Source organism: Ruegeria sp. PrR005 (assembly GCF_010500245.1).
GTDB classification, from domain to species: Bacteria; Pseudomonadota; Alphaproteobacteria; order Rhodobacterales; family Rhodobacteraceae; genus Ruegeria_B; species Ruegeria_B marisflavi.
In genome coordinates this window covers 1-43090 of the sequence record NZ_JAAGOX010000018.1, presented here as the reverse complement: position 1 = coordinate 43090, position 43090 = coordinate 1, and the positions used below count along the sequence as shown (strand labels likewise).

Annotated in this window: 34 protein-coding genes; 21 read left to right on the top strand and 13 right to left on the bottom strand. The window is 62.1% G+C overall.

The genetic code is table 11. The annotated features are described in order from the left end of the window. From G0P99_RS12020 to G0P99_RS12005, 4 genes are all read left to right on the top strand, one after another. Positions 1 to 942, top strand: a 942-nt coding sequence (locus G0P99_RS12020) for an MBG domain-containing protein (RefSeq protein WP_304621499.1), incomplete at its 5' end; no start/stop codon positions are given. 10 nt (positions 943 to 952) lie between these two features. After that, a complete protein-coding gene (locus tag G0P99_RS12015) occupies positions 953 to 2878 on the top strand; it encodes a caspase family protein (protein WP_164130080.1) in 1926 nt (641 codons plus the stop codon). A gap of 357 nt (positions 2879 to 3235) precedes the next feature. Then, the gene (locus G0P99_RS12010) at positions 3236 to 4165 is read left to right on the top strand and encodes a hypothetical protein (protein WP_164130078.1); all 930 of its coding nucleotides are present in this window, start codon (positions 3236 to 3238) and stop codon (positions 4163 to 4165) included. A gap of 443 nt (positions 4166 to 4608) precedes the next feature. Next, positions 4609 to 8166 carry a tetratricopeptide repeat protein gene (locus G0P99_RS12005; protein WP_164130076.1) on the top strand — a complete coding sequence of 1186 codons (3558 nt, stop codon included), beginning with the start codon at positions 4609 to 4611 and terminating at the stop codon, positions 8164 to 8166. A 10-nt stretch (positions 8167 to 8176) separates the two neighbouring features. Here the strand turns inward: G0P99_RS12005 and G0P99_RS12000 are convergent, their stop codons facing one another. From G0P99_RS12000 to G0P99_RS11990, 3 genes are read right to left on the bottom strand one after another with little or no spacing between them, the layout of a single operon-like run. Beyond that, entirely contained in the window at positions 8177 to 9064 is an 888-nt protein-coding gene (locus G0P99_RS12000; protein WP_164130074.1) for a class I SAM-dependent methyltransferase, read from the bottom strand. A 5-nt stretch (positions 9065 to 9069) separates the two neighbouring features. Then, on the bottom strand, positions 9070 to 10158 hold the full coding sequence (locus G0P99_RS11995) for a TfuA-like protein (RefSeq protein ID WP_164130072.1): 1089 nt from the start codon (positions 10156 to 10158) through the stop codon (positions 9070 to 9072). Next, a complete protein-coding gene (locus G0P99_RS11990) occupies positions 10155 to 11450 on the bottom strand; it encodes a YcaO-like family protein (RefSeq protein WP_239059795.1) in 1296 nt (431 codons plus the stop codon). Before G0P99_RS11990 ends, G0P99_RS11995 begins: the two co-directional genes overlap by 4 nt. Positions 11451 to 11669: 219 nt before the next feature. Between G0P99_RS11990 and G0P99_RS11985 the strand changes: the two genes are divergently transcribed. Next, positions 11670 to 13100 (top strand): FAD-dependent oxidoreductase, encoded by a 1431-nt coding sequence (locus G0P99_RS11985; protein WP_164130068.1) that lies wholly within the window; start codon positions 11670 to 11672, stop codon positions 13098 to 13100. A gap of 142 nt (positions 13101 to 13242) precedes the next feature. After that, positions 13243 to 13587, top strand: a complete 345-nt coding sequence (locus G0P99_RS11980) for a RidA family protein (protein ID WP_164130066.1) — start codon at positions 13243 to 13245, stop codon at positions 13585 to 13587. A gap of 17 nt (positions 13588 to 13604) precedes the next feature. Here the strand turns inward: G0P99_RS11980 and G0P99_RS11975 are convergent, their stop codons facing one another. Next, on the bottom strand, positions 13605 to 14603 hold the full coding sequence (locus G0P99_RS11975; protein WP_164130064.1) for a helix-turn-helix domain-containing protein: 999 nt from the start codon (positions 14601 to 14603) through the stop codon (positions 13605 to 13607). Between the two features lie 151 nt (positions 14604 to 14754). Here G0P99_RS11975 and G0P99_RS11970 point away from each other — a divergent pair, with 151 nt between their 5' ends. The 4 genes from G0P99_RS11970 to G0P99_RS11955 all read left to right on the top strand — a co-directional run bounded on the left by G0P99_RS11970 (position 14755) and on the right by G0P99_RS11955 (position 17469). Then, positions 14755 to 15216, top strand: coding sequence for a cupin domain-containing protein (locus G0P99_RS11970; RefSeq protein ID WP_164130062.1), 462 nt, complete (start codon positions 14755 to 14757; stop codon positions 15214 to 15216). A gap of 15 nt (positions 15217 to 15231) precedes the next feature. Then, a complete protein-coding gene (locus G0P99_RS11965; protein WP_164130061.1) occupies positions 15232 to 16719 on the top strand; it encodes an NAD(P)/FAD-dependent oxidoreductase in 1488 nt (495 codons plus the stop codon). A gap of 103 nt (positions 16720 to 16822) precedes the next feature. After that, positions 16823 to 17206, top strand: a complete 384-nt coding sequence (locus G0P99_RS11960; RefSeq protein WP_164130059.1) for a rhodanese-like domain-containing protein — start codon at positions 16823 to 16825, stop codon at positions 17204 to 17206. A 74-nt stretch (positions 17207 to 17280) separates the two neighbouring features. Continuing rightward, a complete protein-coding gene (locus G0P99_RS11955; protein ID WP_164130057.1) occupies positions 17281 to 17469 on the top strand; it encodes a hypothetical protein in 189 nt (62 codons plus the stop codon). Positions 17470 to 17558: 89 nt separating this feature from the next. On the opposite strand, the gene G0P99_RS11950 is transcribed toward G0P99_RS11955, so the two are convergent. After that, positions 17559 to 18317: an alpha/beta fold hydrolase gene (locus tag G0P99_RS11950; protein WP_164130055.1), complete on the bottom strand. Its 759-nt coding sequence runs from the start codon at positions 18315 to 18317 to the stop codon at positions 17559 to 17561. A gap of 91 nt (positions 18318 to 18408) precedes the next feature. On the opposite strand from G0P99_RS11950, the gene G0P99_RS11945 reads away from it, so the two are divergent. Beyond that, the gene (locus tag G0P99_RS11945; RefSeq protein WP_164130053.1) at positions 18409 to 18783 is read left to right on the top strand and encodes a hypothetical protein; all 375 of its coding nucleotides are present in this window, start codon (positions 18409 to 18411) and stop codon (positions 18781 to 18783) included. On the opposite strand, the gene G0P99_RS11940 is transcribed toward G0P99_RS11945, so the two are convergent. Beyond that, the gene (locus G0P99_RS11940) at positions 18776 to 19702 is read right to left on the bottom strand and encodes a DUF817 domain-containing protein (protein ID WP_239059794.1); all 927 of its coding nucleotides are present in this window, start codon (positions 19700 to 19702) and stop codon (positions 18776 to 18778) included. The two genes, G0P99_RS11945 and G0P99_RS11940, sit on opposite strands and share 8 nt — an antisense overlap. An 82-nt stretch (positions 19703 to 19784) precedes the next feature. After that, positions 19785 to 21080, bottom strand: a complete 1296-nt coding sequence (gene glyA / locus G0P99_RS11935) for a serine hydroxymethyltransferase (RefSeq protein WP_164130051.1) — start codon at positions 21078 to 21080, stop codon at positions 19785 to 19787. Between the two features lie 169 nt (positions 21081 to 21249). Between glyA and G0P99_RS11930 the strand changes: the two genes are divergently transcribed. Beyond that, positions 21250 to 22011 (top strand): NAD kinase, encoded by a 762-nt coding sequence (locus G0P99_RS11930; RefSeq protein WP_164130049.1) that lies wholly within the window; start codon positions 21250 to 21252, stop codon positions 22009 to 22011. A 343-nt stretch (positions 22012 to 22354) separates the two neighbouring features. Here G0P99_RS11930 and G0P99_RS11925 read toward each other — a convergent pair whose 3' ends face one another. Further along, the gene (locus G0P99_RS11925; protein ID WP_164130047.1) at positions 22355 to 23404 is read right to left on the bottom strand and encodes a diaminopropionate ammonia-lyase; all 1050 of its coding nucleotides are present in this window, start codon (positions 23402 to 23404) and stop codon (positions 22355 to 22357) included. Between the two features lie 101 nt (positions 23405 to 23505). Here G0P99_RS11925 and G0P99_RS11920 point away from each other — a divergent pair, with 101 nt between their 5' ends. The 4 genes from G0P99_RS11920 to G0P99_RS11905 all read left to right on the top strand — a co-directional run bounded on the left by G0P99_RS11920 (position 23506) and on the right by G0P99_RS11905 (position 27175). Beyond that, positions 23506 to 23970, top strand: coding sequence for an Lrp/AsnC family transcriptional regulator (locus G0P99_RS11920; RefSeq protein ID WP_164130044.1), 465 nt, complete (start codon positions 23506 to 23508; stop codon positions 23968 to 23970). A 140-nt stretch (positions 23971 to 24110) separates the two neighbouring features. Continuing rightward, the gene (locus tag G0P99_RS11915) at positions 24111 to 25268 is read left to right on the top strand and encodes an amidohydrolase (protein WP_164130041.1); all 1158 of its coding nucleotides are present in this window, start codon (positions 24111 to 24113) and stop codon (positions 25266 to 25268) included. Further along, on the top strand, positions 25259 to 26425 hold the full coding sequence (locus G0P99_RS11910; protein ID WP_164130040.1) for a Xaa-Pro peptidase family protein: 1167 nt from the start codon (positions 25259 to 25261) through the stop codon (positions 26423 to 26425). The genes G0P99_RS11915 and G0P99_RS11910 overlap by 10 nt, the downstream gene beginning before the upstream one ends. 9 nt (positions 26426 to 26434) lie before the next feature. Continuing rightward, positions 26435 to 27175 (top strand): aspartate/glutamate racemase family protein, encoded by a 741-nt coding sequence (locus tag G0P99_RS11905; protein WP_164130038.1) that lies wholly within the window; start codon positions 26435 to 26437, stop codon positions 27173 to 27175. Positions 27176 to 27433: 258 nt separating this feature from the next. On the opposite strand, the gene G0P99_RS24950 is transcribed toward G0P99_RS11905, so the two are convergent. The 5 genes from G0P99_RS24950 to G0P99_RS11885 form a co-directional block, all read right to left on the bottom strand. Further along, a complete protein-coding gene (locus G0P99_RS24950; RefSeq protein ID WP_255455783.1) occupies positions 27434 to 27556 on the bottom strand; it encodes a hypothetical protein in 123 nt (40 codons plus the stop codon). 329 nt (positions 27557 to 27885) lie between these two features. Then, a complete protein-coding gene (locus G0P99_RS11900; RefSeq protein ID WP_164130037.1) occupies positions 27886 to 32052 on the bottom strand; it encodes a hypothetical protein in 4167 nt (1388 codons plus the stop codon). Positions 32053 to 32178: 126 nt separating this feature from the next. Further along, a complete protein-coding gene (locus G0P99_RS11895) occupies positions 32179 to 35268 on the bottom strand; it encodes an efflux RND transporter permease subunit (protein WP_164130035.1) in 3090 nt (1029 codons plus the stop codon). Next, the gene (locus tag G0P99_RS11890) at positions 35265 to 36368 is read right to left on the bottom strand and encodes an efflux RND transporter periplasmic adaptor subunit (protein ID WP_164130033.1); all 1104 of its coding nucleotides are present in this window, start codon (positions 36366 to 36368) and stop codon (positions 35265 to 35267) included. Before G0P99_RS11890 ends, G0P99_RS11895 begins: the two co-directional genes overlap by 4 nt. Before the next feature lie 116 nt (positions 36369 to 36484). Then, positions 36485 to 37402: a LysR family transcriptional regulator gene (locus tag G0P99_RS11885; RefSeq protein ID WP_164130031.1), complete on the bottom strand. Its 918-nt coding sequence runs from the start codon at positions 37400 to 37402 to the stop codon at positions 36485 to 36487. 109 nt (positions 37403 to 37511) lie between these two features. Between G0P99_RS11885 and G0P99_RS11880 the strand changes: the two genes are divergently transcribed. The 5 genes from G0P99_RS11880 to G0P99_RS11860 all read left to right on the top strand — a co-directional run bounded on the left by G0P99_RS11880 (position 37512) and on the right by G0P99_RS11860 (position 42944). After that, positions 37512 to 38555: a D-cysteine desulfhydrase gene (locus G0P99_RS11880; protein ID WP_203583082.1), complete on the top strand. Its 1044-nt coding sequence runs from the start codon at positions 37512 to 37514 to the stop codon at positions 38553 to 38555. A gap of 42 nt (positions 38556 to 38597) precedes the next feature. Beyond that, positions 38598 to 39560, top strand: coding sequence for a glycine betaine ABC transporter substrate-binding protein (locus G0P99_RS11875; RefSeq protein WP_164130029.1), 963 nt, complete (start codon positions 38598 to 38600; stop codon positions 39558 to 39560). A gap of 71 nt (positions 39561 to 39631) precedes the next feature. Beyond that, positions 39632 to 40687: a glycine betaine/L-proline ABC transporter ATP-binding protein gene (locus tag G0P99_RS11870; RefSeq protein WP_164130027.1), complete on the top strand. Its 1056-nt coding sequence runs from the start codon at positions 39632 to 39634 to the stop codon at positions 40685 to 40687. Then, positions 40684 to 42225, top strand: coding sequence for a proline/glycine betaine ABC transporter permease (locus G0P99_RS11865; protein ID WP_164130025.1), 1542 nt, complete (start codon positions 40684 to 40686; stop codon positions 42223 to 42225). The genes G0P99_RS11870 and G0P99_RS11865 overlap by 4 nt, the downstream gene beginning before the upstream one ends. Next, the gene (locus tag G0P99_RS11860; RefSeq protein WP_164130023.1) at positions 42222 to 42944 is read left to right on the top strand and encodes an alpha/beta fold hydrolase; all 723 of its coding nucleotides are present in this window, start codon (positions 42222 to 42224) and stop codon (positions 42942 to 42944) included. Before G0P99_RS11865 ends, G0P99_RS11860 begins: the two co-directional genes overlap by 4 nt. The last annotated feature ends 146 nt before the right edge of the window (positions 42945 to 43090 follow it).

Sequence of the window (43090 nt, the reverse complement as noted above, 5' to 3'; positions counted from 1 at the left end):
GCCTCGGACGCGCTGGGCACGGGGCTGGAGAACTACGCGATCTCCTATGTCGACGGGGCGCTGACGGTGACGCCCGCGCCGCTGGTGGTGACGGCGCTGAACCAGACCAAGATCCAGGGTGAAGAGTTCGTGTTCCAAGGAACCGAGTTCTCGGTGTCCGGTCTGATCGTCGAAGGCGACAGAGTGAACACAGCTCAGTTGACCAGTCCGGGCAGTGCAACCGGCGCTCTGGCTGTGGATAGTCCATTTGCGATTGCTGTAACCTCGGCCGCAGGCACCGGGCTGGAGAACTACGATATCACCTATGTTGACGGTTCGATGACCGTGGACGCGCCAGCCGATACCGTGCCGCGGCCGCCCTCAGTGGGTGGCTTTGGCCTGCCGAACCCGACAGATGACATTCGTGTCCTGTTCACCGAAGGGACGACAATTGGTGGTGGTACGAGTCCGACCGGGCTGACCAAGCAGGCAGCGTTGAAGACATTGGGAGATGTCCGGGTCCTCTCGGACCGGTTGGTGGTTGCCGCCGAAAGCTGCCAGCAGGGCAGCAACGATGTCAGCCGTTACCTCGCCTGTTTGTCGGATGCATTGAACAGTTTTGCCGGTGAGCTTGACGAGATCACGGCGGATCTGCCACCGGGTATGGAGAACGTGGCAACCATCATCCGCAATGCGCGGTCCGACATCGATCGGAGCCGCGAACGGGCGGAACGGCGCCTTGCCACGGCAACGACTGATGCCGAACGTGAGGCGATCCGCCGTGATGCGCTGGCCGAGGCCAGAACGGCACTGGACAATGCGGCAGGTGAGATCCGCAAGGCGATCGCTCTGGTCCGGGTCGATGACCCCGAACTGGCGGGGATTCAGCGTGCGACAATCACAACTGTGGCCGACTCCCTCGAAACGGTCGGTATCCAGCTTTCGCGGGTTTCGGATCTGTGATGGGGAAGTGATGCGAACCCTGATTGCGGCATTCGCCGGTCTGCTGTTCTTGATGACGTCCGGTTCTTGGGCCGAGACGAGGGTTGCCTTTGTTCTGGGCAATTCGTCGTACCGCCATATCGAACCGCTGAAGAACCCCAGGAACGACGCGCTTGATTTGACCGTGGCGCTTGAGGGGCTGGGTTTTGACGTCCTCATGGGCAGCGACTACAGCCAGGCGGATACACGAGAAGCGATAGAAGAATTCAGCGAGGCGGCGGAAACGGCCGATGTCGCCTTGTTTTTCTACGCCGGGCATGGGTTTCAGATAAACGGGCAGAATTACCTGGTGCCGACCGATGCGCGGATCTCTTCACCCGAGGATCTGCAAAACCAGACCGTGCCACTGGCGCGTGTCGTCGAAGCGCTCGAACGGTCAAAAGGTCTCAAACTCGTTTTTCTGGACGCCTGCCGGGACAATCCGTTCGGTATGGCCGGGGCCAAGCTACCCGAAGTAGGCAGCGGTCTTGCCAGGGTGGGAACTTCTGCCAATTTCATGTTCGCCTATGCGACCCAACCCGACAACGTGGCTTATGACGGCACGGGGCGGAACAGCTTTTTCACAGAAGCGCTGCTCAACCATATCTACACACCAGGACAGGATGTGTCCGAGTTGATGATCGCTGTCCGGCGCGATGTTCTGGCCGCGACCGGAGGCCGCCAGATCCCCTGGGACAATTCCTCGCTTACGCGCGCGTTCCAGTTCGACCGCAACCCGGTGACTGTGTCCGAGGAAACCATGCTGTGGCAGGTCGCCATCGAGGCGAAGAACGATGAGTTGATGCAGCTCTACATAGATCGCTACCCCCAGGGCCCGCATGCCGAGGACGTGTTGGCCTTTTTGCAAACCGGCACGCGGACCCGTGCTCTGGATTTTCGCGATGAAAAGGCAGAGGCCGAGCGTCTCTGGACCTTGGCCAGACGAAGCAGAATGCGGCCGTTGCTGGAGTTTTATCTGGAACGCTTTCCCCAAGGCGAACGGGCACCCGAAGCCCGGCGGCTGCTCGAGTTGCTGCCAAATGCCGAAGACAGCACGCCCGAGGCGATATGCGAGAGATTGGCGACACATCCCCGTGATGCGACCGCATCGGTTCCCGGTGTTCCGTTCGACCGTCTGGCCCAGAACACCCTGGCCGCGATACAAGCCTGCTCTGCCGCATCCGTTCAGTCGCCAGATCTGCCTCATTACACCGCGCTGCTGGCGCGGGCGACCGCCGCATCCGGGGATTTGCGGCGAGCGGTTCAGCTGTATCGCAGTGCTGCCGAACGCGGGGACTTGCGTGCGATGGTAAGCCTCGCGCAACTGACTGAAAGCGGGAATGGCATCCCGCAGGACACGGAGGCCGCTTTTGCCTTGTACGAGCGTGCGGCCGAGGCTGGCAGTTCGGATGCGATGATCAATCTGGCGGTATCCCTGTTCCAGGGCGACCGAGGCGAGAAAGACATTGAACGGGCCATTTCCCTTTTGCGCAGGGCCGCCGAGGTTGGATCGGCGAAGGCCGTCTTCAACCTCGGGGTTCTGGCCCAGGACGGCATGATCGACACGCCGGAACTGGCGTTGGACTATTTCCTGCGGGCGGCGCGTGATGGCGAGCATGAGGGCTATCGTGCGGCGGCGATCTTGCTGGATGAGGGACGTGGAGTTTCCCGGGATTTTGACCAAGCCGCCAATATGCTATTGCGGGGCGTCGCCGAGGATCGCGGAACGCTTTTGCAGCAATTGACGACTGCTACGAATGAATGGTCGCCGGAAACCGTTAAGGCCATTCAGGAAAGGTTGCAGGCCGCCGGATATTATGCGGGTGCCCTGGACGGATTGCCGGGGCCCAGTTTCGCGACCGCCCTGTCACGCTGGCGCAACGGCGGGTTCAAGGCCGAAGTGCTGGTGGCCAACTAGCTGCACAGGGAAACAACCACCGGGCGTATTTCGAGGCGGATGTCCTGTCGACTGCCACGTGTGCACCCGTGTTGCGTTCCACAGGTCGTGAAACCAGTGGCAACAGGCGTGCCGATCAAACAGATCGCCGCGTGGTTCGATCCCGGCAACCGAGCGTCCACTGGTTTCTTCCAAGTCTGGGGCAACCGCTGGGCCCGGGCTTCGCGAAAAATTGTCCGAGAAACAGACTGCAAAATAGTTTGGGATTTGTTAACGTTACCCTCATCACGAGTTGCCGTATTGAGCCGATTTTCAGTTTGCTGATCGATGTGGCGCGATCCGGCTGGGTTTCACGATTTACCAAGGGAGTTAACTTCGATGACACAAGGCGATTTTGATCATGACATTCTACACCCTTTGGATTGTGCAGAATGGCACCTGTGGTCCCTGCGCATCTCCAAGATCATAGCGCGAGCCTGGACGGACAAGGCGTTCAAGGCGCAACTGATTGCTGATCCTGCAAGCGCGCTGAAAGACGCGGGGCTGGCGGTACCGGCAGGTACCGAAGTCGTCGTGGAGGATGGCGCGACCCAATGGTCGATGAGCGGTTCGGCGTTCAATCGTTTAGACCGGCTGGTGTTGCCACTGCCCCCAAAGCCAAAGATCGACTCTGTCCTGAAGGCATGGGCAGACGGTGAAACCGGTCATCCTCCAATTGTTGGAGGCGATGGAGAAGTGGCCTTCTCCGGGGTCCCCGCCATCGAGGACAGCGCAGCGCGCCGGGTCGCCGAGGCGCGCCGCGTCGGTGATGCACGACGTGTGGGCGAAGCACGGCGTGTGGGCGAGGCACGGCGTGTCGCCGAGGGCCGGCGCGTCGCCGAAGACGAAGACGCAATGATCGCGGGTTCTGCGGCGCGCCGGGTCGGCGCAGCCAGACGTATCGTTGATGAGGCCGATTTCGAAGCCTCGGACGCCGTTGCGCGCCGGGTGGCCGAGGGACGGCGCGTAGTTGATGACTGGGACGAAGGGACCGCAGATGCTGAGGCCCGCCGTGTCGCGGAAGGGCGGCGGGTTGTCGAACCCGGGGGGGCGGACAGTGACAGCGCGGCGCGGCGCGTGTCCGAGGACCTCAGCTCGTCCGAGGGCCGTCGTGTGGCCGAGGAACCCCCGGCCGGGGAACAGCCTGCCACCCCCTCGACTTCCGAAGGGCGCCGCACAGCAGAAGGGCGCCGCGTCGCCGAGGATGAGCCTGCGTCCAAACCCGCAGCGAAAAAAGGTCAAAGGAAGCCCGGCAAAACCAAGTCTTGAAGGTTGCCTTAGTGGAACTGGGACATTGAACGTGGGGCTTGATGTTCACGTCATCGGATGTGATCGGAGGATGAAATACCGTCAAACAGGATCAAGAAGCGTTGAAATCAAGCCCAATTTCGGTCCCGATCCGGCCGCTCTGTCCCACTTTCATTCTCGACCAACACAAAGCCGGGCGATCGGCTGGGTATTTTCAGGCGCTTGTCATCGACGTAGACACGTCGGGCTTTACCCAGGTCACCGACGCGCTGAGCATTCATGGCCCTCAGGGTGCGGAAATCCTGGCCAGTATCATCCGCGCCATATTCGAACCGATGACCTCCTGCGTATACGAACATGGCGGATTTGTTGCCCATTACACTGGTGACGGCTTTCTTGCGGCCTTTCCGGAAACGGCGGGACTGGGATCTGCCATCAACCGCGGCCTCGCCGCCGGGTGGGAGATGCGCCAGACCATCCGGTCCCGACACATTTACAAAACGCGCTTCGGCACATTCACCATCAACGCCCGAATTGGGATCGCCGACGGTCGAATGAACTGGCGCATTCTGCGGGACGGCTCTTGCCGGCGACATATCTATTACTTCGATGGAGCCCCGATCGTCGATGCCGCCAAGGTTCGGCAACTGGCCGGGCCGGGCGAGTTGATTGCGGCCTCGGCCACCGCGGAAAGGTTCTCAGCGGCGACAAAAACCAAAAGCGTTCACGGCGGGGCAGCCCGAATTGTGGACGATGCCGAAAACCTTCTGGCACCGCTTCCTTTGTCACCGGTACCGGAAACCAGCGATCCACTTGTCACCGATTTCTACCCCGATACGGTGGCAATCGCCGAAGGATACGGGCAGTTTCGCTGGACAGCGACACTGTTTGTGCATCTGGACCGACCGAAGGAAGAGCTGGAGGAGTTCGTTACCACCCTCTTCGAGGCTCATGATCTGTATGGCGGTTTCATCAATGGCATCACGGATGGTGATAAAGGGTGCACCGCGCTGATATTTTGGGGGGCGCCGATTGCGACAGAGGATGATGTCGGGCGCGCCATAGAGTTCGCCGTTCATGTTTTGGGGCATCTGGGAACATCCGCCAGCGCCGGATTGACCTATGGCCTGTCGCATGCGGGATTTTCCGGGTCGCGGCGTCACGAAGTCTATACTTGTGCCAGCCGATACGTGAATCTTGCGGCCCGGCTGGCCTCTACGGCAGAACCCGGGCAGCTTCTGCTGGACAACTCCACCCGGGATCATGCGCTAGGGCGTTTTCACTTTGATTTCGTCGGCAATCTGGAGTTGAAGGGGTTCTCGGACCCACAGCCAGTCTATGTGCTGGGGGAAAGACGCGACATCCATGCCCAGGTGACCACCTCTGGCGATATCGTCGAACGCGACGAGCAGATCAGTGAACTTCTTGGGGCTGTTCAGGCGATCCTCGACTCCGGCGGGGGCGGAGCGGCGGTTGTGACCGGGGGGGCAGGATCTGGGAAAAGCACCCTGCTTTCGGTCGTCCACCAACGGTTGAAGGAGTCGTATGCGAGCCAGGGCACATCAGCGGTCGTCATCAACCTGATTCCGGAAACTGTTCTGGAGAGGCCGCTTGGCCCTTTCCTCAGAACTCTGGAAGAGGGTTTCAGATTGAGCGCATTGAAGGACGAGGCGGAAAGGCGATCTGCTTTTCTCTCCGAGTTTGACAATCTCTGTGATCAAACCCCGGACACCGAGCTGCGCGAAGAACTGGAGTTTACCAGATCCTTTATCGCGGCACTCCTGAATGTACATTGGTCGGACTCAACATATGCGCAGGTCGGGCCCGAGCTTCGGAGTCGAAACACTTTCCGTGGGATAATTGCGTTATTGCGGGCCTTGGCCGGGCGCAATCCGTTGATGCTGATTGCGGAAAACGTGGGCACGTTCGACACGGCGTCCAAACAAATGCTCAATTTGATTTCAAGCCAGTCGGCCTTTCCGGTCGCCTTGCTTGCCAGTTGCCGCCTTGACGACAACGGCAATGTTCCCGACATGCCGTTCGGGCGTGAAAACCTTCAAGCGATGATCCGACTGGACAGCTTGAGCCCGAGTGGCGTGCGTCAGATCGCCGAGCGGGCCTTGGGTGCCCCTGTGTCTCAGCGCCTGGTCGAGTATCTCCGGGACAAGAGCGCCGGGAATCCACTCTACCTCGAACAACTGATTTTGACGTTGAGTTCCTCGGGCGGGTTCTTGCATCGGGGCACGGGGGTGAACGCGCGTGTGGAGTTGGCGCCGGACGCTGTGGCGCACCTGCCTCAGGGGTTGAGCGGTATTCTCATGGCGCGCATAGACCGTTTGCCAGGGCGGCTGAAATCCGTGATCCAGGTCGCCGCCGTTCTGGGCGATGAATTCGGAGCTCGGCTTTTGCGGAAGATGCTCAATGATGACCGGATGATCGCCGACGCGTTGGAAGAGGGGCAGGCGCAACAGATCTGGGTGGAACACGCGCCCGGTCACTATCGGTTTCGGCATGCCATGCTGCGGAATGCGATCTATGACATGCAACTGGTTGTGGTGCGCAGAAACCTGCATCGCCAAGCCGCGCAAACGTTGGAGGGTTTGTCCGCAGAGGATGACCTCGACCGGATGGAGGCTCTGGCCTATCACTTTGAACAGGGTGAAATGCCGGAAGAGGCGCAGCACTATCTGCGGGCGGCCGGCGATATGGCACACCAAAAGCTGGATGCACCCAGGGCGATCTATCTTTATCGGCGGCTTTTGAAATACAGTATCGAGCTTGATCTGCAAGTTTCGATCAGTGCGCGCCTGGGGGCCTTGCTGGCGCTGACAGGAGATTGGGAAGAGGCTGTTCAGGTACTGGAACACGGCCTTTCCGGCATTCTCGCGGCCGAAGATCCCAGACAAGAAATCGACATGCTGATCGTTTTGGGTGACGTTCTGCGCCAATCGGGGGATGTCGCCAGGGCGCGAGAGCGGCTGGAACTGGCCTGGGCCATCGCGCGCCGCGCAAATGACCAGGAGATGGTCGGCAAGTCGCTCAGCATGCTTGCTGGAACGTACAAGTATTCTGGAAATTACTACCGCGCGCAGGAATTCTATCGGCAATCCCTGGCGGTTGGCGAGCGCCTTGGAGACCAGAACCTGATTGCGATTTCCTTGGCTGGCATTGCTTCGGCGCATGGGCTTCTGGGCACTTACAGGCAAGCCATCGAAAACAACCGGCGCGCGATTCCTATCCTTGAACAACTCGGTAACAAACAGGAACTGGCCTATCCGATTGGAAACCTCGGGATTGATCTGTTTACCGTTGGCGAGTTCGACGAGGCACTGGGGGTCCTGGAACGTGCGCTCAAGGTTTCCAGTTCCATTGGGGATCGGCCGGGGGTCTGGTTTGCAAACCATTTCATCGGCCGTGTCCATCATGAGTGCGGGAAGCTGGATCTTGCCATCGAAGCCTATGAACGTGCCATGCGAGAGCGGCGCACCCTGGGTGGAGATGCCATTCCCTATGAGACCTTGCCGCATCTCGCTGCCGCCAAGGCATCCCTGGGCGATGACGTCGCCGCCATTGCCACCCTTTCCGAACATTTGGACATGTTGCAAGGCGGCGAAACGGACCACGAACATGGGCTGACGTATCTGTGTGTCGCGAGGTTCTTGAGACACAGGTTGACCTTGTCGTCCGAAGCGCGTTCCAAACTGGATCAACTGGCCGATCGTGGTTTTGGCCCCGATCCGTTGGCATGGCTTAGGGAAGCGGACCAAAGCGCGCGGGCCGGGCTGTCCATGGGGCTTGGTGCCAGAATTCGGACCTTGGTCGAATGCGCCAGACATTGGTTGGAACGGGATCAAGATACAGACGCCGCCACCGGTTGCCTTGCCGCAGCGTACAAGCTCGCGTCCGACTTCTCTCTTGCCGGAGAACGTCGTTTCATCGTTTCCTCGGCGCGAACCATGGGGCTGGATGTCGAAACACTGCCGTGGGCGTCGCCGCTGCTGTCACCATTCGGCGAGGATTGAGGGCCGGCGTCTACTCTGCCGCAGGCGGGTTTGCACGCTTTTCAAACACCATCAACTGCATCGCCAGCGGGATCGTCGCCGGTTCGTTCTTGTGCGCCTCGAACAGCTTCAGGACCGCAGTTCGGACACGGTCTCGCCCAGAGTTGCTCAAGAGTTCCCAAAGATATTCGCCTTCGAGAAAGCTCAGATACTCCCAACACGCCATTCTCAGCAAAAGCTCAAAAGGTTTGACCTCACCTTCCAAGACCAGATCGGTATGCCGGTCGGCCAGGTCACACAAAGCCACGGGATCGCAGGCTCTCTTGTCGCCGGTGGCATGTAAAATCAGGTCTGGTTGCTCTTCAGAGACGGCTTGATAGATGATCTTTGCATACATCTGGTCGATCGTGTCCGGTCGCGCCTGGCCATCAACGATGACGGCAAGTTTTCCGCCAGGGGTCAGGACGCGGTTGATTTCGGACAGTGTACGCTCTAGCGGCAGCATGGTTGCCAAGCCCATATGGATGACAATGCGGTCGATCGACCCGGACCCGAACGGCAGATCCTGAGATTGCGCGCAGGCAAGTTTGATAGCGGCAGAACCCAGACGTTGTCTTGCACGGGCGATCTGCTCAGGCACGAAATCGACCCCGTGCAGGTTTTCCTGTGGCAATCCCAGTTCCACAAGCATCTGCAACAGCCGTCCGGAACCGCAGCCAAGATCCAGGATGACCGGCGGCTGTCCCGCGTTGGTCGGCTGCCGCGCGATCGAGCATAAAAGGATGTAACTGTTCGGCCCCAGAGTCGAGGGCGCCTCGGGAAAGGATCCATCCAACGTCTGGTGAAATCGATAGACAAGCTCCCGGGTGGTGGCAGCACTGTTGGTGTCGGGACCGGCGGTGTCGGCTCGGGCAGTCATGCGTATTACGGGCTCCTCAAAGTGAAACGATGCAACCGTTCAAAAAATCTTTCGCTGTCATTCAGTCCAACAGCCTGTCCAAGTTCACCGATCGTATGATCCGGTCTCAAACCTGCCTGACGGCAATACTGCTCCAGCACGACCCTGTCGTCTCCCTCACAGGGGCGCAGGCCGTCGCTCTGATCACAGGCCACAGCAGTGTTGAGGACGACGTCCAGACGTCCCTCTGCTCGCAAGGCGTCAACAACGTCGTTTGCCCTGCCACCAGCCTGGGCCAGCGCCAATGAACCCGCGCCAGGAAACAGCCTGTTGCCGTGCAGCCGGTAAAAGTCCGCCAATACGCTGATGGTTATGCGGGCATCCCCATTGCGCGCTAGACAGGTATCCTGATCCATGAGCCGGTCGAACTTGCTGGTCCGGTTGAACCGGAAATCCGGCGCGGCTGCTCCAGCGGCCGGGCTCTGGGCCATCCGTTCCAGCATTTCCAGAGCATCGCTCCGTTTCTGATCCACCCGTTCGCAGCGTTCCAGCGCTGTCAACTCGCTGTCGGATAGTCCCAGCCTTTTTGCATCGGCCAAAAGCCTGTCAAAGCTTCTTTCCCAATAGGGTGTCGCCGCGCAGGCCTCCAACAGGGCTATGGCGCTCTGCTTCGACAGGGTATTGTTGCGAACCGCAAGATCAAGGGTGGCACGGATATTGACCATTGCTTCGCTCAGGGGGCGGTGGCCGATCTCGAAAGGCGAATGGATGACCGCGACTTCGTCATCGGCCTCCAGGAATCCGCTGCGGTACCATTGATAGATGCGCCCGACACCCACCATGCCGAACGCATCCAGTTCGGCGGCCCGCAGCGCGCCCATGCTGGCCGCGCCGATGACCGGAATGCCTTTGTCCAGCGCGTACAGGATCTCCTTGTGCCAGACGGCGGGCACCAGTTGAAAATATCCGTCAATGATCCCGATAGCCTTGGGATTGTCATTCGCAACCGAGATTATGTCGCCCTGCGAAACCGGCGGCAGGAAATGCGCGTCCAGCACACGCCCGGCTTCCTGACGGGACAGCGTCGGCCCCAAGAAGACGACAATGTCGCTCATGCCGGGTACCCCATGCGATGATCGCCGTTCATCCCCGCCATGATCAGGTTCAACCGTTCAAGAAAGCCGTCGACCCTTTCGCCTCTTGGCGCCTGGTTTCCAATCGTCGGTTCGACCAGTCCCGGAATGATGACTTTGACAACCGGAATGCCGATCCTGCTCAAAGTGAGGTCAACCGATATGACCTGGTCAAAGCCCTGACGTGCGAGCATTTCAAGCATTGTCTCCAGGTCGAAAGACACGGCGTCGCTTGCCCAGCTTGGCGAGTGGCGAAAATCCATCATCGGCCCTTTGCCGTCCAGCCAGGAAAGCCAGCCACGGCGATTGCGCGCTGTCTGGATGCTGGCGTAATCGTCGCGAAACAGATCGTCGCGCGCCCCGGCGATATAGGTCAGCCGGGATTGGACGGCTTCGGTGATCGCGCGTGAGAGGGCGATACCCCGGTCGGGATGGCATCCATATCCCTGGAATGTGCCAATCGGCGCCCCGGGAAACTTGCCGCCGTGACGGTCCGAAATCGCACATCCGAAAGAGGGTATCGGCAAGTCGCCAAGCTGAACCCACACATGCAGGTCAATTTCGGCGCTTGTGATCCGCTCCATCAACCACAGGCACAGGGGGTCGTCTATCGTATCTGGATCGACCAGGGCCGGTTCGCCGCCGAACCTGGCGCTCGCGGCCTGATGCAGGCATGTCGCGTCGCGTTCGACGACTTCGCAGACCGCGTGAAGAATGGCCTCTTCTTTTGTGTTTCCTGCGCCAAGCCCGTTGGAACTGGTCAGAAAGATTCCATCCGTCGGAGCATTGCGGCGCAGATCACAGCTGACAAGATCGCGGGGCACGCGAACCGGGCGACCATTGATCAAGTCATGGCCCTGCACCCAATGAATGGGAATGTCCGGCAATTCCTGGGTATCGTCCCGAAGCAAAGACAGGTCGCGCGGATCGACCGCGTTGCCACGTCCCAATCGTGTGAAACTGGCCTGTTCAACGTCATTCAGTTTTCTCTCGGCGTGAAAGAGTTCTATCGCCTCCATCGCCGCCGAAACCCGCGCCTGTGGTAATCCGACCCCTTTCCCCTGGGAGACAGACAAAGATCGGGCATTCGGGCGAATTGCATTGCACACAGGAATTCCGATGCAATCCAGGCCGGTGACATCCGCGACCCGAGTAATTCCGATGTCCGGGAAAAGCGGCTTGATTCGCGCCCACGTATCCGTGGGATCGGCCGTTCGATGTGTGCCGGACAAAAAGCACTTTTTAACAAAAGAAACGTTACACGCGGTTGGCATAAACAAACTATACGCTCATTATTCGGGGAGAGGGAAGGGATTAGGTTTCTGTTTGCAATCCTGATTTGAGTTTTCATTTCCCTCACTAGTGGAGAGGTCGCAGTTATGAAAAGACGTAGTTCCGCCAAGCACGCAAAGGAAGTACGCATTCGTGCCCGTAGCGCGGCCGCCTCCGAACAAGTGAAATGGCGCGCGCCTTTCACACATGATCAGCTAGGAATGTTCGAAAGGCAGGTTCGCGGGCAGGTGGTCGTTCCCGGTGACCCCGACTATGACGCGGCGCGACAGGTGTTCTACCGACAGTTTCAATTCTTCCCCGAGATCATTGTCTATTGCGAGTGTTACAGCGACGTTCGGAACTGCCTTGCCTTTGCGTCTGCGCACGATCTGAAGCCCGTTTGCCGGTCGGGTGGTCACAGTTCGGCAGGATTCTCGATCAACAACAGCATGGTCATTGATCTGAGCCGGATCAATTCCGTGTGGGTCGACCGGGTGACGCGGCGCGCGATTGTCGGCGCTGGTACGTCCTTTCACCGTCTCAACGCAGTGCTGTCCGATTTCGGCCTGCACGTGCCCGGTGGCGGCTGTGACGATGTCTGCGTCGGCGGGTATATGCAGGGCGGCGGATACGGGTTCACCTCGCACGAGTTCGGGATGAATTGCGACAATGTCGTTCAGTTTGAAATGATGTTGTGGAACGGCGGAATCGTCATCGCCGATGAAACGACCAATTCCGATCTCTATTGGTGCGTGCGCGGCGGGATGGGGAGCAACTTTGGCGTCCTGCTCAGCATCACGTACCAGCTTCACGAAGTGGGGGACATGTACGGTTTCGGGCTGAGCTGGGACGCCGCCGATGCCCCGGCGGCACTGGTCATGTTACAGCAAGACTACATAGTCGGCCCGGCGCTTGAAAAGCTGGGTTACCAGTGTGCGGTGATGATGGCCGATAACCAGCCGCGTTTCTACATGCGCGGCCTATACAATGGAGATGCGCAAAGCTGTGCTGCGGTGATCAAGCCTTTGCGTGACCTTCCCGGCACACATTTCGATATCCAGATGACCGGACGCTATGTCGAGTTGAACCACAGACTGCTGGACGAGCCGGTGCCGATCCCGTCCGCTCCCGACTATGTGTTCGAGGAGAAACAGTCAGGCTACATCGACAAGATGCTCGACGCGACGGACTGGAAGGTAATGTTCGACTTCATGGCGACATGTCCGAACCCGTGGAATGACATCGGTATGGAGCCGTATGGCGGGGCAATCGCACGAGGCGATGATCCGAATTCCTTCATCCACCGCAAGGTCTATATGAACCTGTTCCTCGAGGTTTTCTGGTTCCGGCAGGAGGACTATCAAAAGAACATTGACTGGCTGGATGATTTCATGGCGCTGATGTCGCCGTTCATGAATGGCCAGTCTTACCAGAATTACCCCCGACCGGGAATCAAGGACGCCCCGAACGCCTATTGGGCCGACTATCTGGGCACGCTTGCGCAGGTAAAGGGCAAGTACAACCCGTTCGACTGGTTCGCCAACCCACAGCACATTCAGCCGCACGAGATCGATCCACCGTGGACACCGCCGCCAAAGGGACCCAAGTTTCCCGATAAACCGATTGTCTACTCCCAGCCCCCCGAGCCATAGACGAATGGTCGCTCACCATTCATAAGCATCCGGGGGGCATGGCGTTGGGTCTTGAGGGGAAGCCCTGTTCTGACTGCTTCGCACTGGAGGACGCTGACGTCCGGTGCTAAGGGTTCGAAAACTTCTTTTCGGAGACAAGACAATGACCATCACCCGTATCGGCACCGGCCAGCGCATGAGCAAGGTCGTCAAGCATAACGGCACCGCTTATCTGTGCGGGCAGGTAGGCGATGGCGCAACCGTGGCCGACCAGACCCGAGATTGCCTGGCGCGCGTCGATGCCCTGCTGGCCGAGGCGGGCTCGGACCGCACGCGAATTCTGCAAGCCATCGTATGGCTTGCCGACATGGCCGATTTCGCCGAGATGAACGCGGTTTGGGATGCCTGGGTGCCCGAAGGACACGCCCCCGCGCGGGCCTGCGGCGAGGCGCGTCTGGCGCGCGATACGCTCAAGGTCGAGGTCATCGTCACGGCTGCCTGCGATTGACCTTGGTCGGCGTCGGGTCAGATCAGATAGCGCTGCTTGCGTGTCTGGCTTGGCCCTTCGCCGAAACGGGCCGTGTATTGGGCCGAAAACCGGCCCAAATGTGCAAAACCGGCGGCCCCTGCAATGCTGGCGATTGTGGTCTGTGGCGGGCTTTCCAGCAACAGATAGCGGGCGAAGTTCAGGCGCAGCAGCCGCAGATAAGCCAGCGGCGTCATTTCCAACAACTGGCTGAAGCCAAGTTGCAGGTTGCGGGGCGAGGTTCCAGCAGCAGCCGCGATATCGGCCAGCGTCAGCGGGTCGGCCAGATGCGCCTGCATGTATTCACGCGCGCGCCGGACATGCGGCGTCAGCGAGCCGGTTTCGGGGCGTTCCAGCAGGGGTGAGATCGAGCTGGGTTGAGCCTGAAGGAACCCCATGATCAACTCGTCTTCGACGAGCGTCCGGCTCAGCGCCTGATCGGGGTCCAGCAAGCCGCCGTGATCCACCGCCGAGACCGCGCGCCGGAACAGCCCCAGCCAACGCTGCATTTCGGGGCGGGTACGGTCGATGCTGGGATCAAAGCGAACCGGAGCCTGAAGGCTGTTTCCGGTCAACGCCTCTGCCACCGAGGTCAACCGCGCCTTGCCTATCTGGAGGAGCACCTGTTCGCAGCCCTCCTTCCACCGCATCCGGGTATGCCGGTCGGGGTTGAGGACAGAGGCGGTTGTGGCGCCGGTTTCAACCTCGCTCGTCCCGTTGCGGATCAGCGCACTGCCTCGGATCGGAACCTGTATCAGGTAAAAGGATCCAAGCTCGCCGGGTTCAATCATGACATCGGCGCCATAGCGGATGTAGTTGTAGAACAGACCGTTGCCGCCGGCCCGGTGCTGGCAGGCATCAAGCCGGTCGGCGCGTGATTCTCTTTCAAGGCGATGCCCGCAAAAATTCCGGGCCACCAGCGCGCGTGCCTCGTCCAGTTCCCTTGTCTGGAACTGTCTGAACCGCTGAAGCGGCGTTTTGTCCGGTTTGCTGAGCATGTGATCAGCATGACTCGAGGAAACCGAAACACAAAGTGTTTCCACTTTCCGGCCCGCAAAGATGTGCGGAAAATTTCGCTTTTCGGATATTCGGGGGCCGCGCCCCTTCATAGCGTTTCCCAAAACACCTCGCAAAAAGGAGAACAGGGAAATGGAAACAACTGCCGGAGTGACATCCGCCAAGGCCGGGCTGGAGGGGTTGGCCTGGAACGTGGTCGGCCAGACCTACACGCCGAAACTGCACAGCGACAACGTGTTCATGTGGCACGCCGCGGTCCCGGCCGACACGTTTGTGCCGCCGCATGTGCATCCGACGCAGGATGAATGGATCCTGGTGCTGGACGGTGAACTGGAGGTCGATTTCGGTTTTGAGACCGGGAATGTGACCGCGAACAAGGCAGGTCCGGGTGACGTGGTGCGGATGCCCAGAGGTGTCGCGCACGGCGTCTTCAACCGCTCGGGCAAGGATGCGACTTGCGTCTTTGGGGTGGCGCCGTCGCGCAAGCTCTTCGATCTGTTCAAGGCGCTCGATGGGGTGACTGACCCGGCCGAGCTGGTGCGGCTATCAGCGCTGCACGAGGTTGATTTCCTGCCGCCGCCCGACGCTCAGTAAGCAGGAGACAGACCCATGGTAAAACGAAAGAACGTCGCCGTCATTGGCGGCGGGGTGTCGGGTCTTGCCGCAGCAAAGGCGTTCGATGAACGCGGGCATCGCGTTTTCGGGTTCGAACGGACCCATGATTTCGGCGGGGTATGGGAGTTGTCGCGCTCTTACCCCGATGTCCAGACCCAGAGCCCCAAGGACCTGTACTGCTACACCGATCTGCCGATGCCGGCCGACTATCCCGAATGGCCCAAGGGACCGCAGGTACATGCCTATCTGCACAGCTACGCCCGAAAGCATGACCTGACCCGGCTGTTTCAGCTCAATACCAACATCCTGTCGATGGACCGCAGGGCCGATGGCAAACCGGGCTGGACCCTGACCATCGAGGCGGCAGGTCAGGTGCGGCAACAGGATTTCGACTTTGTCGCGATCTGCACCGGGCAGTTTTCCGACAAGAACATCATCACCCATCCCGGACAGGACGAATTCACAGCCGAGGGCGGGCAGGTGATGCACTCGTCGGAGTACACCGACAGCGATTTGGCACAGGGCAAACATGTGGTGGTTCTGGGTGGGTCGAAATCGGCAACCGACCTGGTCGTAAATGCCGCCCGCAACGGCGCCAAATCGGTGACCTTCGTCTATCGCGAACCGGTCTGGCGGGTGCCCTATTTTGTGGGCGGGATCAACTTCAAGCGTTTGCTCTACATGCGGGCGCAGGAACAGCAATTCAACCAATGGGGCAAGTCCCCGCTGCAACGGGTGATCGCCGCCATTCTGAAACCGCTGGTCTGGGCGAACTTCCGCGGGCTGGAGATGATGCTGAAGACCCAGTTGGGGTTGAAGAAGTGGAACATGGTCCCCGATGTGCCGATCGAAAAGGACGTCTCGTGCTCGATCCCGATCGTCACCCCCGGCCTGTTCGAAGGGTTCAAGGACGGGTCGATCCGCCCCATACAGGGTACATTTGACCATTATGAAAAGGGCCATGTGGTGCTGACCACAGGCGACAGGGTGCCATGCGACCTGTCGGTCCTGGCAGTGGGTTGGAAATTGGGCATACCCTATCTTGCGCAGGAATACCGCGACAAGCTGATCGAGGCGGACGGCCAATACCGTGTCTATCGTCTGTCGGTGAACCCGGATGTACCGGATATGGGATTTGTCGGGTTCAACTCGTCCTTTTGCACGATCCTGTCGGCGGAAATGGTTGCCAACTGGCTGGTGCGCTATGCGGACGGGCAACTGGCCAACCAGCCTACGGCCCGGCAGATGAACGACAATATCGAGATGATGCTGAACTGGAAACGCAACGAGCGTCCGGCCGCGCAGGTCTATGGCGGGCTCTGCTCGGCACCGTTCCACTTCAAGCATTTCGACGAGTTGCTGGCCGATATGGGCGCCAAGATCCGCAAACGGGCCAATCCGTTGGCCGAACAGTTCTCCTATCCAAACGCCCAGGCTTTTGGGCGGTTTCTGGCCTCGGCGCCGCAGTATCAGGCGGGATGAGCGTCGCGCGGGCAACCCATTGGACTTGCCCGCGCAAATTTGACTTACGTCTGCCGAAATCGGCATGTTATCCTGATCTGGACCCTATCAGGAGACAGTGCAGATGACATTGACAGTCAAGGACATGATGGCCGCCGCAAACGCGGCGGTGCCGCGTATCGACAGCGCACGGGCGCAGGAACTGGTCGCGAGTGGGGCGCTGTTGCTCGATATTCGCGATGCGCCGGAACTGGAAAAGGCCGGGCGCGCGGCGGGCTCGCATCACATTCCGCGCGGCATGCTGGAATTCCGCGCCGATCCCGAAACCCCATATCACGACCCTGAACTGCGCAAGGATCGGGTGATCGTGCTGCATTGCGCCTCGGGCGGGCGGGCTGCGCTGGCAGGCAAGCTGCTCAAGGACATGGGTTATGCCGAGGTCTATAACCTGGGCGGTTTTTCCGACTGGGCGGGGGACCGGATTGAGCCGGTCGATCCCGGAATGTGATCGAGATCAAGGAAATCACATTCGAATCTTGAGATATCACTGCCGGACGCGCCTGATTTTCTGGAGTACCGGCCATGATGCGCCTTGCCTCGATTCTGTATAGCCTGATCTCGACCGCTCTGGCGGGCACCGCCGTTATTGCCGTGCTGACCGCCGGGATGGTTTCGCTCAACGCGATCCTGCTGGCGGCCGCCGCGGGATTTGTCGTCGCAGCGCCGGTCAGTTGGTGGGTGGCCCGGCGGCTCTATGATCAGGGGGCTTGACGCATGCGGGCGGCCGGGGGAACAGCTTCCTTGGCGGCCTGCCGTATGCACGGCCGGAAAATAGCCGATACACCTTTTGTGTAGCGTTCTCAGGCGTTCAGAAACGTCCGGGCGGCGGCTTCGAACTCGCGCGGCTTATCCGCGTGCAACCAATGTCCTGCGCCCGGTATCTTGGCAAAGCGGGCGGCGGGGAACAGCGCACGTATGCGGTCGCGATGCTCTGGGCGGACATAGTCAGATTCGGCCCCTGCCAGGAACAGGGCAGGCCCCGCCCAATGTCCCGACGGCTCGGGAAACGACATGATTGCGGGCATGTTTGCGGCAAGTGAGTCGAGGTTCAGACGCCAGCGTCTGCCGGACAGGTCGAGCGACTGGGTAAAGAAGCTCTGCAACGCCTTGTCGACACCCTGTTCGGCCAGCATCTCTTCAGCGTCCGAGCGGCGTTCGACCCGGGACAGGTCAACGGCACGCATTGCCGCGATGAACGGTAGCTGGGTGTGGGAATAGGGGACCGGGGCAATATCGGCCACCACAAGGCGGCGCACCATATCGCCGTGGTTCAACGCCAGCATCATCGCGGTCTTGCCACCCATGGAATGGCCGATGACATCTGCTTGACCGCCATGGTGGGTGATCACCTCGGCCAGGTCCTCGGCCATGCTCGGGTAGTCGTGTCGGTCTGACCAGAGGCTGCCGCCATGGTTGCGCATGTCGACGGCGATGACTTGGCGCTGGTCGGCCAGACGCCGCGCGATTACGCCCCAGTTGCGGCCCGAACCATAGAGGCCATGGGCGATGAGCAGGGGCGGGTATTCGGTTGGTGAGCCGTGGATGATCGTGTTTAGCATAGGGACGTGATATCGCGCCCGCCATGGCGCGACCAGCCCCATTGAGACCGGCGCACAGAATGTCTAGGGTATCTGCCGGGGGATCAGGCGGATGACAGAACAGAACCAGATTCAGGATCAGATCGCGGTGACGGTGGCCTTGCTACGCGAGCGTTTGGGCGTGCGTGGCAAGTCGCTGCGCCAGGCGTTGCGCCGGGCCAAACACAGGCTGCCGCGCCGCATCTATCGCCGCGCCATGGATCTGGCGCGGATCGAGGCCATGGTCGATCATCCGAAACTGCGCCTGACCCTCGACAGCCCGCACCTGCTCTCCGCTGCCGGAGAGGTGCAGACGCATTTGCGCAGCATCGATCTTGCCGACCGGCGCAAGGGATGGTGGCTGGGCATGCTGGGCGGGCTGGCGTTCAACCTCTTGGCCTTTGCGGCGCTGCTGCTGGCCTTTCTGGCCTGGCGCAAGATCATCTGATCGAAGGCGCCGCGCCTTGCGCTGCGTCCGGTCCAACGCCTGAGACTGCATCTCCGGATGCGGCAACAGAGGTCCGGAGTGCTCTGTTGCCGAGCGCGTCGCGCAGGATCAGCGTGACGGTGACAAAACTGACATAGAGCAGCAGGTACCACGAGCCCATCTTGCTGAACCTGACCATCTCGCCCGCAACCTGCCCGGTATAAAGCCAGGTGCGTGTCGCTGTGCCGATATTCTCGGCCAGCCACAAAAAGAAACTGCTCAGAAACGCGGCGAGCGGCAACGGCATCCAATAGCGTGCATCGCCAATACGGAACCAGATGCGGGTACGGGCATAGAGCAAGACGGTGGCGGCAAACAGGGCCGGCCGGATGTCCGGCAGAAAGTGATGGGCAAAGAAGTTCACATAGATCGCCACCGCCAGCAGCAGGGTCAGAGCAAAGGGCGGATAAGGCGCAAACCGCATGTCAAAGAGCCGGATCACCCGTGCCATGTAGGACCCGACCGAGGCATACATGAAACCCGAAAACAGCGGCACGCCCCAAAGCTTCAGCAGACCGTCACCGGGATAGTCCCAGCTTCCGGCTTGCACCTTAAAGATCTCCATGGCCGTGCCGGTGAGATGAAACAGCGCGATCACCTTCGCCTCGCGCCAGCTTTCCATTCCGGTCAGCAGGAACAGCGCTTGCAGTGCCAGCGCATAGATCAGCAAGGCATCATAGCGCGCCAAGGGCCAGCCCGGCTGCCAGATCCGGTCCGAGACGATCAGCCCCATCAGCAACAGCGCCCCGAAGAGCGCCGCCCAGCCTTGTTTCAGCGTGAACATCACCAGTTCCGACAGCACATGCGGCAGGCGCGCACGCATCCAGTCGCCCAGGCGGCGTTCCAGCCGCCGTGTGCGGTTACCCGTTCCGTCTGTCATGATCAGCCCTGCACCTTTACCAAACAAAACCGCCACCGGGGGTGCCCGGTGGCGGTGGCAATGTCAATTACGGGAAACCTGATCAGAGGTTCGGGTAGATCGGGAAGCGGGCGCAGAGTGCTGCGACTTCAGCCTTTACCTTTTCCTCGACGGCGCTGTTGCCGTCCTCGCCATTGGCGGCCAGCCCATCGACAACCTCGATGATCCAGTCCGCGATCTGGCGGAATTCGGCTTCGCCGAAGCCGCGCGTGGTGCCGGCGGGAGAGCCCAGGCGGATACCGCTGGTGATGGTCGGCTTCTCGGGGTCGAACGGCACGCCGTTCTTGTTGCAGGTGATATGCGCGCGGCCCAATGCCTTTTCTGTGGCATTGCCCTTCACCCCCTTGGGGCGCAGGTCGACCAGCACCACATGGGTGTCGGTGCCATGGGTCACGGTATCCAGCCCGCCCTTGATCAGCTGGTCGCTCAGCGCCTGGGCATTGGTGACCACCTGCTGGATATAGCTCTTGAACTCGGGCCGCAGCGCCTCGCCAAAAGCCACGGCCTTGGCCGCGATCACATGCATCAGCGGTCCGCCCTGGATGCCGGGGAAGATGGCCGAGTTGATCTTCTTGGCGATGTCCTCGTCATTGGTCAGGATCATGCCGCCGCGCGGGCCGCGCAGGGTCTTGTGCGTGGTGGTCGTGGCCACATGCGCATGCGGGAAGGGCGAGGGATGCTCGCCGGCAGCCACCAGACCGGCGAAATGCGCCATGTCCACGTGCAGATAGGCGCCGACCATGTCGGCAATCTGGCGCATGCGGGCAAAGTCGATCTGGCGCGGGATGGCAGACCCGCCAGCGATGATCAGCTTGGGCTGGTGCTCCTTTGCCAGCGCCTCGACCTGATCGTAATCCAGCATGTTGTCCTGCTTGCGTACGCCGTATTGCACGGCGTTGAACCACTTACCCGACTGGTTGGGGGCCGCGCCATGGGTCAGGTGGCCGCCAGCATCCAGCGACATGCCCAGGATGGTGTCGCCCGGCTTGATCAGCGCCTGGAACACACCCTGGTTGGCCTGGCTGCCCGAGTTCGGTTGCACATTGGCAAAGCCGCAGTTGAACAGTTCCTTGGCACGCTCGATGGCCAGGTTCTCGGCGATGTCCACGAACTGGCACCCGCCATAGTAGCGGCGGCCCGGATAGCCCTCGGCATATTTGTTCGTCATCACCGAACCTTGCGCCTCCATCACGGCGGCCGAGACGATGTTCTCGCTGGCGATCAGTTCGATCTCGTCGCGCTGGCGGCCGAGTTCCTGGGTGATCGCGCCGAACAGTTCGGGATCACGGTCGGACAGGGCTTGGGTAAAGAAACCGGTGTCACGAAGATTGGCGTTCATGGGGGCTCCGCATGGCTGGGGGTCGATTTTTGCGATTTCCTATAGGAAACCGGACGTCCGCAAAAGGCTGTAAAGCGACGAAATGGCCAACTGCGGCGTCAAGTCTGGTCTAGGGCGGAAAGGTATGATTGTTTCGGAACCGAATGCGCAGCACCGGAAACTTGATTTGATGCCCCAGAGAATCGCCTTTTTGGCCAGCGATGCCCCGGTGGCCCAAACCGCCCGCGCCGCATTGGTCGGCCGCTATGGAAACGTCGCGCCCCGGGATGCCGAGGTCATCGTCGCGCTGGGCGGGGATGGGTACATGCTGCGCACGCTGCACGGGACGCAGCATCTGGATGTTCCGGTCTATGGCATGAATCGCGGAACCATCGGGTTCCTGATGAACGAATACTCCGAATCCGATCTGCTGGACCGGCTTGCCGCCGCCGAAGAAGAGATCATCAACCCGCTGTCGATGACCGCGATGGATCAGTCGGGCCAGGTTCACAAGGCGTTGGCTATCAACGAGGTCTCGCTGCTGCGCGCGGGTCCGCAGGCGGCCAAGCTCAAGATCACGGTGGACGGGCGGGTGCGCCTGGCGGAATTGGTTTGCGATGGTGCGCTCCTGTCCACACCTGCTGGCTCGACCGCGTACAACTACTCTGCGCATGGGCCTATTCTGCCGATCGGCTCGGATGTCCTTGCCCTGACGGCGATTGCCGCGTTCCGGCCGCGTCGATGGCGCGGCGCGTTGTTGCCCAAGACGGCTCAGGTTCGCTTCGATGTCGTTGATGCCGACAAGCGCCCGGTCATGGCGGATGCCGATTCAACCTCGATTCCCGATATCGACTGGGTAGAGATCCGTTCCGAGCCCGCGATCCGGCATCGTATCCTCTTCGATCCCGGCCACGGGCTGGAAGAGCGGTTGATTTCCGAGCAGTTCACCTGAATTCCAGTTGTTTACGATTTTTTGCCGTTCTGTGACCAATATCACAGGCAGAAACGGTTTCGTCTGTCAGTCTCACAGGTGTCGGCGCACTTTGTAGGGTGGAGGTGAGTGGCCGCCTTACTGGTTTTTTTTCGAGACGAGTGTGCATGTTTCGCAGGCGGGCGCAGGTATTGGCTTGCGTCCGCAGCCAGGCCGCCGATGGGTGTATTCCAGCACTTTATGACCCCGGGTAACTCGCTTGTTCGCCCGGGGTCAATTCCGTCGGACCGGTACGAAAGGTGAAGCGACAGTAATGTTCTTCGAGACGTCTGTGCCATTCGTCGCGAAGATTCGCTTGTGCCCCTTACGTTCGGCCTTCAGACACGATGATGAGGGGGCGGATCACCTCTCCATCAGCGGCTTTCATCGGATGCTTGAGAACTCCGGCATATCCAGCGGCTCCGGACGGGGTAGTCGGAATACCCAATGCGGTGATCGCATCGGCAGCCGCGGCGCCTTCCTCTTCCGAGAGCGCAACATAGGTGACACCGGCCGCCTCAAGCGCTGCCCAGGCAACGATGGAGGGCTCCTTGCAGTCAAGTCTTCCCATGTCGGACTCGGGGCCGTCGGCGCGGGTTGGGCGCCCGGCACGGTGGCTGGCCTGCAAACATGCGGCGGCTTCAGGTTCGACGACGATCAGTTCGGGCTGTCGCGCCCAGTTCAAACGAATCATATAGGCCATGGCGGCGGCCAGCCCGCCGACACCCGCCTGAAGAAAGACATGGGTCGGCCACTGGCCGGAGGCTTCGAAGCTTTCGCGCAGCTCTTCGGCGATGACGCAATAGCCTTCCATCACCCATTTCGGGATTTCGGTGTACCCCGGCCAGGTGCCATCGGCGAGCAGGACGGCGCCGGAGCTTTCGGCATCGGCGATGGCGGCGGCAACACTTTCATCATACACCTTGCCCGAGCGGACCACCTCGGCCCCCAGGGCGCGCAGACGATCCGCAAAACCGCCGGGCACCGTGGCCGCAAGATGGATACGCGCCTTGGCGCCCATCGCAGCCGCACCCGAGGCAACGCCCATTCCGTGATTGCCCGCGCTGGCGCAGACAAAGGTGAAGTCTGCCGCGAAGGTGCGCACATCGTCATCGTGATAACGCGCGGGTGTCAGGGTCTCGCCGGTTTTCTGTTGCCATGCGGCGTCCAGAATGCGTGCGACGGCATAGGGCGCGCCCAGGGCCTTGAACGCCCCCAGGCCCATGCGACCGGTTTCGTCCTTGGCAAGGACAGTAATGCTATTCGGCCCGGCCAACTGGTGCAGCGGCGAGACGGCATAAGACGCCTGAGTTCTGAAAAACTGCAAGGCGCGCGAGAAATCAGGGGCGAAGTCGAGGGTTTGTGCTTGTGTCATGATGGGTAAATTACAGAAGGTTTTCGAGCCGATGTGTTCATATCCGGCCGGGAGACCGATAATATTTCTCGACATCCCGACCCATAGCGTAAGGATTCGACATGTCCCTGGTTCTCGATGACGCTGACCTGACGATTCTGCGTGTCTTGCAGAAAGACAGCCGTGCCGGGCTGGAGCAGCTGGCCTATGAATGCGGCCTTTCGGTCCCCTCGGTGCAGCGCCGACTCAAGCGGATGCGCGATGCAAGACTGATCCAGAAGGAAGTCGCGGTGCTCGACCCGTCGCAGTTCGACTGTCGCATGACCTTTGTCGTTCTGGTCGAACTGGAACGGGAATCGCTGCAACAACTCGATCTGTTCCGCAAACGGGCCAAGGCCGAACCGCAGGTGCAGCAATGCTATTATGTGACGGGCGAGGCGGACTTTATCCTGATCTGTACCGCCCGCGACATGCAGGATTTCGAGGCGCTGACGCACCGGCTGTTCTTTGAGAATTCGAATGTCAGGCGGTTCCGGACCTCGGTGGCGATGGAGCGGACAAAGGTCGGGCTGGAACTGCCGATCTGAGCAATGCCGGGAACGATCCATCGAAACCGGTCGCCAAACCGCCCGTTTGCGAAAATCTTTTTGCCGCAGTGACCGCCCGGTGATGCCTAACCCGCAATCGACTGCGCTATGAATGGTGCAACTGGCGGGAAGGGACCTGGATGGGTGATTTTGAATCTCGGATGATGCGGCTTCGGCGCGACCTGCACCGGCATCCCGAGCTTGGGTTTCGGGAAGACCGTACAAAACAAGTCGTCGCCGCGTTTCTGCGCGACATCGGGCTTGAGGTGCACGAAGGCGTGGGCGTTGTCGGTGTGTTGAGGAAGGGCACCGGCAATGGTGCGATTGCCTTGCGCGCGGATATGGATGCGCTTCCGATCACCGAAACCTCGGTACATGATTACGTCTCCGAGACAATTGGCGTGATGCATGCCTGCGGTCATGATGGCCATACGACCATGCTGCTCGGCGCCGCCGCGCGGCTGGCGGCATCGTCAGATTTCGACGGTACGGTGGTCTTCCTCTTCCAGCCGAACGAAGAACACGGGCTGGGTGCAGGCGCCATGCTGGACGAGGGCGTGCTTGAGCGGTTCCCGGTGGAAGAGGTCTATGCCATCCACAACCTGCCCGGAGCGCCGGTAGGGCAGATTTCGACCCGCGCCGGGATCATCTGCAACAGCGAGACCTTGTTCGAGATCGCGATCAAAGGGCAGGGCGGCCATGCCTCGATGCCCCAGACCGGGGTGGATGCGATTACCGTCGGTGCCGAGATCGTGACTGCGCTTCAGACCATCGTCTCGCGCAAGCTGGCGCCTGCCGCCGGGGTAGTGGTTTCCGTCACCGAGTTCGTGACCGACGGCCAGCGCAATGTGCTGCCGGGCAACGCCACGCTAAAAGGTGATTTCCGGGCCCGTTTGCCCGAGGATAGGGGCACCGTGGAACATCTCATGCGGCAAGTGGCACAGGGCGTCGCAGCCGCGCATGGCATTTCCGCCAATGTCACCTTTGATACGCAGTTTGTCGAAACGATCAACGCGCCTGGCCCGGTCGAAGCGGTCTACAGGGCGGCCGAGGCTGCGGGCTGCAACCTGGTTCGCGATCGTGCGCCGATGAGTTTTTCCGAGGATTTCGCACAGTTTTCGGCCAAGGTGCCGGGCTGTTTCCTGCTGCTTGGTAATGGTGAAGAGGGCGCGCACGGTCAGCCGCTCCATTCCTCGGACTACGATTTCAACGATGCGCTGTTGCCGATTGGCGCGGAATTCTGGGTCAGGCTGGTTCAGGACCGTCTGCCTTGCCGACAGGAGCACGAATGCCCATGATCCCCGAGAGAGGTTTTCCCGAGGCTGAGTACGTCATGCGCACCGCCAAGGCGCAGGCCGCCATGGCGCGGGACGGGCTGGCCGGGCTGTTGCTGACCACGGAACCCGAGATGCGCTATTTCAGCGGGTTTCACACGCTGTTCTGGCAAAGCCCGACACGTCCCTGGTTCCTGTTCGTGCCCGCCACGGGCAAGCCGGTGGCGGTGATCCCCGAGATCGGCGCCGAACTGATGCGTGGGACCTGGATCGAGGATATCCGGACCTGGAGCGCGCCCGCCCCGGACGATGACGGCATCAGCCTGTTGACCGAATTGCTTGCACCTCATGCGTCGCGCAGGGAAGTCGTTGGTCTGATGAAAGGGCACGAAACCCATCTGCGTATGCCGCTCAACGATTACGAGCGGCTGCTGGCCGGGCTTGGCGATTTGTCTATTTCTGATGCCACCGGTCTGATCCGCGGCCTGCGCATGGTGAAGTCCGAGAGAGAGATCGAAAAGATCGGTTATGCCTGCGCAATAGCCTCGCGCAGCTTTGCCCGCTTGCCTGATTTAGCATATCAGGGGCAGCCGCTGGAGGATGTGTTTCGCGCCTTTCGCCGCGAGATGTTGGGGCAGGGGGCTGACGACATCCCTTATCTGGTGGGGGGCGCAGATACCGGCGGTTATCGCGACGTGATATCGCCACCCTCGCGCCGCCCGCTTACGCGCGGTGATATCCTGATGCTTGATACCGGGTCGACCTGGGATGGATATTTCTGCGATTTTGACCGGAACTGGGCCATAGGCAGTGCCGACGATGCCTCTCGCCGGGCCTATGACGTGCTCTGGCGCGCGACCGAAGCTGGCATCGCTGCCGCCCGTCCCGGCACGACCTGCCGGGATATTTTCCAGGCGATGCAAGGCGTTATCGCCGAGATGGACGACCAGGGCGGCGATGTGGGGCGGCTGGGTCACGGGCTGGGCATGCAGTTGACCGAATGGCCGTCCCACGCGGCCTGGGACAGCACCGAAATCGTGGAAAACATGGTTCTGACGCTGGAACCTTCGTTAGGCTACGGAGATGGGCGGATCATGGTGCATGAGGAAAACATCGTTATCCGCAAGGCCGGCGCAGAGCTGTTGACGGAACGGGCCGCGGCCGAGCTTCCCATCATCTAAGGGGTTGTTATGAAAATCGATTTCACCACTGACAACGGCATCGGTACGCGGGCGACCCTCGGCGTGATCGTCCTGGAAACCGACGAAACGCTGGAACCGGAGTTCGCACGGATGATGAACCTGCCCGGTGTCGCGCTCTATCACAGCCGCATTCCGATGGTGCCCGAGATCCGGCCCGATACCCTGGCGCGGATGGAGCAGGATTTGCCCGCCTCGACCCGGCTGATGCCATCGTCGCTGCGCTTCGATGCTATCGGGTTCGGCTGCACCTCGGCCTCGACCGTGATCGGTTCGGCGAATGTGGCCCGTGCGATCGAGAGCGTATGCGCCGGGGCGCGGGTGACCGATCCGCTGGCCGCGATCATCGCGGCCTGTCGGCATCTTGGCGCAAAAAAACTTGGTTTTGTAACGCCTTACATTCCAGAAGTTTCTGCCGGGATGCGCGGAAAGCTGGAAGAGGCCGGGTTCGAGATCGCCGGTTTTGGCTCTTTCGAGGAAGGTGACGACCGGGTGGTGGCGCGGATTTCGGAGGCGTCGATTGCCGCAGCGGTCGAACGGGTTGCGGCGCAGGCGCCTTGCGATGCGGTTGTCGTATCCTGCACCAATCTGCGGTGCCTGAATGTCATTCCCGCCGTCGAAAAACGCATCGGCGTGCCAGTGGTCTCAAGCAACCTTGCCCTTGGCTGGCACATGCTGCACCTGGCCGGGATAGGGGACAGCAGGCCAGAAATGGGTCGCCTGTTCAGTTGAGGTGCTGGTTGGAAATTTAACCGGATCAAACCTGACGATCTATTGGCGGGAACGGAAACCGCCAACCCGAGCCCAGTCGGATGCGGGTACGCGGGAGGGTGCCAAGTGGGTAGGCCCGCCTGAATTGACCGTTTTGTACGTGCCTCCGGTGGTGGATTGACCGTTTTGTACAGTGCTGCAGGGCGTTTTCCGGGCTCGGTAACGGGCAAAAGGGGCGGAGATTGTCCGCCCCTTGAGAGTCTGCATCGGAGCCGGGTTTCACCCCAGGAGGTCGAACACGTCCGCGCCGATCTGGAGGTTGATGGACCCCTGGCCCGCGCCATCCACCAGCGCCCACATGATCTGGCCGGTAGGTAGGTAGATGACGAAGGCCTTTTGCACGTCGTCATTGCCTGCACGTTCGCCGTCGTGTTTTCCGTGTGGTTGAAAGTCACCTGTAACTGGTCGCAGGTGGCAGAGGCATTGCCGAACAGCAGCACGTTCCCTTCGTCGGCGTTATAGTCCTGCACCCAGTCCGAGCCGTGACCGCTGGCACCCACGTGGAAGAACTTGTCCGCGCCCGTGCCACACTTGATCCGGTCGGAGCCGAAGCCGCCGTTGACAAAGCCCCCCGCGACGCCGTGCGCACCGCAGGGATCAGGTTGAACGTTCTGCGTTTCGCGAGAGAACGTCTAGAGCCGCCCCGCGAGACGCCTTTTGCCTGTTGCGGCTCAGAGCCCCTCGAACGGCAGGCGCAGGTCGAACACGTCGCTGCCGATCTGGAGATTGATCGACCCCTGGCCCGCGCCATCCACGAGCGCCCACATGATCTGGCCTGTCGGGCGATAGATCACGAAGGCCTCTTGCACGTCGTCATTGCCCGCGCGCTCGCCCGCATCGTTTTCCGTGTGGTTGAAGTTGACCTGGAACTGGTCGCGGGTGGCCGATCCGATGCCGAACAGGAGGACGTCGCCCTCGGCGGCGTTGTAATCCTGTACCCAGTCCGAGCCGTGGCCGCTGGCACCGACATGGAAGAACTTGTCGGCACCGGTGCCGCCGTTGATCCGGTCGGAACCGAAGCCGCCGTTGACAAAGTCGTTGCCCGCGCCGCCAAAAACCAGATCGGAAAACGCCGAGCCGGTGATCACGTCATCGCCATCCTGACCTTGCAAATCGTCCACGCCCGCGCCGCCGGCGATGGTGTCGTTGCCGCCCTGGCCAAAGACCTGGTCGTTGCCTGCGCCTGCATCGACGGAATCGTTTCCCGCGCCCGCAAAGACCACATCGCGCAGATCGGCTCCCGAGGCGCCGCCGATGATGACATCATCGCCCTCGCCACCGTTCAGCGTGTCGGCACCATCGCCGCCGCGCAGCGTGTCGTTGCCGGCAAAGCCGCGCAGGACGTCATTGTCGCCAAGCCCGGAGATGTCGTCATCGCCGTCACCGCCGTCGAGCGTGTCGCGCCCGGGCGTGCCGACCAGGGTCAGCGACCCGCCGGCGACCGGCCCGGTGGCGGCGCTGGTGACGCTCTCGTTGGTGCCGAAATTGTCGGTATAGCTGTAGCGCACCGAGATCTGGGCACCGGCATCGGCGGCCACCAGGGTATAGGTGTCATTGATCGCACCTGCGATGGGCGTGCCGTTGCGCAGCCACTGGCCCGCCTCGGTGGCTTCGATGATGCCATCGGCATCGGCCACCGCGTCGGTATTGGCGCTGAGAGTTTCGCCCACCCGCGCGGTACCTGAGATCGTCACCGCGCCGGTGGGGGCGTCGTTGACGTTCTCGACCGCGCCTGTCGGGGTGCTGGTGACACTCTCACTGGTGCCGAAATTGTCGGTGTAGCTGTAGCGCACCGAGATCTGGGCGCCGACATCCGCCTGCGTCAGGGTATAGGTGTCGCCGGTCGCACCCGCGATGGGCGTGCCGTTGCGCAGCCACTGGCCCGCCTCGGTGGCTTCGTTGATGCCATCGGCATCGGCCACCGCGTCGGTATTGGCGGTCAGGGTCTGGCCCTGCCGCGCGATACCCGAGATCGTCACCGCGCCGGTGGGGGCATCGTTGACGTTCTCGACCGCGCCTGTCGGGGTGCTGGTGACACTCTCACTGGTGCCGAAATTGTCGGTGTAGCTGTAGCGCACCGAGATCTGGGCGCCGACATCCGCCTGGGTCAGGGTATAGGTGTCGCCGGTCGCGCCCGCGATGGGCGTGCCGTTGCGCAGCCACTGGCCCGCCTCGGTGGATGTGTCGATGCCATCGAGATCAGAGACACCGTCGGTATTGGCGGTGAGCGTTTCCCCTTGCCGCGCGGTGCCCGAGATCGTCACCGCTCCGGTGGGGGCGCTGTTGCCGGGCACACCGGTCAGGGTCATGGTCGAACCATCGCCCAGGTTGACGACACGGTCGCCGCTGCCATTGGTCGAGAAGGTGACCGCATCCCGTTCGGCCGAGGAGAGCAGAGAGAAGTCGATGCTGTCCTCGCCCAGGATGAAGTCGGTGACGACATCGTTGCCCATGCCGGTCTCGACCATGAAGTTGTCCGCACCGCTGCCGCCCGTCAGGGTGTCGTTGCCGGCACCGCCGCGCAGGGTGTCGTCACCGCCCCGGCCGTTGAGGATGTCGACATTGCCGCCGCCGAAGAAGTTGTTGTTCTCGTCATCGCCCAACAGGTCGTCGGAATTGTCGGTACCGATCAGGTGCTCGACACCGGTGAAGGTGTCGCCGTTGGCCTCGCCGCCATTGGCGCTGTTGTCCTCGAGGTCGACAACCACGAAATTGCCGCCCGCGTAGCTGACGGTGTCGGACCCTTCGCCGCCGTCGAAACCGTCGGTTCCGCTGTTGCCGTGCAGCAGGTCATCGCCGGCCATGCCCGACAGGGTGTTGTCGCCGCTGTCCCCGGTCAGGGTGTCGCCAAAACCCGAGCCCATCAGGTTCTCGATGCTGGAATAGACATCGCCGCGTGCCTCGCCGGTGTTGCCTGCGGAATTGGACAGGTCGGCGTTCAGCCCGGCGGCGGCCTCGGAGTAGTCTGCGGTGTCGGAGCCGCTGCCTCCGACAAGGGTGTCCTCACCCGCGCCACCGCGGAGCGTATCGTCACCACCGGAACCGACGAGGCTGTCATTGGCGGCGCCGCCCGACAGGAGATTGTCGCCGTTGTCGCCGCGCAATGTGTCCGCGAAGGTCGAGCCGATCAGGTTTTCGATGCTGTTATAGGTATCGCCCGCCGCCTCGCCGGTGTTGCTGCCGGAACTTGCCAGGTCCGCCAGCACGCCGGTTGCCGCATCGGCATAAGAGGCGGTGTCGAGCCCGCTGCCCCCGTTCAGCTGGTCGGCGCCGAGACCGCCGACCAGGACATCGTCATGATCTTCGCCGAGCAGCGTGTCGTTGCCTTCGCGCCCGATCAGCAGGTCGTCGCCGTCATCGCCGCGCAGGTCGTTGTTGCCGGTATTGCCGCCGAGCGTGTCGGCGAATTTGCTGCCAGTCAGGCCGAGGATCTCGGAATAGGTATCCCCTGCCGCCTCGCCGGTGTTGAGGGTGCGGTCGAACAGATCCGCGACGACCCCGGAGGTGGCGTTGCGATAGCTGGCGAAATCGTTGCCGGTGCCGCCGATCAGGTTGTCGGCGCCCAGGCCGCCATCAAGCGTGTCGTTGCCCGCACCGCCGTTCAGAAGATCGTCGTCTTCCTGCCCTTCGAGCAGGTCGTTGCCGTCATTGCCGGTGAGGCTGTCATTGCCCGCGCCGCCGAACAGGTCGTTGGAATTGTTGTCGCCGACCAGCTCGTCGCCGAAGGCCGAGCCGCGCAGGTCAAAGAGGTTGCTGTAGGTGTCGCCGACCGCGTCGCCTGTGTTGGATGCGGTGTTGCTCAGATCCACCCGCAGGCCGGTCGCGGATGTCGTGTATGCCGCGATCGAGGTACCGCCGCCGCTGCCGTCCAGAGTGTCGGCGCCCGCGCCGCCCTCCAGCTCGTTGGTGCCGTTGCCGCCGAACAGCGAGTCGTCGCCCGAATCGCCAAAGATCGAGTCGTTGCCTTCTTCGCCACTCAGCGTGTCGTTGCCGTCGTCGCCATGGATCAGGTCGGCATCGTCGCCGCCCAGAATGGAATCGTTGTCCTCGTTGCCGTTCAGCGTGTCGATGCCATCGAAACCGAAGATGGTGTCATTGCCAGCACCGCCGGACAGGACATCGTTGAGCGGCGAGCCGTTCAGGGTGTTGTTGGCGGAATTGCCGTTCTGCACTTCGCCGCCAAAGTCGGTCGGCTGGAGCTGGCCGTCGATGACGCGCATCTGCCAGACCCCGGCCACGCCGGTATTGCCGACCAGCGTTTCCAGATTGGCGGCCTCGCCAAGCTGATCCGTGGCGGCACCGCCGGACAGGTACACCGGCAAACCGTCATCGGTTCGGGCGCCCATATGGAACTGGCCGTTGCTGCCCTGCATGTCGAAGAAGCGGAAGATCAGTTCGGCGTCTCCGTCGCCGAGATCCATGATCTCGAGCTGGAACGTGTTGGGTGTCGTGACGTTGTTCGAGAACCGCCCGATGGTGTTCCAGGTGACCACGACGGAATCGCGATCCGTGTTGGTGTCGAAATAGACCCCCGGATTGGGACCGGGCGGAAGCGTCCGCGTATCCAGATCGTCGTTGAAAGGCGCGATCGAGAAGTCGATGGCGTTCAGCGTATTGCCGAAGAACACTTCCGGGTTTTCGGTGTTGAAGGTGACGCCGCCATTTGTCCCGATGAGCATTTCGGTGAAGGTCTGGCTGCCGAAGCTGAAGCCGGTCTCGAAGATCGCCGTTATGTCGAACGGCCCCTCTTCGTTGTCGTCGCCCTGGGCGATCAGCGTGCCGCCGAACGGCAGAAGTGAGTTATCGCTAACGGTGGTAAAACGGCTTGGATCGACCATGACTAAACTTTCCCCCGAAGACTTAAGATAATAAAAAAAGGAATCATTCCTGACCCCGATGGTAGCACAAAAGACCGGTTTTTGAGGCAGCCGACCTATGGTTGGCCGCGTTCGGGGTCGGGCGGGTCAGCTCTGACCGGCGGTGGTCAGTTCCTGTTCCAGGGCTTTTTCGACGGCGCCGCGCGGTTTGGTGTACCGGGCGAGCAGGTCGTAGAGCACCGGCGTGGCCGCCAGCATCAGCACCGCCGAGAGGCCCAGTCCGGCGATGATGACGGTGCCGATGGCGTTGCGGCTTTCGGCGCCCGCGCCGGAGGCCAGGACGAGGGGCAGGGCACCGAGGATGGTGGAGACGACGGTCATCGCGATGGGGCGCAGGCGGAGCACCGAGGCGGTGATGACCGCGTCACGCACCGATTTGCCCTCGTCGCGGAGCTGATTGGCGAATTCCACGATCAGGATGCCGTTCTTGGCCACCAGACCTATCAACAGGATGATGCCGATCTGACTGTAGACGTTGAAGGACAGCCCGCCTGCCGACATCGCGTAAATTGCCCCCGCCACACCCACCGGGACGGTCAGCAGAATGATGAACGGATGTACGAAGCTTTCGAATTGGGCGGCGAGGACCAGGAACACGATCAGCAGCGCCATGGCGAAAACGGTGACCGCGCCTACCGAGGTATCCTTGAACGTGCGCGACTGGCCGTCATAGCCCAGCTTGCCGCTGGCCGGGATGATTTCGGCCGCCTTTTGTTCCAGTTGTCCCAGCACGGTTCCAAGGTCAGCGCCCGAGGCCAGCGCGCCGGAGAGCTGGATCGAGGGCAGCCGGTCGAACCGGCGCAGAGATGGGGAGGCGGCGTTTTCGGACACGCTGACCAGCGCACCCAGGGGGACCAGTGTCTTGCCGTCGCCAGAACGCAGGTAGATGTTGTCGATATCCGAGGCGGCGCTGCGGTCGCGCTCCTCGGCCTGGAGCAGGACCGGATATTCGCGGCCCCGGCTGACAAAGGTGGTGACCTGGCGCGAGGCCAGCATCGACTGCATCGTGGTGGCGATGGCGTCGACCGAGATGCCCAGATCGTCGGCCCGTTCGCGGTCGATGCGGACCTCGAGCTGGGGCAGGTTCTGTTCGAAGTCGATCTCGGGGTTGACCAGCCCCTCAATCTCCTCGGCGCTGGCGAGGAGCGCGGTGGCCCAGCCTTTGACGCTGTCGAAATCGGGGCCGCTGACCACGACGCGGACCGGGGTCGAGTTGCCGCGCAGGCCAAGCCCCGCCGGGGTCACCGGGAAGCCGCGCGCGATGGTGACCTCGCGCATTTTCGGGGCAAGCGAACTGGCCACATCGGCAGCGCTCATGTCGCGGTCTTCCCAGGGGGTCAGGCGGAACACGACAAAGGAGCGCCAGGCGCGGTTGCCCCAGCCGGTAAAGGTAAAGACGGTTTCGACCACGCCCTGATCGCGCAGCGGTTGCAGCAGCGCCTCGACCTGACGCGCCGCCTGGTCGGTGTATTCCACGGTGCTGCCCTGGGGGGCGGTCAGCGGCACGAAACCGACGCCGCGATCCTCGCGCGGGGCAAGCTCGCGCGGGAGGGAGCCGTAAAGCAGCGCGGCGCCGCCGGTTACCGCTGCGGTAAAGACCAGCACGACAAGCGGCATGCGCAGCGCGAGCCGGAGGAAAGCGGCATAGGTCCGCTGCACGGCGCCCCGGGGTTCGTCGGGCGCGTCCTTGGCTTCGCCCTTGCTTTTGACCAGGAGTTTCGAGGCCAGCGCCGGGCAGGCGGTGAGGGCGACAAAGGTCGAGATCGCCACGGTGCCGGCCATGACCCAGCCGAACTCGATGAAAAGGCGGCCGACCTGGCCGGGCATGAAGGAGAGCGGCACGAAGACCGCGATCAGCGTGACCGAGGTGGCGATCACCGCAAATGTCACCTGGCGCGAGCCTTTGACGGCGGCCACCAGCGGGGTTTCACCGTTTTCGATCCGCCGCTGGATGTTTTCCAGCACGACGATGGCGTCGTCGACGACAAGGCCGATGGCCAACAGCAGTGCCAGCAGCGTCAGCGTGTTGATCGAGAAGCCCCAGGCCCCGATCAGCACGAAAGCCCCGATCAGCGAGACCGGGATGGTGACCGCAGGCACCAGCGTGGCGCGCAGCGAGCGCAGAAAGACGAGGATGACCGCGACGACCAGCGCCAGCGAGATCAGGAGCGCGATGACCACCTCGCGGATCGAGGCGCCCACAAAGAGCGCGTCATCGGAGCCCACGAGGATTTCCATCCCCTCGGGCAGGGTCGGGTTGATCTTGTCGATCTCGGCGCGCACCGCTTGCGAGATCTGCAAGGTGTTGGACTGGCTTTGCCGCTGGACCGCGACGCCCACCGCATCGCGCCCGTCGCTGCGGGCGATGGTGGAATCGTCTGCGACGCCGGGTTCGACCCGGGCCACGTCGCGCAGGCGAACGGGGTAACCCTCGACGCGGTCCAGAACAACGTCGCGGAAATCGTCGATGCTTTGCAACCGGCTGTTCAGGCGGACGGTGAGTTGCCGGTTGGTCGAGGCGACCTCGCCCGCGGGCAGTTCGACATTGTTGCGGCGGAGCGCGCGTTCCACGTCTTCGACCGTCAGGCGGCGCGCGGCCAGCGCGCGCCGGTCGAGCCAGATGCGGACGGCAAAGGCGCGCTCGCCGTAGACGCGCAGGTTGGCGACTCCATCCAGTGTCGCCAGACGGTCGGCAATGAAGCGGTCGATGTAATCGGTGATCTCGGCCGTGGTCATCCGGTCCGAGACCACTGCCAGGCGCATGACGGGATCGGAGTCGGCGTCGCTCTTCTCGACCTCGGGCGCGTTGGCCTCGTCGGGCAGGTCGTCGCGGACGCGGCCGACCGCATCGCGGACGTCATTGGCGGCGATATCGACATCGTGGCCAGCGGCGAATTCGATCACCACCCGCGACCAGCCCTGACGGCTTTCCGAACTGATCGAGCGGATGCCAGAGATCGAGGCGACGGCGCCTTCGATGGTTTCGGTGATGTCGGTGTCGATCACCTCGGGGGCGGCGCCGCGATAGGTTGTGGTCACTGTGACAACGGCATTGTCCACATCCGGCAGTTCGCGTACCGGAATGTCGCGCAGCGCGGTGATGCCCATCACGATGAGCAGCAGGTTGGCGACGGCGGCCAGAACCGGGCGGCGGACGGAGAGATCTGTCAGCGTCATGAGTCGCTGTTCGTCTTTTGGCCCGCCGCCTGAGGCTGGTTCAGCACCTCGACCGCGCCGCCGTTGCGGACGCGGTGGAGGCCGCGGATCACAACCTCGGCCCCTTCTTCCAGACCGCGTTCGATGGTCACGACCCCGTCGCGGCGCTGGCCGGTGCTGACCGTGACCTGCTGCGCCTTTCCGTCGGCGACGACAAAGACATAGGTTTCGGCGGCCTGAAAGACGATCGCCTCTTCGGGCACGACGATGCGGTCGCTTTGCGACAGAGTCAGTTGCAGCGACATGAACATCCCCGCAGGCAGGGTGCCGTCGGAGTTGGGGATCACGGCGCGGGTGCGAAACGAGCGGCTGACCGGGTCTATGCGGGTGTCCACGGCCTCGATCTGTCCGACGAATTCCCGGTCGGGAAAGGCCGGGCTGGTGGCGGTGATCTCCTGTCCCTTGCTGATCTGGGAAAACAGGGTTTCGGGCAGGGAGAATTCGACCTCGACATCGGACAGGTCGTCGAGCCGGGTGATATAGGTGCCGGCCGTGACCCGGGCGCCCTGATCGACATCGGCAAGACCGACCGTACCGGCAAAAGGCGCGCGGATGACACGTTCGGCGAGCCGCTGTTCGGCCCGGTCGAGCTGGGCGCGGGCCTCGGCCAGCCGGGCGATGGCCTCTTCGAGCGTCGCCTCGGAGACCGTACTGGAGCCGCGCAACTGGGTCACGCGTTCGAGCACACGTTCGCGTTCGATCAGTTTTGCGTCGGCCTCGGCCAGATCGGCGCGGGCAATGGTGTCGTCGAGCTGTACAAGTGTGGCCCCCTTTGACACCTGCTGGCCGGGTTCGAACAGGATCTTTTCGACGCGGCCATCGGCCTCGGGCACGATGTCGATGGACTGGCGCGCGCGGGTGGTTCCGACCGCTTCGACCGTGTCGCTCAGGGTGCGGATCTCGGCCCGGGCGAGTTCGACGACCGCCGGTGTGCCGGAGCGGCGGTTTGCACCCTCGGAGGTGGCGCCAGTGTCGCCCAGAGAGCGCTGATAGTATTCATACCCGGCGTAAGAGAGACCCACGGCCAGCAGGATAATCAGAAACTGTCGCCAGATGGACATGAGCTGCGCTTTTCCAATCGGGGTCGGAAGGTGGGGCGGACGTGGGACTGAGGATAGAACACCACCTTCCGCTGGCAACGTAAAGCGTGTTGGAAAATTGCAGGGCCGGGCGTCTGTCAGCCCTCCTTGACCAGAGAGACGGATTGGCGGACTTCGAGGAAGGTCCAGATCGAGCGCGTCACCCGGTTCGAGCGTTCCTTGTTGCGGAACATGCGGATCGACAGGTCGACCATCCAGTCGGGCTTGCCGGTGCGGACCAGGATGCCGCTTTCCAGGTCGGGCAGCACCAGGCTTTTGGGCAGCCAGGCGACCCCGTCGCCGGCACGCGCCCGGATGCGCAGCGCCCCGGCCATCGAGTTTTCATAGACCGTGCGCAGGCAGTCGGAGATCCTGTGTCGCTGGAACAGCGGTTCCAGATGGGTTCCGATCGGTGCGGCGTCGCCGAAGCGCAGAAAGGGCATGCGGACCCCGGGGGTGTCGAAATCGAACAGCGGCGAGCCGTCCGCGTTGGGTTTGCAGACCGGGACAAGCTGGTCTTCGCCGATCTTGATCGACTCGACCATCCGGTGTTGCGCCGTGTTGGCGCCGACATAGGCGATGACAAAATCGACGTCGCCGTTTTGCAGGTCACGCATGCAATTGGGAAGGTCGTCGGCCCGGAGCCGGGACAGGACGGGGCCATAGGCATCTTCGAGCTCTTGCAGCCAGGCGGGGTAGAACCGCCAGCCGATGGAATGCTGGGCGCCGAAGGTGACGACATATTTGTCGGGAAGCGACTGCGCTTCGAGGATCTGGCTGCGCTCCTGCTCGATCCGGGACAGCGCCTGCAACCCGGCTTCGAGCATCTGCTCGCCCGCGGTGGTCAGGGTGACCGGCTGGTGTGTCCGGTCGATCAGGGTGGCGCCGACCCAGGCTTCGAGCGCCTTGATCCTGCGGCTGAACGCCGGTTGGCTCAGGTTTCCCAGAGCGGCGGCCTGGGAGAAGTTGCCGGTCCGTTTCAGACGCTCTAGGTCCTTGAAGTGGAGGATGTCCATTTTTTCCGATCTCATGCAAATTTTGCATAATGTCATCCAAACATAGCATTGGATCGGTGGAAAGCCCTGTCGCAGTCTTGTGCCAACGAAACTCGCATCAGGATTTGTCATGGCCAACATCGAAACGCTGCCGCGTGAAGCCGCCAGAATTGACTTCGATCGTTTTCCGCGCACGGCGCTGTGTCATCGCCCGACCCCGATCGAGCCCTTGCCGCGACTGAGCGCGCTGTTGGGCGGACCTTCGATTTTCATCAAGCGGGACGATTGCACCGGGCTGGCGATGGGCGGCAACAAGACCCGCAAGCTGGAGTTTCTGGTCGGCGAGGCGATGCAGCAGAAGGCGGATATGCTGGTCACGCAAGGGGCGGTGCAGTCCAACCATGTGCGCCAGACCGCTGCGGCGGCGTGTAAGGTCGGCATGAAGTGCCACGTGCTGCTGGAGCGGCGGGTGCCCGGGCGCGACGCGAGCTATGAAGAGACAGGCAACGTCCTGCTCGACAACCTTTTTGGCGCCACGCATGAATTCCGGCCCGCAGGGCTGGACATGAATGCCGAGGCTGAAGCGGTTACGGCGAAGCTGCGCGAGCAGGGTCATCGGCCCTATTTCATTCCGGGCGGCGGCTCGAATCCTACAGGCGCGCTGGGATATGCCAATTGCGCCCAGGAGATCGTCGATCACACCCGTGAGACGGGTCAGGCCTTTGACTGGCTGGTGATGGGTACCGGGAGCACCGGCACGCAGGCCGGGCTGGTCGCCGGGTTCCATGCGCTGGACCATGCGCTGCCGGTCATGGGTGTCAGTGTCCGGCAACCGCGCGAGCGCCAGATGAACGCGGTGCATGCACTGACCCAGAAGACGCTGGAAAAGCTGGGCGCCGAGGGCATCCCGCTGAGCAAGATCCTGGTCGATGACGGCTATGTCGGCGAGGGCTACGGGATTCCGGCCGAGAGTACTCTGGAGGCAATCCGCCTGCTTGCGCGGCAGGAGGGCATTTTGCTCGACCCGGTCTATTCGGCCAAGGGCATGGCGGGTTTGATCGGAATGGTGCGGCAGGGTTTCTTCAAACCCACCGAAAGGGTTTTGTTCTTGCACACTGGCGGGTCGACGGCGCTGTTTGCCTATCAGGACCAGTTGCTTGCTTCACTGAACTGAAAAGACGCCGAACAACGGCGATAACCAACAGAGGAGACGAAAATGAAATCCAAGTTTCGGGCGCTGATCCTTTCAGCGGCAATCAGCCCCTTGGCCCTGGCGGCGCAGGCCGAAGAGGTCAAGATCGGGGTGCCGTCCTGGACCGGGGCGCAGGCCATCGCACATGTTCTGGGTGAGGTGGTGACAAGCCGCATCGGCGGGACCGTCGAATATGTGCCGGGCAACAACGCCACGATCTTCCAGGCGATGGACCAGGGCAAGGGCGATATCGACGTGCATCCCGATGTCTGGCTGCCCAATCAGGAGAGCTTTACCAAGGAATATGTCGACGGCAAGGGCACCGTGACCCTGTCGTCGAACCCCTATGAGGGCAATCAGGGTTTCTGCGTGAGCCAGGATTTCGCCGCCAAGATGAACATCACCGATATCGCCGATCTGGGCCGCCCCGATGTGGCCGCAGCGATGGACAGCGATGGCAATGGCAAGGGCGAGATGTGGATCGGCGCACCGGGCTGGGCCTCGGCCAACGTGAACGAGGTGAAGGTGCGCGATTACGGCCTGCTCGATTTCATCGAGCCGATCCGGGCTGAGGAAGCGGTGAAGACCGCGCGCATCAAGGACAGCATCGCCAAGGGCGAGGGCTATGCCTTTTACTGCTACGAGCCGCATGCGGTGTGGTTCATGTTCCCGGTCGTGATGCTGAGCGAGCCCGCCTATGACCCGGCCAAATACGTGATGGTGCAGCCCTCGGACGATGCCGACTGGTACCAGAAGTCGATGGTCGCCTCGAAGGATGCGCTGAAGCAGGTGCAGATAGCCTGGTCGAACTCGCTGGCCGACCGTTCGCCCGCGATTGCCGAATTCTTTGGCAAGTTCCAACTGAGCGCCTCGGATGTGAGCGCGCTGGCTTATGAGATCAGCGCCAAGGATCGCGATCCGGCGGAAGTGGCCAAGGAATGGGTCGCCGCGAACTCGGATCGCGTGGACGCGATGCTTGGCCTTTGAGGCCATTGCTGGGGAGGGCGGCGGTGTCTTCTGCCGCCTTCCGCTGCCTTGAACGCGCCCGGTAGGACATGATGGCACAAGAAAAAGTTATCGAGCTTTCAAACGTCTGGAAGATTTTCGGCGGCAGGCCGGAGGCGGCGCTTCAGGCCATTCTGGAGCGGGGCCTGAGCAAGGCCGAGGTGCTGGCCGAGTTCAACGCGGTCGTGGGCGTGGCCGATGTGAGCCTGTCGATCAACCGTGGCGAGATCTTCTGCATCATGGGCCTGTCGGGCAGCGGCAAGTCGACATTGGTGCGGCATTTCAACCGGTTGCTGGAGCCGACGGCGGGAAAGATCGAGATCGAGGGCACCGATGTGATGGCGCTGGGCCCGGGCGAGTTGCAGAGGTTCCGCAATCAGAAGATCGGGATGGTGTTCCAGAATTTTGCGCTGATGCCGCACCGGTCGGTGCTGGACAACGTGGCGATGCCGCTGGAAATCCGCAAAGTGGCCAAGAACGAGCGGATGCGGCAGGCGGCGGCCATTCTGGATATCGTGGAACTCGGCGCCTGGGGCGCCAAGTTCGCGCACGAACTGTCCGGCGGTATGCAGCAGCGGGTCGGGCTGGCACGCGCGCTGGCGGCCAACCCCGATGTGCTGCTGATGGACGAGCCGTTCTCGGCGTTGGACCCGCTGATCCGCCGCCAGTTGCAGGACGAGTTCATCCGGCTGTCGAAGATCCTGAAGAAAACCACGGTGTTCATCACCCATGATCTGGATGAGGCGGTGCGGATCGGTGACCGGATCGCGATCATGCGCGACGGCAAGATGGTTCAGATCGGCACGGCCGAGGATATTGTGATGCATCCGGCCGATGATTATGTGGCCGATTTTGTCGCCGGGATTTCGCGGCTGAAGGTTGTGCATGCGCATGCGGTGATGCAGCCGATTGCCGAATATGTGAGCCGGGCCGGGCCGCTGCCCGCCGATATGCGGCGGGTGGACGAAAGCGAGACGCTGAGCAACCTAATCACCCTGGCGATAGACGACGACAATCCCATTCTGGTGCAGGCGGAAGGTGCCGATGTCGGTGTGATCACCCGTGCCGATCTGCTGCGCACGGTCATTGAGGGAACCGAAGTATCATGACGGATCTCGGCATCAATCCACTGGAAGATACGCAAAGCGAAGCGGCGCTGGCCTATGCCCGCAAGCGGCGCGAGGACATCGCCACCTTTGTGCGGACGAACCCGGAATACTATATCCGGAACTTTGACAAGATCGGTGCCTCGGCCCGGTTCACGCCGACCTTCAACCTGTTTGCGGGGCTGTTCGGGCCGATCTGGTTCGGGGCGCGCGGGCTGTGGTCCTGGGCGCTGCCGTTCCTGATCCTGGAGGCGATTGCTTTCGTCCAGATCGCCCGCGGGCTGTTCGGCGATCTGGGCGCGGATGCGATGGCGCGGATCGCCTCGATCGAGGGGACGCTGGAACTCAGGCGCCAGCAACTGGCGGCGGCGATCGAGAGCGGGTCGGACAAGGTGGATGTCTATACCCGCACGGTGGAGTCGCTGGAGGCCAATATCGGCGGTATCCGGGCCGAGGCCGAGGCGCTGGCGGCGCAGGGGCCGTCGATTGCGCTGGCGGGACTGGCCATTCTGGTGCTGGCCAAGCTGGCGCAGGCCATCGTGGCCAATACCGCACTGGAATCGCGGTTCTCGGACTGGCTGAGCGACCGGACGGTCCGGTTCGGCATGCCGGTGCCGCAGATCGTGTTCAGCGCGGTGTTCATGGCGCTGATCGTGGCGGCGGCCATGCTGCATTACAGTTTTCCGGGGCGCTTTCCGCTGCTGGCCAGCTTTCCGACCGATCCCGATATCCGGCTGATCAGCATTGACTGGGTCGAGGCGTTTTTCAACTGGGCGGTGCTGAATGGCGAGGCGCTGTTTGATGCGATCACCTATTTCATCCGGCTGATGCTGGACGCGCTGGAGATCGTGTTTGTCAGCACGCCCTGGATCGTGATCGCCAGCCTGATCATCCTCTTGACCTGGCTCACCGCCGGGGTGCGCATGGCGATCTACTCCGGCGCCTTCCTCGCTTATATGGGGTTCCTGGGGTTCTGGGAAAAGGCGATGACGACGCTGGCATTGCTGGGCACGGCGGCGTGCCTGTCGATCCTGATCGGTATTCCACTGGGCATGTTTGCGGCGCGGCGGCCGCGGTTCTACGCGGCAATCCAGCCGATCATGGATTTCATGCAGACGATGCCCGCCTTTGTCTTCATGATCCCGGTGATCGCCTTTTTCGGCACCGGCAAGCCTGCTGCGGTCGTCACCACGATGATCTTCGGCGGCACGCCGGTGGTGCGGCTGACCGTGCTGGGGCTGCGCGGTGTGCCAGAGAGCGTGCGCGAGGCGGCGATCAGTTTCGGTGCCAACAAGTGGTACCTGCTGACCAAGGTGGATCTGCCGTTGGCGGCCCCGTCGATCAGGGCGGGGATCAACCAGACCATCATGCTGTCGCTGGCTATGGTCGTGGTGGCCTCGCTGATCGGGGCCAAGGGTCTGGGGGAGGATGTGCTGGAGGCGTTGCAATATGCGAATGTGGGGCAGGGGATCCTGGCCGGGTTCTCGATCCTCTTCTGCGCCATGATCCTGGATCGCATCGTGCAGGGCGGGCGGAGATGAGGCCGCTGGTTCTTGTCCACGGGTTCATGGGTGGGAGCGCGCAATGGGAGTTGCAGGCGCCGCTGGGCTGGGATCGTGCGGTTCATGCCGTCGATCTGCCGGGGTTTGGCGAAAACGCGCAGATGGCGCCGGTTTCGTCCATCGCAGGGTTCGCGGCCTGGGTGCTGGAAGAGGTGTCACGCCTGGGCCTGGAGCGCTTTAACCTGCTGGGTCATTCCATGGGCGGGATGATCGTGCAGGAGATGGTCCGGCAAGCACCGGAGCGGGTGGACAAACTGGTGCTCTACAGCACCGGCGCCGTCGGCGTGTTGCCGGGGCGGTTCGAGCCGATCGAGACCTCGATGGAGCGCGCCCGGGCGGACGGGGCGGCAGCCACGGCCCGCCGGATCGCGGCCACCTGGTTCTTGCAAAGAGAGGCGGCGGGTGAATATCCCGCCTGCGCCGACATTGCCGCGCAAAGCACGCTGGGCGCGATACTGGCCGGGTTGCGTGCCATGCAGGACTGGTCGGGGGTGGAGCATCTGCCGTCGATCAGTGCCGAAACCCTGGTCCTGTGGGGCGACGGAGACCGGACCTATCCCTGGTCGCAGACGGAACGGCTGTGGCGGACGATACCGGGGGCGCAACTGGCCGTCGTGCCCGGGTGCGCGCATGCGGTGCATATGGAGCGTCCCGCCGTGTTCAACCTGCTGGTGGAAGAGTTCCTGGCGCGGGGCTGAGATACTCTGGTCATCGCAGGGCGGCGGCGCTGGGCGCCGCCGGTCCTTTGGTTGCTCGGTCAGGCCAAGAGATCGAACACATCGCTGCCGATTTGCAGGTTGATCGAGGACTGGCCCGCGCCATCCACCAGCGCCCACATGATCTG

What these genes read in the sequence shown, in the direction of transcription:
- G0P99_RS12015 (WP_164130080.1), top strand. Translation starts at nt 953, where the DNA reads ATGCGAACCCTGATTGCGGCATTCGCCGGTCTGCTGTTCTTGATGACG.
- G0P99_RS12010 (WP_164130078.1), top strand. Translation starts at nt 3,236, where the DNA reads ATGACACAAGGCGATTTTGATCATGACATTCTACACCCTTTGGATTGT.
- G0P99_RS12005 (WP_164130076.1), top strand. Translation starts at nt 4,609, where the DNA reads ATGCGCCAGACCATCCGGTCCCGACACATTTACAAAACGCGCTTCGGC.
- G0P99_RS12000 (WP_164130074.1), bottom strand. Translation starts at nt 9,064, where the DNA reads ATGACTGCCCGAGCCGACACCGCCGGTCCCGACACCAACAGTGCTGCC.
- G0P99_RS11995 (WP_164130072.1), bottom strand. Translation starts at nt 10,158, where the DNA reads ATGAGCGACATTGTCGTCTTCTTGGGGCCGACGCTGTCCCGTCAGGAA.
- G0P99_RS11990 (WP_239059795.1), bottom strand. Translation starts at nt 11,450, where the DNA reads ATGCCAACCGCGTGTAACGTTTCTTTTGTTAAAAAGTGCTTTTTGTCC.
- G0P99_RS11985 (WP_164130068.1), top strand. Translation starts at nt 11,670, where the DNA reads ATGTTCGAAAGGCAGGTTCGCGGGCAGGTGGTCGTTCCCGGTGACCCC.
- G0P99_RS11980 (WP_164130066.1), top strand. Translation starts at nt 13,243, where the DNA reads ATGACCATCACCCGTATCGGCACCGGCCAGCGCATGAGCAAGGTCGTC.
- G0P99_RS11975 (WP_164130064.1), bottom strand. Translation starts at nt 14,603, where the DNA reads ATGCTCAGCAAACCGGACAAAACGCCGCTTCAGCGGTTCAGACAGTTC.
- G0P99_RS11970 (WP_164130062.1), top strand. Translation starts at nt 14,755, where the DNA reads ATGGAAACAACTGCCGGAGTGACATCCGCCAAGGCCGGGCTGGAGGGG.
- G0P99_RS11965 (WP_164130061.1), top strand. Translation starts at nt 15,232, where the DNA reads ATGGTAAAACGAAAGAACGTCGCCGTCATTGGCGGCGGGGTGTCGGGT.
- G0P99_RS11960 (WP_164130059.1), top strand. Translation starts at nt 16,823, where the DNA reads ATGACATTGACAGTCAAGGACATGATGGCCGCCGCAAACGCGGCGGTG.
- G0P99_RS11955 (WP_164130057.1), top strand. Translation starts at nt 17,281, where the DNA reads ATGATGCGCCTTGCCTCGATTCTGTATAGCCTGATCTCGACCGCTCTG.
- G0P99_RS11950 (WP_164130055.1), bottom strand. Translation starts at nt 18,317, where the DNA reads ATGCTAAACACGATCATCCACGGCTCACCAACCGAATACCCGCCCCTG.
- G0P99_RS11945 (WP_164130053.1), top strand. Translation starts at nt 18,409, where the DNA reads ATGACAGAACAGAACCAGATTCAGGATCAGATCGCGGTGACGGTGGCC.
- G0P99_RS11940 (WP_239059794.1), bottom strand. Translation starts at nt 19,702, where the DNA reads ATGACAGACGGAACGGGTAACCGCACACGGCGGCTGGAACGCCGCCTG.
- glyA (WP_164130051.1), bottom strand. Translation starts at nt 21,080, where the DNA reads ATGAACGCCAATCTTCGTGACACCGGTTTCTTTACCCAAGCCCTGTCC.
- G0P99_RS11930 (WP_164130049.1), top strand. Translation starts at nt 21,250, where the DNA reads ATGCCCCAGAGAATCGCCTTTTTGGCCAGCGATGCCCCGGTGGCCCAA.
- G0P99_RS11925 (WP_164130047.1), bottom strand. Translation starts at nt 23,404, where the DNA reads ATGACACAAGCACAAACCCTCGACTTCGCCCCTGATTTCTCGCGCGCC.
- G0P99_RS11920 (WP_164130044.1), top strand. Translation starts at nt 23,506, where the DNA reads ATGTCCCTGGTTCTCGATGACGCTGACCTGACGATTCTGCGTGTCTTG.
- G0P99_RS11915 (WP_164130041.1), top strand. Translation starts at nt 24,111, where the DNA reads ATGGGTGATTTTGAATCTCGGATGATGCGGCTTCGGCGCGACCTGCAC.
- G0P99_RS11910 (WP_164130040.1), top strand. Translation starts at nt 25,259, where the DNA reads ATGCCCATGATCCCCGAGAGAGGTTTTCCCGAGGCTGAGTACGTCATG.
- G0P99_RS11905 (WP_164130038.1), top strand. Translation starts at nt 26,435, where the DNA reads ATGAAAATCGATTTCACCACTGACAACGGCATCGGTACGCGGGCGACC.
- G0P99_RS11900 (WP_164130037.1), bottom strand. Translation starts at nt 32,052, where the DNA reads ATGGTCGATCCAAGCCGTTTTACCACCGTTAGCGATAACTCACTTCTG.
- G0P99_RS11895 (WP_164130035.1), bottom strand. Translation starts at nt 35,268, where the DNA reads ATGACGCTGACAGATCTCTCCGTCCGCCGCCCGGTTCTGGCCGCCGTC.
- G0P99_RS11890 (WP_164130033.1), bottom strand. Translation starts at nt 36,368, where the DNA reads ATGTCCATCTGGCGACAGTTTCTGATTATCCTGCTGGCCGTGGGTCTC.
- G0P99_RS11885 (WP_164130031.1), bottom strand. Translation starts at nt 37,402, where the DNA reads ATGGACATCCTCCACTTCAAGGACCTAGAGCGTCTGAAACGGACCGGC.
- G0P99_RS11880 (WP_203583082.1), top strand. Translation starts at nt 37,512, where the DNA reads ATGGCCAACATCGAAACGCTGCCGCGTGAAGCCGCCAGAATTGACTTC.
- G0P99_RS11875 (WP_164130029.1), top strand. Translation starts at nt 38,598, where the DNA reads ATGAAATCCAAGTTTCGGGCGCTGATCCTTTCAGCGGCAATCAGCCCC.
- G0P99_RS11870 (WP_164130027.1), top strand. Translation starts at nt 39,632, where the DNA reads ATGGCACAAGAAAAAGTTATCGAGCTTTCAAACGTCTGGAAGATTTTC.
- G0P99_RS11865 (WP_164130025.1), top strand. Translation starts at nt 40,684, where the DNA reads ATGACGGATCTCGGCATCAATCCACTGGAAGATACGCAAAGCGAAGCG.
- G0P99_RS11860 (WP_164130023.1), top strand. Translation starts at nt 42,222, where the DNA reads ATGAGGCCGCTGGTTCTTGTCCACGGGTTCATGGGTGGGAGCGCGCAA.